Origin of the sequence: Pullulanibacillus pueri, from assembly GCF_014639255.1 — a bacterium.
Lineage (GTDB): Bacteria > Bacillota > Bacilli > Bacillales > Sporolactobacillaceae > Pullulanibacillus > Pullulanibacillus pueri.
In genome coordinates this window covers 346,030-403,700 of the sequence record NZ_BMFV01000001.1, presented here as the reverse complement: position 1 = coordinate 403,700, position 57,671 = coordinate 346,030, and the positions used below count along the sequence as shown (strand labels likewise).

At 41.9% G+C, this 57,671-nt stretch carries 59 protein-coding genes and 1 riboswitch (2 of these 60 only partly in view); of the genes, 8 read left to right on the top strand and 51 right to left on the bottom strand.

The annotated features are described in order from the left end of the window. The 16 genes from sucD to smc form a co-directional block, all read right to left on the bottom strand. Window positions 1–646 carry the 5' portion of a succinate--CoA ligase subunit alpha gene (gene sucD, locus IEV91_RS01825; protein ID WP_188495430.1) on the bottom strand. It extends 257 nt beyond the left edge of the window, so only the first 646 of its 903 coding nucleotides appear in the window; the start codon lies at window positions 644–646; the stop codon falls past the left edge of the window. 18 nt (window positions 647–664) lie between these two features. After that, window positions 665–1,825: an ADP-forming succinate--CoA ligase subunit beta gene (gene sucC / locus IEV91_RS01820; RefSeq protein ID WP_188495428.1), complete on the bottom strand. Its 1,161-nt coding sequence runs from the start codon at window positions 1,823–1,825 to the stop codon at window positions 665–667. Window positions 1,826–2,250: 425 nt separating this feature from the next. Further along, a complete protein-coding gene (locus IEV91_RS01815) occupies window positions 2,251–2,550 on the bottom strand; it encodes an EscU/YscU/HrcU family type III secretion system export apparatus switch protein (protein WP_188495426.1) in 300 nt (99 codons plus the stop codon). Continuing rightward, window positions 2,547–3,794 (bottom strand): TP0910 N-terminal domain-containing protein, encoded by a 1,248-nt coding sequence (locus IEV91_RS01810; protein WP_188495425.1) that lies wholly within the window; start codon window positions 3,792–3,794, stop codon window positions 2,547–2,549. The genes IEV91_RS01815 and IEV91_RS01810 overlap by 4 nt, the downstream gene beginning before the upstream one ends. Window positions 3,795–3,896: 102 nt before the next feature. Next, window positions 3,897–4,664 (bottom strand): ribonuclease HII, encoded by a 768-nt coding sequence (gene rnhB, locus IEV91_RS01805; protein ID WP_188495423.1) that lies wholly within the window; start codon window positions 4,662–4,664, stop codon window positions 3,897–3,899. A gap of 103 nt (window positions 4,665–4,767) precedes the next feature. After that, window positions 4,768–5,637, bottom strand: coding sequence for a ribosome biogenesis GTPase YlqF (gene ylqF, locus IEV91_RS01800; RefSeq protein WP_188495422.1), 870 nt, complete (start codon window positions 5,635–5,637; stop codon window positions 4,768–4,770). 35 nt (window positions 5,638–5,672) lie between these two features. Beyond that, complete coding sequence (lepB, locus tag IEV91_RS01795) at window positions 5,673–6,200, bottom strand: signal peptidase I (RefSeq protein WP_188495421.1); 528 nt, start codon at window positions 6,198–6,200, stop codon at window positions 5,673–5,675. Between the two features lie 280 nt (window positions 6,201–6,480). Further along, a complete protein-coding gene (gene rplS, locus IEV91_RS01790; protein ID WP_188495420.1) occupies window positions 6,481–6,828 on the bottom strand; it encodes a 50S ribosomal protein L19 in 348 nt (115 codons plus the stop codon). A gap of 188 nt (window positions 6,829–7,016) precedes the next feature. Next, complete coding sequence (gene trmD / locus IEV91_RS01785; protein ID WP_188495419.1) at window positions 7,017–7,781, bottom strand: tRNA (guanosine(37)-N1)-methyltransferase TrmD; 765 nt, start codon at window positions 7,779–7,781, stop codon at window positions 7,017–7,019. Beyond that, complete coding sequence (rimM, locus tag IEV91_RS01780; protein ID WP_188495418.1) at window positions 7,771–8,298, bottom strand: ribosome maturation factor RimM; 528 nt, start codon at window positions 8,296–8,298, stop codon at window positions 7,771–7,773. The genes trmD and rimM overlap by 11 nt, the downstream gene beginning before the upstream one ends. 342 nt (window positions 8,299–8,640) lie before the next feature. Further along, window positions 8,641–8,871: a KH domain-containing protein gene (locus IEV91_RS01775; RefSeq protein ID WP_188495417.1), complete on the bottom strand. Its 231-nt coding sequence runs from the start codon at window positions 8,869–8,871 to the stop codon at window positions 8,641–8,643. A gap of 12 nt (window positions 8,872–8,883) precedes the next feature. Next, complete coding sequence (gene rpsP / locus IEV91_RS01770) at window positions 8,884–9,156, bottom strand: 30S ribosomal protein S16 (RefSeq protein WP_188495416.1); 273 nt, start codon at window positions 9,154–9,156, stop codon at window positions 8,884–8,886. A gap of 101 nt (window positions 9,157–9,257) precedes the next feature. Continuing rightward, window positions 9,258–10,604: a signal recognition particle protein gene (gene ffh / locus IEV91_RS01765; RefSeq protein WP_188495415.1), complete on the bottom strand. Its 1,347-nt coding sequence runs from the start codon at window positions 10,602–10,604 to the stop codon at window positions 9,258–9,260. Window positions 10,605–10,615: 11 nt separating this feature from the next. Next, complete coding sequence (locus tag IEV91_RS01760; RefSeq protein WP_188495412.1) at window positions 10,616–10,948, bottom strand: putative DNA-binding protein; 333 nt, start codon at window positions 10,946–10,948, stop codon at window positions 10,616–10,618. Window positions 10,949–11,042: 94 nt separating this feature from the next. Continuing rightward, window positions 11,043–12,047: a signal recognition particle-docking protein FtsY gene (gene ftsY, locus IEV91_RS01755; protein ID WP_188495410.1), complete on the bottom strand. Its 1,005-nt coding sequence runs from the start codon at window positions 12,045–12,047 to the stop codon at window positions 11,043–11,045. 12 nt (window positions 12,048–12,059) lie between these two features. Continuing rightward, a complete protein-coding gene (gene smc, locus IEV91_RS01750) occupies window positions 12,060–15,623 on the bottom strand; it encodes a chromosome segregation protein SMC (protein ID WP_188495408.1) in 3,564 nt (1,187 codons plus the stop codon). Between the two features lie 151 nt (window positions 15,624–15,774). Here smc and IEV91_RS01745 point away from each other — a divergent pair, with 151 nt between their 5' ends. Further along, a complete protein-coding gene (locus IEV91_RS01745) occupies window positions 15,775–16,002 on the top strand; it encodes a DUF1128 domain-containing protein (RefSeq protein ID WP_188495406.1) in 228 nt (75 codons plus the stop codon). A gap of 125 nt (window positions 16,003–16,127) precedes the next feature. Here the strand turns inward: IEV91_RS01745 and rnc are convergent, their stop codons facing one another. The 11 genes from rnc to IEV91_RS01690 form a co-directional block, all read right to left on the bottom strand. Continuing rightward, window positions 16,128–16,859 (bottom strand): ribonuclease III, encoded by a 732-nt coding sequence (gene rnc, locus IEV91_RS01740; protein WP_188495404.1) that lies wholly within the window; start codon window positions 16,857–16,859, stop codon window positions 16,128–16,130. Window positions 16,860–17,245: 386 nt separating this feature from the next. Next, entirely contained in the window at window positions 17,246–17,482 is a 237-nt protein-coding gene (gene acpP / locus IEV91_RS01735) for an acyl carrier protein (RefSeq protein WP_188495402.1), read from the bottom strand. Between the two features lie 135 nt (window positions 17,483–17,617). Then, complete coding sequence (gene fabG / locus IEV91_RS01730; protein WP_239540819.1) at window positions 17,618–18,358, bottom strand: 3-oxoacyl-[acyl-carrier-protein] reductase; 741 nt, start codon at window positions 18,356–18,358, stop codon at window positions 17,618–17,620. After that, window positions 18,355–19,305 carry an ACP S-malonyltransferase gene (gene fabD / locus IEV91_RS01725; RefSeq protein ID WP_188495400.1) on the bottom strand — a complete coding sequence of 317 codons (951 nt, stop codon included), beginning with the start codon at window positions 19,303–19,305 and terminating at the stop codon, window positions 18,355–18,357. The genes fabG and fabD overlap by 4 nt, the downstream gene beginning before the upstream one ends. A gap of 25 nt (window positions 19,306–19,330) precedes the next feature. Further along, window positions 19,331–20,335 (bottom strand): phosphate acyltransferase PlsX, encoded by a 1,005-nt coding sequence (gene plsX / locus IEV91_RS01720; RefSeq protein WP_188495398.1) that lies wholly within the window; start codon window positions 20,333–20,335, stop codon window positions 19,331–19,333. Between the two features lie 79 nt (window positions 20,336–20,414). Continuing rightward, window positions 20,415–20,969: a transcription factor FapR gene (gene fapR, locus IEV91_RS01715; protein WP_188495396.1), complete on the bottom strand. Its 555-nt coding sequence runs from the start codon at window positions 20,967–20,969 to the stop codon at window positions 20,415–20,417. 120 nt (window positions 20,970–21,089) lie between these two features. After that, complete coding sequence (gene recG / locus IEV91_RS01710; protein WP_188495393.1) at window positions 21,090–23,129, bottom strand: ATP-dependent DNA helicase RecG; 2,040 nt, start codon at window positions 23,127–23,129, stop codon at window positions 21,090–21,092. A gap of 3 nt (window positions 23,130–23,132) precedes the next feature. Further along, window positions 23,133–24,026, bottom strand: a complete 894-nt coding sequence (sdaAA, locus tag IEV91_RS01705) for an L-serine ammonia-lyase, iron-sulfur-dependent, subunit alpha (RefSeq protein WP_188495391.1) — start codon at window positions 24,024–24,026, stop codon at window positions 23,133–23,135. A gap of 27 nt (window positions 24,027–24,053) precedes the next feature. Further along, complete coding sequence (sdaAB, locus tag IEV91_RS01700; protein WP_188495389.1) at window positions 24,054–24,713, bottom strand: L-serine ammonia-lyase, iron-sulfur-dependent subunit beta; 660 nt, start codon at window positions 24,711–24,713, stop codon at window positions 24,054–24,056. A gap of 18 nt (window positions 24,714–24,731) precedes the next feature. Beyond that, window positions 24,732–26,414 carry a DAK2 domain-containing protein gene (fakA, locus tag IEV91_RS01695; protein ID WP_188495387.1) on the bottom strand — a complete coding sequence of 561 codons (1,683 nt, stop codon included), beginning with the start codon at window positions 26,412–26,414 and terminating at the stop codon, window positions 24,732–24,734. Between the two features lie 17 nt (window positions 26,415–26,431). After that, window positions 26,432–26,797 (bottom strand): Asp23/Gls24 family envelope stress response protein, encoded by a 366-nt coding sequence (locus IEV91_RS01690; RefSeq protein WP_188495385.1) that lies wholly within the window; start codon window positions 26,795–26,797, stop codon window positions 26,432–26,434. Window positions 26,798–27,231: 434 nt separating this feature from the next. Here IEV91_RS01690 and rpmB point away from each other — a divergent pair, with 434 nt between their 5' ends. Then, the gene (gene rpmB, locus IEV91_RS01685; RefSeq protein ID WP_188495383.1) at window positions 27,232–27,420 is read left to right on the top strand and encodes a 50S ribosomal protein L28; all 189 of its coding nucleotides are present in this window, start codon (window positions 27,232–27,234) and stop codon (window positions 27,418–27,420) included. 88 nt (window positions 27,421–27,508) lie between these two features. On the opposite strand, the gene spoVM is transcribed toward rpmB, so the two are convergent. The 15 genes from spoVM to IEV91_RS01610 all read right to left on the bottom strand — a co-directional run bounded on the left by spoVM (window position 27,509) and on the right by IEV91_RS01610 (window position 42,383). After that, on the bottom strand, window positions 27,509–27,589 hold the full coding sequence (gene spoVM / locus IEV91_RS01680; protein WP_188495498.1) for a stage V sporulation protein SpoVM: 81 nt from the start codon (window positions 27,587–27,589) through the stop codon (window positions 27,509–27,511). A gap of 144 nt (window positions 27,590–27,733) precedes the next feature. Beyond that, on the bottom strand, window positions 27,734–28,369 hold the full coding sequence (locus IEV91_RS01675; protein ID WP_188495380.1) for a thiamine diphosphokinase: 636 nt from the start codon (window positions 28,367–28,369) through the stop codon (window positions 27,734–27,736). 2 nt (window positions 28,370–28,371) lie between these two features. Further along, on the bottom strand, window positions 28,372–28,926 hold the full coding sequence (gene thiT / locus IEV91_RS01670) for an energy-coupled thiamine transporter ThiT (protein WP_188495378.1): 555 nt from the start codon (window positions 28,924–28,926) through the stop codon (window positions 28,372–28,374). 102 nt (window positions 28,927–29,028) lie between these two features. After that, window positions 29,029–29,173: riboswitch (TPP riboswitch) on the bottom strand. A 22-nt stretch (window positions 29,174–29,195) separates the two neighbouring features. Next, complete coding sequence (gene rpe, locus IEV91_RS01665; RefSeq protein WP_188495376.1) at window positions 29,196–29,846, bottom strand: ribulose-phosphate 3-epimerase; 651 nt, start codon at window positions 29,844–29,846, stop codon at window positions 29,196–29,198. Then, on the bottom strand, window positions 29,846–30,736 hold the full coding sequence (gene rsgA / locus IEV91_RS01660; protein WP_188495374.1) for a ribosome small subunit-dependent GTPase A: 891 nt from the start codon (window positions 30,734–30,736) through the stop codon (window positions 29,846–29,848). The genes rpe and rsgA overlap by 1 nt, the downstream gene beginning before the upstream one ends. A gap of 15 nt (window positions 30,737–30,751) precedes the next feature. Next, entirely contained in the window at window positions 30,752–32,860 is a 2,109-nt protein-coding gene (pknB, locus tag IEV91_RS01655; RefSeq protein ID WP_188495372.1) for a Stk1 family PASTA domain-containing Ser/Thr kinase, read from the bottom strand. Then, the gene (locus IEV91_RS01650) at window positions 32,857–33,609 is read right to left on the bottom strand and encodes a Stp1/IreP family PP2C-type Ser/Thr phosphatase (protein WP_188495370.1); all 753 of its coding nucleotides are present in this window, start codon (window positions 33,607–33,609) and stop codon (window positions 32,857–32,859) included. Before IEV91_RS01650 ends, pknB begins: the two co-directional genes overlap by 4 nt. A gap of 721 nt (window positions 33,610–34,330) precedes the next feature. After that, a complete protein-coding gene (gene rsmB, locus IEV91_RS01645) occupies window positions 34,331–35,680 on the bottom strand; it encodes a 16S rRNA (cytosine(967)-C(5))-methyltransferase RsmB (protein WP_188495495.1) in 1,350 nt (449 codons plus the stop codon). A gap of 5 nt (window positions 35,681–35,685) precedes the next feature. Further along, window positions 35,686–36,618 (bottom strand): methionyl-tRNA formyltransferase, encoded by a 933-nt coding sequence (gene fmt, locus IEV91_RS01640; protein ID WP_188495368.1) that lies wholly within the window; start codon window positions 36,616–36,618, stop codon window positions 35,686–35,688. 20 nt (window positions 36,619–36,638) lie between these two features. After that, window positions 36,639–39,059 (bottom strand): primosomal protein N', encoded by a 2,421-nt coding sequence (gene priA / locus IEV91_RS01635; protein ID WP_188495366.1) that lies wholly within the window; start codon window positions 39,057–39,059, stop codon window positions 36,639–36,641. Beyond that, window positions 39,056–40,282, bottom strand: a complete 1,227-nt coding sequence (gene coaBC, locus IEV91_RS01630) for a bifunctional phosphopantothenoylcysteine decarboxylase/phosphopantothenate--cysteine ligase CoaBC (RefSeq protein WP_229745348.1) — start codon at window positions 40,280–40,282, stop codon at window positions 39,056–39,058. The genes priA and coaBC overlap by 4 nt, the downstream gene beginning before the upstream one ends. Window positions 40,283–40,373: 91 nt before the next feature. After that, the gene (gene rpoZ, locus IEV91_RS01625) at window positions 40,374–40,568 is read right to left on the bottom strand and encodes a DNA-directed RNA polymerase subunit omega (protein ID WP_188495491.1); all 195 of its coding nucleotides are present in this window, start codon (window positions 40,566–40,568) and stop codon (window positions 40,374–40,376) included. 5 nt (window positions 40,569–40,573) lie between these two features. Continuing rightward, complete coding sequence (gene gmk / locus IEV91_RS01620; RefSeq protein WP_188495364.1) at window positions 40,574–41,191, bottom strand: guanylate kinase; 618 nt, start codon at window positions 41,189–41,191, stop codon at window positions 40,574–40,576. Between the two features lie 18 nt (window positions 41,192–41,209). After that, entirely contained in the window at window positions 41,210–41,470 is a 261-nt protein-coding gene (remA, locus tag IEV91_RS01615; RefSeq protein ID WP_188495362.1) for an extracellular matrix/biofilm regulator RemA, read from the bottom strand. A gap of 31 nt (window positions 41,471–41,501) precedes the next feature. Further along, on the bottom strand, window positions 41,502–42,383 hold the full coding sequence (locus tag IEV91_RS01610; protein WP_188495360.1) for a YicC/YloC family endoribonuclease: 882 nt from the start codon (window positions 42,381–42,383) through the stop codon (window positions 41,502–41,504). A gap of 341 nt (window positions 42,384–42,724) precedes the next feature. Between IEV91_RS01610 and IEV91_RS01605 the strand changes: the two genes are divergently transcribed. Together IEV91_RS01605 and IEV91_RS01600 are read left to right on the top strand one after the other, a co-directional pair. Next, complete coding sequence (locus tag IEV91_RS01605) at window positions 42,725–44,440, top strand: Rqc2 family fibronectin-binding protein (RefSeq protein ID WP_188495359.1); 1,716 nt, start codon at window positions 42,725–42,727, stop codon at window positions 44,438–44,440. 291 nt (window positions 44,441–44,731) lie between these two features. Then, on the top strand, window positions 44,732–45,295 hold the full coding sequence (locus IEV91_RS01600; RefSeq protein ID WP_188495358.1) for a DUF420 domain-containing protein: 564 nt from the start codon (window positions 44,732–44,734) through the stop codon (window positions 45,293–45,295). 60 nt (window positions 45,296–45,355) lie between these two features. Here IEV91_RS01600 and IEV91_RS01595 read toward each other — a convergent pair whose 3' ends face one another. Together IEV91_RS01595 and IEV91_RS01590 are read right to left on the bottom strand one after the other, a co-directional pair. Then, window positions 45,356–45,655, bottom strand: coding sequence for a TIGR04104 family putative zinc finger protein (locus tag IEV91_RS01595; RefSeq protein WP_188495357.1), 300 nt, complete (start codon window positions 45,653–45,655; stop codon window positions 45,356–45,358). A 12-nt stretch (window positions 45,656–45,667) separates the two neighbouring features. After that, complete coding sequence (locus IEV91_RS01590) at window positions 45,668–46,486, bottom strand: multinuclear nonheme iron-dependent oxidase (RefSeq protein WP_188495356.1); 819 nt, start codon at window positions 46,484–46,486, stop codon at window positions 45,668–45,670. Window positions 46,487–46,842: 356 nt separating this feature from the next. Between IEV91_RS01590 and IEV91_RS21585 the strand changes: the two genes are divergently transcribed. The 4 genes from IEV91_RS21585 to IEV91_RS01575 all read left to right on the top strand — a co-directional run bounded on the left by IEV91_RS21585 (window position 46,843) and on the right by IEV91_RS01575 (window position 49,378). Further along, window positions 46,843–47,121, top strand: coding sequence for a hypothetical protein (locus IEV91_RS21585; protein WP_229745346.1), 279 nt, complete (start codon window positions 46,843–46,845; stop codon window positions 47,119–47,121). After that, window positions 47,115–47,351 carry a Type 1 glutamine amidotransferase-like domain-containing protein gene (locus IEV91_RS21580; RefSeq protein ID WP_229745344.1) on the top strand — a complete coding sequence of 79 codons (237 nt, stop codon included), beginning with the start codon at window positions 47,115–47,117 and terminating at the stop codon, window positions 47,349–47,351. The genes IEV91_RS21585 and IEV91_RS21580 overlap by 7 nt, the downstream gene beginning before the upstream one ends. Window positions 47,352–48,036: 685 nt before the next feature. Next, window positions 48,037–48,999: an aldolase catalytic domain-containing protein gene (locus tag IEV91_RS01580; RefSeq protein WP_373284383.1), complete on the top strand. Its 963-nt coding sequence runs from the start codon at window positions 48,037–48,039 to the stop codon at window positions 48,997–48,999. A 94-nt stretch (window positions 49,000–49,093) separates the two neighbouring features. Then, the gene (locus IEV91_RS01575) at window positions 49,094–49,378 is read left to right on the top strand and encodes a chorismate mutase (protein WP_188495354.1); all 285 of its coding nucleotides are present in this window, start codon (window positions 49,094–49,096) and stop codon (window positions 49,376–49,378) included. A gap of 67 nt (window positions 49,379–49,445) precedes the next feature. On the opposite strand, the gene pyrE is transcribed toward IEV91_RS01575, so the two are convergent. The 7 genes in view from pyrE to pyrC are tightly spaced (each overlapping or abutting the next) and all read right to left on the bottom strand, a layout consistent with a single transcriptional unit that may run on beyond the window. Continuing rightward, on the bottom strand, window positions 49,446–50,096 hold the full coding sequence (gene pyrE / locus IEV91_RS01570; RefSeq protein ID WP_188495352.1) for an orotate phosphoribosyltransferase: 651 nt from the start codon (window positions 50,094–50,096) through the stop codon (window positions 49,446–49,448). Continuing rightward, complete coding sequence (gene pyrF, locus IEV91_RS01565) at window positions 50,083–50,805, bottom strand: orotidine-5'-phosphate decarboxylase (protein WP_188495350.1); 723 nt, start codon at window positions 50,803–50,805, stop codon at window positions 50,083–50,085. Before pyrF ends, pyrE begins: the two co-directional genes overlap by 14 nt. Beyond that, window positions 50,790–51,731 carry a dihydroorotate dehydrogenase gene (locus IEV91_RS01560; protein ID WP_188495489.1) on the bottom strand — a complete coding sequence of 314 codons (942 nt, stop codon included), beginning with the start codon at window positions 51,729–51,731 and terminating at the stop codon, window positions 50,790–50,792. Before IEV91_RS01560 ends, pyrF begins: the two co-directional genes overlap by 16 nt. After that, entirely contained in the window at window positions 51,731–52,513 is a 783-nt protein-coding gene (locus IEV91_RS01555) for a dihydroorotate dehydrogenase electron transfer subunit (protein WP_188495348.1), read from the bottom strand. The genes IEV91_RS01560 and IEV91_RS01555 overlap by 1 nt, the downstream gene beginning before the upstream one ends. Then, entirely contained in the window at window positions 52,510–55,719 is a 3,210-nt protein-coding gene (gene carB / locus IEV91_RS01550; protein WP_188495346.1) for a carbamoyl-phosphate synthase large subunit, read from the bottom strand. The genes IEV91_RS01555 and carB overlap by 4 nt, the downstream gene beginning before the upstream one ends. Continuing rightward, entirely contained in the window at window positions 55,712–56,803 is a 1,092-nt protein-coding gene (locus IEV91_RS01545) for a carbamoyl phosphate synthase small subunit (RefSeq protein WP_188495338.1), read from the bottom strand. The genes carB and IEV91_RS01545 overlap by 8 nt, the downstream gene beginning before the upstream one ends. Continuing rightward, window positions 56,800–57,671, bottom strand: partial view of a dihydroorotase gene (gene pyrC / locus IEV91_RS01540; RefSeq protein WP_188495329.1) — the 3' portion only. Its footprint extends 412 nt past the window's final position; the window shows 872 of its 1,284 coding nt (coding positions 413–1,284); the start codon falls outside the window, past its right edge — the gene reads right to left on this strand; its stop codon occupies window positions 56,800–56,802. The genes IEV91_RS01545 and pyrC overlap by 4 nt, the downstream gene beginning before the upstream one ends.

The window sequence follows — 57,671 nt, the reverse complement described above, 5'->3', positions numbered from 1 at the left end:
CTTCAGCATTACCGCCAATTTCACCAATCATAATGACTGCATAGGTATCATCATCTTCATTGAATTCCTTAAGAACATCAATAAAGTTAGTGCCGTTCACTGGATCGCCACCAATACCAACAGCCGTAGACTGGCCAATATTAGCCTCTGAGAGCTGATGAACAGCTTCATAGGTCAAAGTACCTGAGCGGGAAACAATCCCGACATGACCCTTTTTATGGATGTATCCAGGCATGATACCGATCTTCGCTTCGTCTGGAGTAATAACACCAGGGCAGTTTGGACCGATAAGACGTGTCTTTTTACCTTCCATATAACGTTTTACTTTCACCATATCTATAACCGGAATACCTTCTGTGATACAAATCACAAGGTCTAATTCAGCATCAACGGCCTCGACGATGGCATCCGCAGCAAAAGCAGGAGGAACATAAATAATTGAAACATTAGCACCTGTTTTTTGTACTGCTTCAGAAACCGTATTAAAAACAGGCACACCTTCAACTTCAGTACCGCCTTTGCCAGGGTTTGTACCACCGACAACTTGGGTGCCATACTCAAGCATTTGCTTTGTATGGAATAAACCTTGAGAGCCGGTAATCCCTTGAACAATGACTTTCGTATCTTTATTTACATAAACGCTCATTTTGGACTTACCACCTTTCTATTTGACGAGTGATACAATTTTTTGGGCTCCATCAGCCATGGACTCAGCAGCTGTAATATTCAAGCCAGATTCATTTAAAAGTTTTTTACCTAGTTCAACGTTAGTTCCTTCAAGTCGTACAACTAAAGGAATTTCAAGGCCAACTTCTTTCGTTGCCTGAATAACACCTGTTGCAATATCATCACATTTCATAATACCACCGAAGATGTTAACGAAAATGCCTTTAACGTTTGGATCAGATAAGATGATTTTAAATGCAGCCGTTACTTTTTCTGCTGTTGCACCGCCACCAACATCTAGGAAGTTCGCCGGTTCACCGCCGTAGAACTTAATAATATCCATGGTCGCCATAGCAAGACCTGCACCATTGACCATCATTCCGATATTGCCATCAAGGGCAGTGTAGTTCAAGTCATATTTAGAAGCTTCGATTTCTTTTTCATCTTCTTCTTCAAGGTCACGAAGTTCTAAAATTTCTGGATGACGATAAAGCGCATTATCATCAAAATTGAGTTTTGCGTCTAAAGCAATAACCTGACCATCGCCAGTAGTGACGAGAGGATTAATCTCAGCAATAGAGCAATCTTTTTCAATAAAGACATTATAAAGACCAATCATGAATTTAGCGGCTTTATTCACTAATTCCTTAGGAATATTAATGTTGAAAGCTAAACGCTTGGCTTGGAACGGTAAAAGACCAATTGCAGGATCAATTGTTTCTCTGAAAATCTTTTCAGGTGTCTTGGCTGCAACTTCTTCGATTTCAGTACCGCCTTCTTCTGAACCCATCATGACAATACGTGATGTTTCGCGGTCTAGAACAAGCCCAATATAATATTCGCTCTTAATGTCACTGCCCTCTTCGATTAATAAACGTTTAACCTCTTTACCCTCAGGACCAGTTTGATGCGTCACGAGCGTTTTTCCTAATAGCTCTTCTGCATATGTACGGACTTCATCAACGGATTTTGCTAGTTTTACCCCACCAGCTTTACCACGTCCACCCGCATGAATTTGGGCCTTTACAACCTTAACATTAGAATCGAGAGACTCCGCAGCTTTGACTGCTTCTTCGACTGTAAAAGCAACTTTTCCATTGGGAACGGGAACACCGTATTGTCTCAAGAGATCTTTTCCTTGATACTCATGAATATTCACGATTGCTACCTCCTATCATCTTAGGTCAACCACTGCTATGATATTGTGTGTGTCCAAAAAGAAACCTGATAAAAAACCCTAGACTACTCACTCGGGATTAGCCTAAGCTTAGACTCAAGCCTCCCCATGTCGTAGCGCTCTCAAAACTTCGCAAGTGTTTATACCTCTAAAAGGGACATTTCTTGTTTATACTGAGATCATCCAGTTATTATCGTGTCTTTTCGAACGACCCTTATTATTGTATAAAACTCTGTCTAGATTTGTCCACTATTACATAATACCTAATAATGTTAAATTTCCCCGACATACTAAAATTATTACATATGAAACCCCTTCCTTTTTTACGTCTATTTTTTACAAAAATTAACACACACGACCGATATTAAGAGGGGATCTTGTCGAGGATGAAGAGGTCCATAGACCGCTTAATCCTCTCCTTGATTAGGATTTGGAGTGAACTCTCTATTTAACGCATACACAAAATTAAAGATTTCTGCAACAGCTTCGTAGAGTTCAGGAGGGATGGATTCGCCAATCTCTAACGTACTTAAAAGCGCAACAAGGGTATCATCTTTTTGAATAGGAATGTTATGTTGCTCGGCCTTTTCAATGATTTTTTCAGCAAGATTGTTCATCCCTTTAGCCGATAGCTTCGGCGCTATGTCCCGTTCGGATTGATAGCTTAAAGCGACAGCCTTTTTTATTTTCTTTTGAACGTCGCTCATATTTTCACATCCCAGGAGATTTCTGACGATTTAAAATATTGTTTTGCCTGTTTTACTTCCCCATTGATTTGGGTGAGAGAGACAAGGGTATAATCAAGAGCAGACAATCGCTCTTGGAGCTGCGGTTTGTATTTTTCAATTAATGGTTCTAACTCAATGGTATCATTAAATAACGTTACAGTAAGCATTTTCCTTTGAGTTAAAATCCGAACCACCGTCTCTCCTATAACTTTGAAGTCAAAATAAAAAAGAATTTTATAGTACTCTGTTTCATTATCACCCTGTTCATTTTTCTTCCCTTCCCACAGCATTTGAACATCTTTAAATTCATGATTGAATAGAACTGGAAGCGTAAATAGCCATTGTATTAGTGAGCGATCGGCAGGTAAGGATTGGAGTTGTTGGCCAGTAATAGCTGCCAGTAGCTTTTCGGCGTGATCGCTCATCTCATGATTTTCCTTATCATTTACTACCGCTAACAGCCCCGTTTTTAAGGTCATACCCAGTTCATCGGGCTTGACGCGCGGATTTGCCAATTTTGCTTCTTGAAAATAGCCGATGCGGTTCAATACGTCAAACAACCACTTCGATGAAGGCTGGTCATCTAAATCCGGCCAAGTTTCAAAAAGCGATTGCAGTTGAATAGGTAATTTTGATCGGCTTCCGGCTTGCTCTAAAAGGGCAACGAGTTGACTAAGCAGCCCTGCATTCCCCTGACTTTTTTTGGCACTTATTAAATACTGATAAAGGGGCGCCTGCAAAGGAAGCTCGCGACGCAACATGAACTCAAGAACATCTAAATCAGCTTCTTGAATAGACATGAGTGCTCCGGTTGCTTCTTGAACCATTTTAAAAACGGATTTGAGAAGAGGCCCACGTAAAGGTAAGTCTTTTTCTAAAAAAAAGTTTAAGAGTTTAACAGTTTGACTATTTTGGGGCAATGAAAATCTTTGAATAAGTGTGTTCAAAATCTGACTGGACCCCTGGCTGTCGCTATTCGCAAAGGGTTGAATCACTTTTAACACAGTCTGGGGCTTTTGATCCAAATACTGAAAGAGATAAGATTTTCCCGTCTCCACAGGCACTTGGACTGAAGCTCTAACCACACGTCCCCCTATCTCTACTAAAGCACCTTCTGAATCATCCGTCATTCCCAATACTTTTCCTTTGAACATTTGGCCATCCGACAATCGAAATTGATTGGCTTGTGCCCTATCCGTTGGACCTACAGGTGGGATTAACATGGTGAACACCTCATTTCATTGCAGAGACATTTTTATAAATCGAGGAGATTCTCCCTCCTCCATTTTCCGGATCTATTCCCTTCATTTTTGTCTCCTACTTATTCAATCTTCGCGTCGCAATGGTGAAAAACTCATCCGATGCTCTGAACAAGGTCCTAGTGTTTTTATAGCCTGTAAATGCTCTGCCGTTCCATAACCATGATGGTCCTCAAAACCATAGCCTGGATAACGGACAGCCAAATCATCCATGAGCGCATCGCGAGTTTCTTTAGCAACAATAGAAGCGCTGGCAATAGACACACTCCTGGCGTCACCCTTGGTAATGGCGTGTTGCGGTATATGCACTGGCACAGTCATTGCATCGACAAGAAGATAATGAGGAACAGGAGTAAGAGCTTCAACCGCCCTTTTCATGGCAAGTATTGTGGCTTGGTAAATATTCACTTCATCAATTTCCTGCGCGGAAGCCATTCCGACTCCGATGCCAAGTGCTTTCGCCTTAATTTCAGTTAACAGTTCCCGTCTCAATTTTTTTGTGAGCTGTTTAGAATCATTCACGCCAATAATCGGCTGCTTTGGATCAATAATAACCGCTGCAGCAACCACTGGTCCAGCTAGGGGGCCTCGACCCGCCTCATCCATGCCGGCAACCAAAGAATAGCCCTTTGTATAAAGTTGCTCTTCAAAGGCCAACATGCGCTCATATTGGGTCTCAAGCGCCTTTTCCTTAGCGCGCTTACGCTCCCATGTGTCTAATAATGACTTGACGCCTTTTCTTTGATCCTCTTCTAGGTGTTGACGTTCTGCTTCACTTAAAGTTTTTTTATCTTTTAAAAGTGCGGCGATTTCTTTAATTGAGTGGTGCTGCATAATGAACATCCTTTATATTTATTAAAATATAAAAAGAGAAAATGGGACACTTCACGCATACCCTCTTCCTCCTTCACTTTATTTATCGACGTTTTGTTTTCGATTATTGAGCTTCTGGCACAGGATTGGGGGCTTCGAGGGTGACGCGTCCTAATTTTTGACTACGAAACTCCCTTACAATGATCTCGGCCGTTTTATCATAATCAATGTAACCCCCGCTCATCAAACACCCACGTTTTTTACCTATAGCATCATAAAGCTCGACAATATCAAGGGTATCAAGATTTTCCGATAAACCATAACGGTTGATCAATGCTTCAGGATAGTGCTGCACCATAAATCTTAATATGTAAGTGGCAATTTCTTCATAGTCAATCACTTCATCTTTTATCGCCCCAGTCGCTGCCAACCGTAGACCCACCGTTTGGTCCTCAAATTTCGGCCATAAGATTCCAGGTGTGTCTAACAACTGCAAAGTACTCCCAATCTTAATCCATTGCTGTGTTTTGGTAATACCTGGCCGATCACCGATTTTAGCAATCCTTTTATTGGCAAGGCGATTAATGAGTGTTGATTTCCCTACATTAGGAATGCCTAATATCAATGCTCGATCAGCTCTTGGGTTAACTCCTTTATTCTCTAAACGTTGACGCCTTTCAGCTGTTAATTGACTGACGCTCATCGCTATCTTATCCGTACCAGAACCTGTCTGAGAGTTCACAGCAATGGTACTAAATCCCTGCTTTTGAAAATAGGCTTGCCACCGCTCTGTTTGCTTAGGATCTGCCAAATCACTTTTATTAAGAATAACGAGACGAGGCTTCTGTCCTGCAATTTCATCCACTAAAGGGTTTCTTGAAGACTCAGGAATTCTAGCATCCACAAGTTCGATGACAACATCAATTTGCTTTATTTTTTCAATCATTTCCCGCTTGGCCTTAGCCATATGCCCGGGATACCACTGTATGGTCATAATCATCACCTATTCATACTTTTTATTTTATTCATTCATGGAAGATGTTTAACTTCAGTCACTGGCCAAAAAACAAACATGGCCTTCCCAATGACTTGATTTAAAGGAATGGGACCTATTTCTCGACTGTCCTGACTTTCTCTGCGATTATCTCCCAAAACAAAGACCGTTCCTTCTGGCACTTTTTCCTTAAAGTCATAAGTAAATAAGCCTTGATCTGGATGTTTTATCTTTTTTAAAAAGGGTTCCTTAACTTTTTTTCCATCGATATATAATTGATCGTCTTTATATTCAACAGTTTCACCGGGTAATCCGATCACTCTTTTGATGTAGTCTTGTTTACGATCGGCATGAAAAACAATGATATCAAAACGACGTGGCTCACTTATTTTGTAGGACAATTTATTAATTACAACGTGATTGTGATCGTGTAACGTTGGAAGCATTGATGTGCCATACACAACGATGTGATTAAAAAGAAATTGGCGGATGATGATGGCTAAGATAATAGCAATCACCACGGATCTTATAATTCCCCAGGATTTCTTTTTCTTGCGCTTCATTAAAAGTTTCATCCCCTTTAACACTCTTATTTGCCAAGTTATTTGGGTCTCTCAAACTATAGAACCTTATTTTACTATAGACAAATTAAGGAGACTATATAGTGTTCACCCTATTTTTAGATATAGGAAAAGGAGCCTCATCAGAGCTCCTTTTAACGTCATTTACTCGTATGTATTTTATGGTAAGAAGCTGGCGCCTAGAAAGACGCCCTCTGTCTGCTTACCAAGACCTATTTAACAAACCCTTGAATAGGTCTTATGTGTTGTACGTCGCTTTGTGTTATCTTGCTCTACTCTTAATACGAGCCGCTTTACCACGAAGGTTACGTAGGTAATAAAGTTTTGCACGACGAACTTTACCACGACGAACAACTTCTAGCTTCTCAATTTTAGGTGAGTGTAATGGGAATGCTCTTTCAACACCAACACCATAAGAGATTTTACGTACAGTAAAAGTTTCACTGATTCCACCGCCGTGACGCTTAATCACAACGCCTTCGAACAACTGGATACGCTCACGTTGTCCTTCGACAACCTTAACGTGAACACGTACAGTATCACCTGGGCGGAAATCTGGAAGATCACTTCTTAACTGTTCTTTTGTGATTTCATCAATAATAGATTGCATAATGCCCCTCCTTCCAACAAATGCTCTTGTCATGTCCGAACGTCATAACAGCGGAACACCGTACTCACTGGCATTTTGCCACAAAATTCATGATACCATATAGATAAACCTAGTGCAAGTTTGTTTTAGTGACAGAAATAGCTTTTTACAAACATTCTCTAACCCCATCAACTGGTTTGAAAAGTAAACTATTGATCCTTTGATATTCTGCTATGCTTTTTTTCTTGTCTCCATTCTTCGATCCATTGCCGCTCTTTTTCATCAAGCGGATAATGCTCTAATAAATCCGGCCGTCTAAAAAAGGTCCGTCGGAGTGATTCTTTATGCCGCCAAGCCTCTATGTTCTTATGATGACCTGAAAGGAGGACCTCGGGGACCTCTAACCCACGAAAATTCGCGGGCCTTGTGTATTGTGGATGTTCTAACAAACCATTAGAAAAAGAGTCAGCGATAGGCGATGCCTCATTCCCTAAGACACCTGGAAGTAGACGGACAACGCTATCAATAATCACCATTGCCGGCAGTTCACCACCGGTCAACACATAATCACCAATGGAGAGTTCATCCGTCACCAACTGCTCACGAATCCGTTCATCATAGCCTTCATAATGTCCACAAATAAAGATAAGATGTTCTTCCTTTGATAGTTCTACCGCTTTTTGATGGTCTAATCGATCGCCTTGTGGCGTCATCAGAATGACACGCGGCGTCCCTTCAACTTTCGCTTTGACATGTTCAACCGCATCAAATATTGGCTGGGCCTTTAAGACCATTCCAGCACCACCACCATAAGGATAATCATCGACACGATGATGCTTTTTATCCTCTGAGAACTCACGATAATCGGTGACATTGAAAGTGGCCAAACCATTTTCTGCGGCCTTCTTAAGAATGGATGATTGAAAAACACCGGTAAACATTTCTGGAAATAGGGAAAGAACATCAATCTTCATCAGTAATCAACCCTTCTAGTAGATGAACAGTAATCCTCTTCTCTTCAACATTGACGTTCTTAACCACGTCTTCTATGTATGGTAATAATAGATCCTTTTTGCCTTTACGGTCAACAACCCAAACATCATTCGCTCCAGGGGATAGGATTTCTTTAACCTTTCCCAAATACACGTTATCCTCTGAATACACTTCACAACCTACAATTTCATGATAGTAGAATTCATTCTCAGAGAGCTCCGTAAGCTCATCTTCCGTAACATATAAGGTTTGTCCTTTTAATGGCAGAACCTCATTCATGCCATCTAACCCATTGAATTTAAGCAGGTCGAATTGCTTATGCTTACGATGACTTTCAACGACAAGCTGCTTTTTATCCGAATTTCTATCCTCGCCAACATATAGCATGCTACCCTCAGCATACCGTTCTTCTGGAAAGTCCGTTCGACTAATCACACGGACTTCCCCACGGATACCATGTGTATTAACAATCTTCCCGACATTAAACCACTCTGCCAAAACTCATTCACCCTTTATTTATAAAATAGTTGAATATATTAAGCTACCCTTACTTTCCCACAAGTTAGTTGTTATTATTTTTAAACGTTAAGGCTTTATTCTAAAGGATTATTACTTTCCTCAAATTTTCCTGAAGTGTTCCAAATCTCTCATCTTCCGCTCCAGTCCATTTGATTGCTGTCGCTACTTTTTGTTAGAAGCAGCTGTCTTTAATGCAAGCTCAGCGTTTTTTGTTCGTTTCATACTTGATATGCGCCTACCCTAGTCGCAATCTTTATCAATTGCAAAAACAATGTGAATTGAGCCAATGAAAAAAGGGAAAGGCACAGGTCCTTTCCCCTTTTATTCACGTATCGTTAAAGTAACGTTCTCATGATGAGCCACCCCTGTTGCGTGGATCACGGAACGAATTGCACTCGCCATACGGCCATGTTTTCCAATGACCTTCCCCATATCCTCTTTATGAACGGAAAGATAGTAGGTTGTTCTTGCGTTGCTCTGTTCGCTTGAGATATGCACGTCTTCAGGGTGATCGACGATTGGACAAACAATGGCCTTGATAAGCTCATCCATTAGAAAGTCCCCTTACTTTGCAGATTTTGAGTTATGGAATTTCTCCAATAAACCTTCGTTAGAGAAAAGGTTACGTACTGTATCAGAAGGTTTTGCACCTTTAGCCATCCAGTCAAGCGCTTTTGCTTCGTCAATCTTCACTTCAGCAGGTTGAGTAACTGGATTGTAAGTTCCGATTTGCTCAATGATACGTCCATCACGAGGTGAACGAGAATCTGCTACAACTACACGATAGAATGGGCGTCTTTTTGAACCCATACGTTTTAAACGAATTTTTACTGCCATTTGTAAACACTCCTATTTTCTCTTATTCATAAGTTATAGTCTTATGCGACTGTTTTCACTGAAAACAGTCTAACTCTATAATGTAAATGGGCTATGCCCTATTACATGAAAGGTAAATTGAACGGGCTTTTCTTCTTCTTGCCTTTGCCTCCACCCATCATCTGCTTCATCATTTTTTTCATTTCTTTAAACTGCTTCAGCAGACGGTTAACATCTTGGATCGAGGTGCCGCTTCCGTTCGCGATACGACGTCTGCGACTGGCGTTAATAAGTTCAGGATCTTCTTTTTCTTGAGGCGTCATCGAGCGGATGATCGCTTCAACCTGACCGATTTGTTTATCATCGATTTGGATGTTTTTCATACCCTTGAGCTTATTTGCTCCTGGCATCATGGAAAGCAGTTCATCCAATGGCCCCATTTTTCTTACTTGACCAATTTGTTCAAGAAAATCATCGAACGTAAAACTTGCCGTTCGCATTTTCTTTTCCATATCCTTGGCTTTTTCCTCATCGATATCTTGTTGTGCTTTTTCAATAAGGGTGAGCACATCGCCCATACCTAAGATTCTGGAAGCCATTCGATCAGGGTAAAAGGGTTCTAACGCGTCCAATTTCTCTCCCGTTGCTGCAAACTTAATTGGCTTTCCTGTTACAGCTTTTACGGAAAGTGCAGCCCCACCGCGTGTATCCCCATCAAGTTTAGTTAGAACAACACCCGTTAAATCGAGGCGTTCACTGAAATTTTCTGCAACATTCACGGCGTCTTGACCTGTCATAGCATCAACCACAAGGAAAATCTCATCAGGCTTGATGGCTGCCTCGATATTTTGAAGCTCTTCCATCATGTTTTCGTCAATATGCAAGCGTCCGGCTGTATCAATGAAGACAACATCATTATGATCCGCCTTTGCTTGCTCTAAGCCCTGCTTAGCAATATCAACAGGATTAGCCTGCTCGCCTAAGGAAAAAACAGGCATGCTTAGCTGTTTACCCAAGGTTTGTAATTGCTTAATTGCAGCGGGTCTGTACACGTCAGCCGCCACGAGCAAAGGATTTTTATTGTATTGCTTGCGCAAGTAGTTGGCAAGCTTTCCTGTCGTTGTGGTCTTACCTGCCCCTTGCAAACCAACCAGCATAATGACCGTTGGTGGTTTACTCGCTAAGGTAATCTTGCTTTGCTCTCCACCCATCAGTTCTGTCAGTTCGTCTTGAACGACCTTAATGACTTGCTGGCCAGGGGTTAGGCTTTTGAGCACTTCTTGACCAATCGCACGTTCTTTTACCCGATTAATAAAGTCCTTAACAACCTTAAAGTTAACATCTGCCTCAAGGAGTGCCAGTCTTATTTCCCGGGTCATTTCTTTTACATCAGCTTCAGATACCTTACCCTTACCCCTTATTTTCTTAAACGTCGCTTGAAGTCGGTCGGCTAAATTTTCAAATGCCATCTTACCGCCTCCTAATCTAGATTCTCAATGAGTTCAATCAATCCTAGTGCTTTTTCTTTTGAAAAATCTTGATCTTCCAATAAGTGCCGAAGCTGTTCTAATAACTCAGAACGCTTATTATACTTTTCATAGAGATGAAGATGCTTTTCAAAATCATCGAGAAGGGTTTCAGTCCGCTTTAGATTATCATATATAGCTTGTCTTGACACCCCATAATTTTCAGCGATTTCACCAAGAGAGAAGTCATCGGTATAATATAAATCCATATACTTCTTCTGTTTATCCGTCAATAACGGATGGTAAAAGTCATAAAGGGCATTGAGATATATCTTTTTCTCCAGCATAGGCTCCACCTTGTAAAGTTATTCTACTTTACACAACTAATATCATAACCGCTTCTCTAGACTCTGTCAAGTTTATTTTCTTAACAGTACAGAATCAGACTTCCTCGGCCTCAGAATCGCCTGCATCCTCTAACATGTCTCCAAACAACCCATAAACAAAAGCATCGGCATCGAACGGTTGGATATCGTCTATGCCTTCCCCTAATGTCACGAGCTTCACAGGGAGGTCCAATTCATTACGAATAGCGAAAACAATACCGCCTTTAGCTGTTCCGTCCAGTTTAGTGAGGACAATGCCAGTCACATCGGTAGCCTCACCAAAAGTTTTAGCTTGACTAAGGGCATTTTGTCCGGTGGTTGCATCTAAGGCCAATAACACTTCATGGGGGGCATCCGGCAGTTCCCGACTGATTACTCGCTTAACCTTCTCTAATTCTTTCATCAAATTCACTTTGTTCTGCAAACGGCCAGCGGTATCACAAATAAGGATATCAACACCACGAGATTTCGCTGCTGCAACGGCATCAAAGACCACTGCCGCTGGGTCTGAGCCTTCTTGATGTTTTATCACATCAACACCGGCACGTTCCCCCCATATTTCCAGCTGCTCAATAGCACCGGCCCTAAAAGTATCTCCGGCGGCTAACAACACCTTTTTACCTTCGTTCTTAAAGCGATTGGCGAGCTTGCCTATGGTTGTTGTCTTCCCAACACCATTGACACCGACAAATAAATAAACAGTCAAGCCATTTTCATTCATTTTAAGGCTTGTCTCTTCTTCAGATTTCGTCAACATATCAGCAAGAACTTCAGCAATAACCTCGCGTAAAGCCTCTGTATCCTTAATATTGCGTGTACGAGCCTCATCTTTAAGTCTCTCAACGATATCCATCACCGTGGTCACACCTACATCGGCGCCAATCAAAATATCCTCAAGTTCTTCAAAAAACTCTTCATCTACTTTGCGGTAACGTTTCACAAGATTATTGACCTTGGACGCGACAGAATTTCTCGTTTTGGTTAAACCCGATTTAAACTTACTCGTCACGGAATCACTTTGACCTGTTAATTTTTGTTTGATTTTCTTTAAAAAACTCATCATAATCCCCCTTTATCCGACTAGTTCCTTTGTTTCTTCAAGTCTTACCGACACCAGTTTGGATATTCCTGATTCTTGCATCGTCACCCCATACAGGACATCAGCATTCTCCATTGTCCCTTTTCTATGCGTCACCACAATAAACTGTGTCTCATGGCTAAAATCTTTAAGGAATTGGGCATAACGATCAACGTTGGCATCATCCAGAGCCGCTTCCACCTCATCCAATACACAGAAAGGAACAGGGCGAACCTTTAAAATAGCAAAAAGTAAAGCAATTGCCGTCAATGCCCGTTCGCCACCAGATAAAAGCGAAAGGTGCTGCAGTTTCTTCCCAGGTGGTTGAGCTAAAATATCGACACCACTATATAAAAGATCTTCAGGGTCGGTCAAGACAAGGTTCGCTTTCCCCCCACCAAAGAGCGCTTTAAAGACATCACTAAAATGATCTCGAACTTGTTCAAAGGTTTCCTTAAAACGGACGCGAACTTCATCGTCCATTTCATCGATCACACCAAGAAGGGTCTCCTTCGCTTGTAAAAGGTCCTCCCGTTGATCTGTTAAAAATTTAAAACGTGTTGACACCCGTTCATATTCCTCTATTGCTCCCAAATTCACGGCACCGAGTTCTTCAATTGCCCGTTTGAGCAACTTAACTTGCTTCCGTGCTTCTTCAGCCTCCAGTTCGAGAGGGTATTTCTCCTTTGCGGTTTCATAACCTAACTCATACTCTTCACGAAGATTATTGATGAGATTATCCAGAGCTACATCGAGGCGTTCAAGGGCAATCTCTTCTCGTCGAAGCTGCTCCTCAGTTCCTCTGTGTAGACGCTTTAACTCCTTCACTTCTCTTTCGCCGTCTTGCAGTTCATCGTGAATGTTGAGACGTCTGCCCCGTCGTTCACCGATCCAATGTGTGATCGCCTGTTTATCCTGTCGCGCCGTTTCGATATTGCGCAAAATCTCCTTATGGTCAAGTTTCTGACCTGATAGACTTTGATCGAGAACGCGAATGGTCGTCTCTGCTTCTTTTAAATCAGAGGTGATCGCAGCTAATTCCCTTGATAAGCGCTGGACCTTCTCTTCTAAGCCATTATAACTTTCTTGTTCACGGGCAACCGCCACTTTCAATTCAGTAATTTCATTTTGAAGGAGGCTTTTGGTTTCATCCTGATTTTTTTTCTGATGGGTGATGGTTTCTATCTCTTCGTTCATTTCGCTTTGTTTTGCAGATACTTCCTCAAGTTGCTTCTGTAACCCCTGAAGCCGTTCAGAGATCTCACCGTTTTCATCCGCAAAGCCCTTTTGGTCCCGTTGAATGAGAACTAATCTTTCATTCACATTTCTTAACTCAAATTGAATCTCTTTAATTTCCGACCGTTTTTCACGCTGGGCATTTTCGAATTGAGTCATTTCCTTGTGTGTGACTTCTGCTTTCTTCCGCAACTCTTGAAATGTGGTGCGATTGGAGGTCACCGCGGCCTCATGCTCAGCTTTTTTCGTCTTCATCTCTTTTAACTGCTTATCAAGCTGTTCAATTTCACGCTGGCGACCTAAAAGGTTCGTTGTCGTTTGTTTCCGACTCCCCCCTGACATCGCTCCCCCTGGGCTGATGACATCTCCATCCAATGTCACAATACGATAACGGTAGTTGACTTTTTTAGCAAGCGCCGTCGCTCCCCGTAAATCCTTAGCAACAAGTATGGTTCCCAGTAAATGCCCAACGATGGCGTGATAGCGATTATCATAAGTGACTAATGCCGCTCCCGTCCCAACAAAAGCTTCATGACCGCGTAAGCCAGCAAGGTCCCCTTCAGATACATGTCTTGGCTTGATAACTGACAGCGGCAAAAACGTCGCTCTCCCCGCCTTTTTGGCTTTCAAATAACGGATAGCCTCCTGTGCATGGGTTTCTGATTCCACAACGACATGTTGCATGGCTGCCCCTAAAGCCGTTTCAACAGCGACCTCGTAGGTTTTATTGACCCGAATAAGCTCTGCTACCGCACCATGAATGCCTTTAAGCTGTTTCTCACGTGCCTTAAGAACCGTCTTCACACCACCATAAAAACCAGCAAAATCATCTTCCATTTCTTTCAGCATTTCAAGTCGGGATTCTGCACGCTGAATATACTGCTCCATCTGTTGAAGGGTACCACGGAGTTTATCTAACTTCTCTTGATAACTCTCCGTTCCTTTGAGCAGTTCCTGATAACTTTTTGTTTTTTCTTCTAAAGCGTGATCGATCGTAGCAGCATGCGCTTCAGCCTCAGCTTTTTTAGACTCTAATTCATCCTTTTTCGTTTGAATGCTTTGATAATCCTGAACAACCCGATCATTCTTTCTCTCAAGTAAATCCTGTTGTTCACCTAAATACCGCATTTCATTTCGGAAGGCGGCTTGCTGATTTAGCAGCTCAAAGTAATCGGACTTTAATTGTTCCAGATGTTGTTCAATGTCTTCCTCAAAGTGATTGAGTCGATGTGTTTTTGTCTGTAAGTCTTTCTTTAGCTCATCCAGCTTGGCTTTATGCTGATCTCGAGCCGTCTTTTCTTTTGAAAGCAGTTGCTCTTCTGCCTCTTTTTTTTCTTTTAGGGTGGCTATCCTTTCTTGCAATTGCTCTGCGTTTTCTTCAGCATGCTTTTGCCTTTCAGCAAGGACCTTCTTCTCCCCTTCATATTTTTCGAGCAACTCACTTGAAAGCAATAAAGCTTCCTGAAGTTCCTCTACCGATTGATCCAAGGCCTGTAAATGGCTCCTTAGCTTTTCCTGATGCGCTTCATGTTTGCTAATATCACCTGCTTGCGCGAGTGATTTTTCCTGAAGCTCTTGAACGTTTTTAGTGTGTTGTTCCCACTTTTCATGTGTTACACCGATATCATGAGCTAACAAGGCGACTTCCACAGATTCTAATTCTGCTTTTTTCTCAAGGTAATCCTTGGCAATAGAGGCTTGTTCTTCAAGGGGTTCTACCTGTCCTTCTAGCTCGTATAAAATATCCTCAACACGGTTCAGATGTTCTTGAGATTCATCTAATTTCTTTTCAGCGCTAATTTTCCGTGTTTTATATTTTAAGACGCCGGCAGCCTCTTCGAAAATTTTTCTTTTTTCCTCTGCCTTACTGTTGAGGATATCATCAATTTTCCCTTGACTAATAATCGAATAGGCTTCCCGTCCAAGACCAGAATCCATGAAAAGATCGACAATATCTTTCAACCGACATTTTTGACCATTGAGTAGAAATTCACTTTCTCCTGAACGAAAGACGCGTCGTGTCACGCTTATCTCAGTATAGTCAACATTCATATATCGATCATTATTATCAAGGACAAGGGTTACTTCAGCCATATTAAGCGGTCTCTTAGCATCACTACCAGCAAATATAATGTCTTCCATTTTTGCTCCGCGCAAGGATTTTGCTGATTGTTCACCAAGAACCCATTTAATCGCATCAGTAATATTGCTTTTTCCGCTTCCGTTTGGTCCAACTACTGCGGTCACTCCAGGAACAAAATCGATCTGGGTTTTTTGAGCAAATGATTTAAAACCTAAAATCTCTAACTGTTTGAGGTACATAATACAGCCTCCCGTTATTCTAACTCTTCTATTTTATAATATTAACCTAGAGATTAAAAGGAGTTTTACAATTGTCTTGAGGGTTGGAGGTAAATAAGGGTAGAATAGAGAGTAATAATCAAAAAGGCTGTCTTGAAAGGAGGCAATCACTATGGACTTAACGATAAAAAACGAAGCCAACATTCACTTTATGATTGATGAAATCAAAAACAAACTCCAGCTTGTCAATCGTGATGTTTTAAAAGCAAGTGCATTTTCAACAGAACGTTACGAGGAACTCCACGATATCTATAAGATGGTGAAGAGAATGCCATCATTTAGCATCCGTGATATGGAAGCCATCTTAGAAGAATTACGGGCGCTGAGAACAGAGGAATAAAGAACATCTTGAGATTTAAACAGTTCGATATCAAATCTAGTGATTTCTCTCGTATGAACGAACGGAACTTATACTAGCTCATAAAGCGTAAAAAAACGTAAAACCCGACCGCTATCGATCAGGTATTACGTTTTTTTTAAACCCATTAAACCTTCTTGAGCTGCTCTTTGCTCTGATTCTTTTTTTGTTCGGCCTCTACCACTGCCTATACTCTCGCCATTCAATGTTACTGTGGAAACAAATTCTCTATGATGCGCAGGGCCTTGCTCAGAAACAACAACATAACTTAATACGCCCATGCCCCATCGTTGAACCACCTCTTGTAGCTGGCTTTTAAAATCCATCACATGGGAAAAAGCACCTTCAGCAATTTTCGGGTAGACAAGCTTCCTCAGAAAACCTTCTACAACCGATAAACCTTGATCTAAATAGAGAGCCCCAATAAAAGATTCAAAGACATCCTCCAAGAGCGCTGGACGATTGCGACCTCCAGTAGCTTCTTCACCCCGACCGAGGAAAATCATTTCAGCAAACCCCATTTGATGAGCAAACGACACAAGTGATGCTTCACAAACAATGGCTGCTCTCAATTTGGTCAGGTCACCTTCTTTCATCGAAGGATACGTCTTAAATAAATAACTTGATATGAGTAGTTCTAATACGGCGTCACCAAGGAATTCTAATCTTTCATTATCTTCTCTCACTGACTTTCGGTGCTCATTCACATAAGAGGAATGAGTGAAGGCCTGCTTTAATAGTTCCTCATTGTTAAAGGACAACTCTTGAGCCTCTAAAAACCGATGTAACTTTTGCATAATATCTTTTTCATAGATCTGTGATCGCTTTGTTTTTGTCATACTCCTTGCCCTCCCCTCATTGATAATAATTCTTCACCGGTTCGCTAAAAACAGCCTGATGTTCATACGTTCTCACGCACTTAGGTTGTCGCCATACCTTAATGGTGAAAGCTGAAATTACTTATAGGTCATCTTCCACAAAATCATAAGTTCTGACGTTGTATACAAATCTAAAGCCCCGACTTAATATTAAGTTCGGGACTTCAACATTTGATCGAGTGTTCAAAAAGGACGAAAGAGCTAAGAAATGAAATGCGACGTGCATGAGGATCAATAGAATCCTACCGGTTCAGTAGAAAATCAATTCTCACACATGGATAGTATCCACTCAGCGATAAAATTTAAAAGCTCTGGTCTTCATACCTTTCTGAACTTCCTCTTTGAGCTTATTTATGGTTTTCTATGTATTCCACAACATCGCCCACTGTGAGAATTTTCTCGGCATCTTCATCGGAAATTTCGAGATCAAATTCATCTTCTAGCTCCATTACAAGCTCAACTACGTCGAGCGAGTCAGCTTCCAAGTCTTCTTTAAAAGAAGCCTCTGGCTTCACATCAGCTTCATCAACGTCTAAGCGATCAGCAACTATCTTTTTGACGCGATCCAAAATATCTTCAGCCAATGATGTCACCTCCCCTCAGGTCTTCACTCTTTAGTTTATTCAAAATGAACGGTTTCGTAAAGACATGTTTTATTTTAACTGTCTACATCCTCTAGGTCAATCACTTTCCACAGGCGACTTACTGAGAAATTATCCCTATCCCATAACCATGCCGCCGTCAATCCGTAAAATTTGGCCGGTCATATAGCTACTGGCGTCACTTGCTAAAAAGAGTACAACATCAGCAACATCTTCTGGATCCCCAAATCTTGACAGAGGAATTTGCGATAACATGGTCTCTTTAACATCTTCAGGGAGTTCATCAGTCATATCAGTTGCGATAAAACCAGGCGCAACAGCATTTACGGTAATGTTTCGTGCCGCTAGTTCTCTCGCGCTTGATTTAGTCAACCCGATGACACCCGCTTTTGCTGCAACATAGTTGGCTTGCCCTGCGTTGCCAATAATCCCCACCACTGAAGCAACATTGATAATTTTACCCTGTTTTTGCTTCATCATCGGTCTAGAAACCGCTTTAGTGGTATTAAAGACACCTTTTAAGTTCGTATTAAGTACACTATCCCAATCGTCTTCTTTCATACGCATTAGTAGTGTGTCTCTTGTGATACCTGCATTATTCACTAAAATATCAATCGATCCAAAAGTCTCTGTAACCTGCTTGACCATCTCTTGGACAGCCTGGCTATCAGCGACATCACACTGGATAGCTATCGCCTCTGATCCAGCAGCCTTAATGGCCTCTACCACTTCTAACGCTCGAGACTCGCTCCCTGCATAGTTAACCGCTACCTTTACACCTTGATGGCCTAATGCAAGGGCAATGGCCCGTCCGATGCCACGAGATGCACCTGTGACTAATGCGACCTTATCCTTCATGATTGACCCACCTCATTTAACTCATTAACGGTTTGAATGAGTGTTTCCAAATCGCCAACAGCAAATATATTCGCTTTCCGATCTACCTTTTTGACGAGACCTGAAAGAACTTTACCAGGACCTACTTCGATAAAGGTATCCACACCCAATGCTAATAATTTTTCTACCGTTTCCACCCATCTAACAGGGGAATATAACTGTTCGATGAGTAAACGTTTGATCTCCTGATGATCAGACACCATATCAGCTGTTACATTGGCAATAACCGGAATGTCAGCTTCTTTTACAGAAATATTATCAATTACTGACTTAAACTTTTCAGCCGCCGGCTTCATTAAAGCTGAATGGAAAGGACCACTAACATTCAAAGGAATGACGCGCTTAGCCCCTGCTTCTTTTGCCTGTTCTGAGGCTTGTTCAACACCTAATTTCGTTCCAGAAATCACAATTTGGCTTGAACTGTTCAAATTGGCTAATTGAACAGATTCACCTGCTTCTGTGACAGCTTGACAGACGGCTTCAAGCTTTTCAGCCTTTAACCCAAGGATGGCTGCCATTGCGCCCTGCCCTGCCGGAACCGCTTCTTCCATTAGCAAGCCCCTATTCCGAACGGCATATACAGCCTCTTCAAAAGTCATAGCTCCAGCGGCAACAAGTGCACTATATTCCCCTAAGCTATGCCCTGCTACATAATCTGGTGTAATGCCCTTGTCTTTTAATAGGGTGAGCAGTGCAGTACTTACCGTTAAAAGTGCAGGTTGGGTATTCTCAGTTTTTGTGAGCCGTTCTTCAGGACCATTTAAAATAATGTCCGTAAGGGCTACACCTAAAGTTTTATCCGCTTGTTCGAAAATTGCTCGTGCTGCCTCATTTTGTTCTATAAGATCTTTTCCCATTCCCACAACTTGTGATCCTTGTCCAGGAAAGATAAATGCGAGTTTACCCATGAGAAAGCCTCCTTTAATTCTGATTTTATTTTGTCTCTTTGTCGTTCATTTCCAGAACCGTCTTCTGTATGGTTTGCACAATATCTTGTTTAACAAAAATCTTTGCTTGATCAATTGCGGATACAATGGCCGTAGAATTGGAAGAGCCATGGGCTTTAATAATCGGAGCCGCAAGTCCAAACAAACATGCCCCACCATAAGAAGAATAATCCATTAATTTCCTTATCCCTTTTAACTTTGGATAAACCAATAATCCCAATAGCTTAGCGTATAAGGAGCGGGTCATTTCCTTTTTAATCAAAGACATGAGTGACATCCCTACGCCTTCAATATTCTTAAGGACAAGATTTCCTGAAAAACCATCAGCAACCACCACGTCAGCAACCCCTTCAAGAAGGTCTCTCGATTCAACATTTCCAATAAAATGAATGGGGGCATTGCCCATCAAATCATAGGCTTGTTTACTCAAATCGTTGCCCTTTCCTTCTTCTTCCCCGACGTTGAGCAAGGCGACTTTAGGCTGTTTCAGACCAAGAACTTTCTCAACATAAATAGAACCCATGATCGCATATTGTAATAATTGCTCTGGTTTGGCATCCATATTCGAGCCTGCATCTAGCAACAAAAAGCCTTTTCCCTGATGAATGGTAGGAAGTGTTGGCGCAAGCGCCGGACGATCAATCCCTTTTATTCTTCCAACCCCAAATAATCCTGCAGTCATAAGCGCTCCAGTATTTCCCGCTGAGATTATTGCCTGAGCGCGACCTTCCTTCACTTCATTTATGGCCAATACCATCGAGGCCCGTTTCTTTTTCCGAACCGCTTTTGTCGGCTGATCAGTTGATTCTATTTTTTCATCGGTATGTAAAATTTCTAACCGAGGATGATTTTCAGTTAGAGGTTTGATACGCTTTTCATCTCCAACGAGAAGAATACTAAGATCTTCGTCCATCTTTACCGCCTGAAGGGCACCTTTAACAATTTCATCAGGTGCATGATCGCCACCCATAGCATCCATTGCGAGTTTCACTTGTTGTATTTCCCCCTTTTATTGATGAAGCTTATAGCTTCCTGTCATACATCTCACCATTACTTGTCATCATATTTTATTAAAGGCGGGAACGATACATTGTAAAAATCCCGTGAAAAACCCTTTCACGTTTCACAAAACTATCCACTTGAACAATCATAAAATCCCCCTCTGCTCGGGTTACCTTTGCTTTTGCTAACACTCTTTCACCTTTACGCACCTGCCGTTTAAAAGTAATTTCTGATTTGGCTGTTAAAGCCATATCATCATTAATCACTGCAACAGCTAGTGAGTTTGCTTGAGCAAAAAGATGGTGGCCTCGCGCAATCCCCGTTCTGGAGAAAACATGTTCAGGACCAATATCTAATATCGAAATTGCATCTTGATCAAGATTCAATTCAACGACTTCTCCAATGACTTCTTCGGGATCCAATGCTTTGACTTTATTAAACTGTTTTTTCGCCACCAATTTGATCCGTTCTCTTAATTCAGGAATAGATAATTCCATCCTATCAAGTCGGATTGTCTGAATACTCACGTTAAACTTTTCGGCCAATTCTTCATCCGTGACAAATGGCGTCTCTTCTATTGTTTCCAACAATTGGCTCTGGCGTTCTTTTTTTGTCCGTTTCATTTTGACACCGCCATTTTATTCATTATACACACCGTTATGACTAGGTACTAAAAGAAGTATATAAATAAGCAGGATAAATTTCAAGGGTTCTCTATCAAAAAGACCCTTTCCCTCTCACGTTTAATCCAAGCGCTCGCCTGTGAACACCCCTTGATTTTCTAGGTCTTTTCTAATTATTGCATAGTCTTCATCATGCCAAAAGGCTTTTGTCTCCAGAAGACGTTCAGCATCTCGCCTCGCAACATCTAAAGCCTTAAAATCATGGACAATATCGGCAATTTTGAAGTCTGGCAGCCCACTTTGTTTGTGTCCAAAAAAGTCCCCAGGCCCACGAAGCTTCAAATCATATTCAGAGAGTTCGAAGCCATCGGTTGTTTCTGTCATGATCCGCATTCTTTCCTTACTCACTTCGGAATGCGCGTCGGAAATCAAGATACAGTAGGATTGAAAGTTCCCACGCCCTACACGTCCCCGTAACTGATGGAGCTGCGCCAAACCAAATCGGTCAGCATCATAGATGACCATGACCGTTGCGTTTGGTACATTGACACCTACTTCAACGACGGTTGTTGAAACTAAAATTTGCGATTTATTATTTTTAAATGCTTCCATCACTTCATCTTTCTCCTCGGAAGAAAGCCGACCGTGCATAAGTCCGATACTTATACCTTTAAAGGCCTGAGTCAATTGCGCATGAACATCAATCGCATTTTGCACATCAAGCTGCTCTGATTCTTCAATCAGCGGACATATCACATACGCTTGCCGCCCTTGTTTCACTTGCCTTGAAATAAATTGTAAGACATCATGAAGCTGATCGTGCTTTACCCAACTGGTCTGAATCCTTTTACGACCGGCAGGCAGCTGGTCTATTGTTGAAATATCCATGTCGCCAAACGCAGAAATGGCAAGTGTCCTCGGGATCGGCGTTGCCGTCATATGTAAGACATCAGGCTCTTCTCCTTTTGAACGTAAGGCCCGGCGTTGCTCTACACCAAATCGATGTTGTTCGTCAGCAATTACAAGTCCTAATTTATTAAACTTTACTTCCTCTTGAATCAAGGCATGGGTTCCGACAATAATCTGAATCTCTCCTGCTTCTAACGCAGATAATAAAGCTTTTCTTCGCTTGCCTTTGATCCCACTGGTCAATAAAGCAACCGAAACATTAAAAGGGCTTAATAACGCATGCAAGCTTTCAGCATGTTGCTCTGCCAAAATTTCTGTAGGAACCATGAGAGCCCCTTGAAAACCACACGTTGCCACCCCATATAGCGCTATAGCTGCGACCACAGTTTTCCCTGACCCAACATCTCCTTGTAATAATCGATTCATTCGATAAGCGCTGCGCAGGTCTTTTAAAACTTCGTTCACCACTTGGGATTGTGCCTCCGTTAAAGAAAACGGGAGCTGACCAACAAACTGATCAATCACCTCTTGCTGAATAGGTAACGCAAGTCCTGACCCACTCTCACGATTCAAATACTTAAAGAGCTGCATCTTAATTTGAAAATAGAATAATTCTTGAAAGACCATTCTTCTTCGTGAATGCTTCAGTTTGTCGGGGCGGTCGGGAAAATGAAGCGTGTGCAACGCCGTCATATAATCAGGAAGTTTATAGGCTTGGCGTATTTTGGTAGGTAGAGGATCTGGGATATCCAGGGTTTCAAGTTGTTTAAAGGCTTCGGAAACATAATTTCTTATGGCTCTCACTGTTAAATTACCCTTCGTTTGATAGACAGGCTCAATAGCACGCCCTCGCCTCCGATCACCAATTTGGATTTCTAACACGGTCAGCTGAGCTCTATGTGCATCCCATTTCCCCGTCACCAAAACGGTTTCACCAATCTTTATTTTGGACTTCAAGAAAGCTCTATTAAAGGCAATGGCAGAGATTAAAAACTCATCCACAAACATCCTAAAGGAAAGTCGAGATTTTTTCTTACCAAAAAAACGGAGAGAAGGCTCACTATGAACCTTCCCTTTCACCGTAATTTTTTCATCATGTTGTGCTTTGGCAAGATCTTTAATGTGATAACTTTCATAACGATAAGGAAAATGAAGGAGCAGATCCTCTACCGTATAAATATTTAATGATTGTAGGTCCTTTTCTGTCTCAGGACCGATACCTTTTATCACGTTTACCGGGGCACCCAACATCGTTCACGACCTCGTTTTCTTCGAAGAGCTAAAAAATATTTTTTCCTGCAAAAGCTGCGCTGTCGGCGTCGCTGCTAGTCCACCTTCAGCAGTTTCTTTATAGGCTTTTGGCATTCTAAGGCCAACCTCATGCATGGCTGCAATCACTTCATCACAAGGAATACGACTTTTCACGCCGGCAAGGGCCATATCTGCAGAAACAATGGCTAGAGAAGCCCCCATAGCATTGCGCTTGATACAAGGGACCTCCACAAGTCCGGCAACAGGGTCACAAATTAATCCTAAAGTGTTTTTCAGGGCCATCGCTAAAGCTTCGCCAGATTGAGCAGGCGTCCCTCCTGCCATTTCTACAAGTGCGGCAGCTGCCATCCCCGTCGCTGAACCTACTTCTGCTTGACATCCCCCTGCAGCACCAGAGATAGAAGCGTTGTTAGCAATAACAAAACCAAAGGCTCCTGCCGTAAAAAGGAAACGGACCATTTCATCACGAGTGGGCTGCAGCTTGTCCCTAATTCCAAATAGGACGCCCGGAACAACGCCAGCCGATCCTGCAGTAGGCGTTGCACAGATTGTTCCCATCGCTGCATTGACTTCATTTGTTGCCACTGCCATACTGACAGCTTGTAACAAAGTATCACCAGCTAGCGCCTTTCCCGACTTTAAGTACTCCTGTATTAGAATACCATCTCCACCCGTTAATCCCGAATGAGAGGTTACAGATTCAGTCGTTCCACGCAAAACGGCGGCTTCCATCACTTCAAGGTTATTACTCATTTGTGCAAAAATATCTTCTCGGGAACGTCCTGTATCTTCAATCTCTTTTAAAATCATTATCTCAGAAATTGGCAATTCTTTCATTTCTGCTAAATCTATAAGTTCACGCACCGTTTTGAACATGTTGCACGCACTCCTCTCGCTGATCTTCTAGTCCAACGTCGCAACGTTATACATATAAGGTTGTCCGGTTATTTCATCCGCCACTTCTTTACTGATGGATTGATCTGTTTCAATGACCATTAAAGCTGTTTCCCCTCTGACCTTTCTCGACACCTCCATATAAGAGATGTTAATTTCATGTTTAGCCAGAATGCCTGCAACTGTGGCTACCGCTCCATAACGATCATGATGGAGTATAAATAAAGCAGGGCCATTCCCAGACAGCTTTAACTCATAATCATTCAATTCAACTACCTCAACCTTACCGCCACCAATAGAAACACCCGTCAGTTTCATTTCCTCTTCTCCTAATTTTAACACAAGACGAACAGTATTAGGGTGTTCTGCTTCCTCTTCTTCTTCAAAAAAATTGACCTTCAACCCAATGTCCTCTGCATAGCTTAATGCATCGACAATTCGCTCATCATCAGTATCATAATCGAGGAGTCCTCCAATTAAAGCGACATCCGTTCCATGGCCTTTATAGGTTTTGGCAAAAGAACCAAACAAATGAATATTCACCTGCTCTGGTTGCTTTCCAAACAATTGCCGTGCGACCCGGCCAATGCGTGCTGCTCCAGCGGTATGAGAACTCGAGGGTCCAATCATTACCGGTCCTATAATATCAAAAACACTACGAAACTTCATAACTTATCCCTCATTCCACTACTCAACTGCAATTAAATAATCATAGAGAGGCTGTCCTCCAGAATGAATTTCGATTTCAACATCCTCAAAAAGCGCTTGTATAGCCTCAGAAAGTTGAAAGGCTTCCGATTCATTAACGTTCTCTCCATAGATCAATGTGACAATTTCATCGTCGTCATTAATCATATGTTTTAGCAGTTCAATGGCCGTGTCCATACGTTCTGGCTTCGAGGCTAAAATGTCACCATTAAGCAAACCGATAAAATCATTTTTCTTTATAGGCACACCATTCACAGAAGTATCTCGAACAGCATAAGTAATCTGACCTGATTTTACTTGTTGGACAGCCTCGGTCATATGCTTGGCATTTTGATCTAAATCTGCTTCTGCATTAAAGGCGAGTAAAGCAGCCATTCCTTGAGGAATCGATTTTGTCTTAATGACTTCAACTGGAAGGTCTACAACTTCTGCAGCTTGACTGGCCGCCATCACGATGTTGCTATTATTTGGGAGGATAAAAACCTTTTCCGCATGCGTGTCTTCAATTGCTTTGACAAGGTCTTCAGTGCTAGGATTCATCGTTTGGCCGCCCTCTAAAACAACAGTGGCACCAATACTTTCAAAAAGCGCCTTTACACCTTTTCCTATCGCAACAGTAACGATACCATAAGGAATCTTTTCCCGCTTAGCATTTTGATCACTTTTTACCTTTTTTTTAGTTTGAGTTTGCGAAAGCAATCCTGCATGCTGCTCTCTCATATTTTCCACTTTGATTTTTATGAGTTCACCAAAGTCTTGCGCTAGGGACAACATCATTCCTGGCTTTTCAGTATGAACATGAACCTTTAATAACTCATCATCAGCAACGACTAAGAGAGAATCCCCATCTTGAGACAACCGTTCCCGGAAAGCGGATTCATTAAAAGAAATAGCACTTTTTTGATCAAACCGAACCATAAATTCTGTGCAATAGCCATATTTTATATCCTCAGTCTTCATAAAGGCATGGGCATTATGATCGTGAAGTTCATCCACTTTTTCATCCAAATTCACAGATGCTTTAATTTCCACTGACGTCTCGTCCGCTTCAGATATAGCCATCACAAAACCCTCGTAAATAGCGACGAGTCCACGCCCACCAGAATCAACAACACCGACTTCTTTAAGCAAAGGAAGTAATTGCGGCGTCAGATCAAGTGATCGTTTAGCTGCTTTCAACGTTTCCTGCAGGACCTTCTCAAGGCTTTCATGATGTTGGGCTTGTTTTATAGCAACATTTGCAGCGTCTTTCGCCACCGTTAGAATTGTCCCTTCTACAGGTTTCATTACTGCTTTATATGCTGTATCAACACCCGCCTGTAATGCCTCTGCCCATTTTCCCGCGGTCAATTCTATTTCATTTTCGAGCACCTTAGAAAAACCTCGGAAAAGCTGAGAGAGAATAACACCAGAATTGCCTCTTGCTCCCATCAAAAGCCCCTTGGCAAATAAGATTGCTGTCTCACCAACGGTGCCAGGATCGCCATCTAAAACATGGCGAATGCCCGACTTTATGGTTAACGACATATTCGTACCGGTATCTCCATCAGGGACCGGAAAAACGTTCAGTGCATTAATAGTACTTGAATGAGCCGTTAATTGGTCTGCTCCTTTCTGAAGCAGTAACTTAAATTGTTGTGTATTTAAGGATCGTTTGACCACAAATATTTCCTCCTAGATTAATCACTAGTTGTCATTCTTACGCCTTGAACAAAGATATTTACAGCATGAACATCAATGCCTAACATTTGATTCAAAGTATATTTTACTTTTGTTTGTACATTGTGGGCCACTTCAGAAATTTTCGTACCATAACTGACAATGATGTACATGTCGATAATGAGTTCGTCATTCTCTTGGCGGACAATAACGCCGCGACTGAAATTCTCTCGACGTAAAAGTTCGGTTAACCCATCCTTTATCTGCCTTTGTGAGGCCATACCGATGATCCCATAACAATCAACTGCTGCCCCTCCTGCGATCGTTGCGACGACATCAATCGTAACGTCAATAGGTCCAAAATCCGTTCTAAGTTCAATTGCCACAGGAAAACACTCCTTAAATAAATGATCTCTTTATGTACGTGTTCAGAAAGGCGGACAAACAAGGTCCAAAAAATGAGACGGCAATGTTTATCCCTACCTCATGAACATCCTTTCTCTCTATTCTACTATAAACCTAAGATTTTTTCACTCCCCTGCAAAACCCGCTAGGATCCCCACTTTTTTCAAGGGATTCGAAGCCGAGCATAGGGAGTCTTTTAATTGCAGAACATTTATCAAGCCTCTTATCGTCTACATCTTGAAAACCATCGCAAATAATGATAAGATAAAATGCGTATTTGTATTTATATTGGTTTGTATAGGGCCTCTTGAGATATCTTTAATGATAAAACATAGAAACGCCCTCGCCATTCTTGTCTTCTTCGCTATCGGTACGAGATTCGCGAGGTTGACAGCTTTAAAAGGAGGTTAAGATTATGGGTAAAAAATGTTATGTTACTGGTAAAACAACAAAGTTCGGTCAAAATCGCTCTTTCGCAGAGAATAAATCAAAGCGTAAATTTAAAGCGAACCTACAAAAAGTCCGCATTTTAGTTGATGGCAAACCAAAGCGTGTTTATGTCTCCACTAAAGCGTTGAAATCAGGTAAAGTTGAACGCGTATAATAGTAAGACAAAGCCGGCTGTCATTTAGCGACAGCCTTTTGGTTTACATATTAAAACACAAAAAAGCACCCACTTGGTGCTTTTTTGTTTATCCCTTTTTAAAAGATCCTAAGATCGCTCTAACACAGCCACCTAAAAACTTCGGTAATTTGATCGTATAAAACTTCATAATCCTCCTCCTTGCGTATGGCCCGTTTCTCCCTCTATAAATCTGAATAAAAGAACAAAGACTTGTTACTAGTATATTCACAAAATCTAAATTAGTACCTTATTCTTCTATCTTTTTTTCAAAGTGACAGTGCAGTAGATGGTATTAATCATGACTACGGATACAGATCGCGATCCCTTCCTCGATAGAAATTGTGGCATGCTCTTGGACAAATTCATTGCTAATACATAATGATTCGCCCCATGATAAACTAGCATTACTTAAAGGATATTTAAAACCCTCCATTGTTATTCCAGTTATTTTTCGAGAAAATGCCACCAATGATAAATAAGGGTAACGGGTGTCTTTAGTCATATTATAGGCACCTGCATTTAAAAGAGTGACGATATTTTGACGATCCATAAGAAGAAGTTTATTTGACCCATATTTAACAAGCATTTGGATATTCATGAGCTCATGATCAAGACGCCCACCCGTAGCACCAATGATAAAACAACGGTCAGGGGCTTGAGCAAGTACCCAATCCAAAGCAATTTCAAGATCAGTTTTATCTTTCTCAGGCTGAAAAGTATGTAATTCAATGTTTTTCTCAGTGATAACCTGGCGCTCCATCTCATCTATAGAATCAAAATCTCCGAAAGCCTTCAACGGGATGATTCCATTTTCCAACAAATGCAAAGTACCACGGTCAACACCAATCCATTGAACCTGCGCAAACATCGGATCATTCAAATCTGGCAAGTAAGAGGTTGGACCTCCTGCGAAGATAACGTATTCCATAATTACTTCCTTTCAAGCAGCTGAGGGGCTGATTTTACAAATAAAGATAATACAAAAGCAATAAGGATAAATGACGGTAAAATGTAGCCTAGGCTATAGAGGAAGGAATAGACGGCAACAGGCGTTCCTTTTGGTGCGTCTGAACCGAACCATATCACCCCTGACAGAAAATGGCTGACAAGTCTTAAAAAACTCCCCAGTGCTGTCGCAGAAATAATGATCCATACCTTTTTCATATTGGATTGTGCTTTTGTAATTTTGAAAAGGCCAGCAAACCCAACGACTAAAAAGGCGACCGGATAGTCCAAGAGAAATTGAACAGGATGGACAACCCACGGATCTATAAGGCAATCAATAATTCCATAAACAGCACCTGAAATAGCCCCCCATAGCAAGCCTCTTCGTAGTGCAAATAAAACAATCGGCAGCATTTCAAAAGAAACAGATCCCCCATAAAGCCAAGGACCACTAAATTTCATAAAACTTAAAATAACAGATAATGCAATCATGATAGCGGCTTCCGTTAAAAGTAAAACCTTATTCGTTTGTGTATTCAAACGCTTCTCCTCCTCAATTAGTGTAACAGGATTTGTGCATTCTCTCTGTAAAAGGACATAAAAAAACCGCATACCTCATATAGGCACACGGGTTCCCTCACGTTCATTGGTTTGCCACGTTCCCTTCGCAGGTATTATCCAGAATCAGGTTCGATGGGTCGGAAGTCACACTTCCCTCTCAGCCTATTAACAAGCGCTTAAAAAGCCTTTTAAAGCCACTTCTGCTTAGACTCCCCATGTGGTCCATCACTATTCATTTGCCGATTTTATTATATACCTTTAAGCTGATTAATAGCAAATGCACGATCCTTTTCGTTAAAAACAGCTGAACCTGCCACAAAAAGAGTTGCACCCGCTTCCTCACAGGCTTCAATAGTTTCCATATTTATGCCGCCATCGACTTCAATATCAATCTCTTTTCCAAAGGCATTTAATAATTCCCTTGCTTCTTTGATTTTATGAATCATTTGTGGAATAAAAGATTGACCACCAAATCCTGGATTAACGGTCATAATCAGTAAAAAGTCAATATCATCTATCACGTGTTTAATAACCTCAATTGGGGTTGCTGGATTCAATGCAACACCTGCTTTAACCTTTTTCTCTTTAATCAATTGAAGTGTCCGATGGAGATGGGGACTGGCCTCAGCATGAACCGAAATACAATCTGCACCCGCCTCACAAAATGCCTCGATAAACCGGTCGGGTCTTTCCACCATTAAATGGACGTCAAGCTCACTGGAGGTGTAGCTTCTCAGTGCCGAAACAACATTTGTCCCCATGGTAATATTAGGGACAAACTGTCCATCCATAACATCAATATGCAGAATATCAGCGCCAGCTTGCTCGACTGATTCCACCTCTGAAGCTAACGCTGCAAAATTCGCTGCCAGAAGGGAAGGGGCTATTCGTCTAACCATTAATACCGCTTCTTTCTATTAGAGATTTCAGTAAAAAATTGTTCATAATGTTCATAACGATAGGAGGCAATATGACCGGAAGCCACTGCTTCTTTGACAGCACAACCCGGTTCAGAAATATGGGTACACCCTCTGAATTTACACATTTCAGAAGCCCTTTGGATCTCTGGAAAGCAGTCCCCTAATGTTTGAGTCTCAATAGTGGTAAAATCAAGTGAGCTAAATCCTGGAGTATCGGCCACATAACCACCCGCAAACTTTAGCAATTCCACATGTCGTGTTGTATGTTTCCCTCTATTAAGAGCTTCAGAAATTTTAGCTGTATCAATATCTAAATGTGGATCGATTTTATTAAGCAATGAAGATTTACCCACACCAGATTGTCCCGCAAGAACAGTGGTTTCGTTCTCTAAACAATGCTTTAAATCCGCAAGGTCATCAGCACTATCATCTTTACTTAACAAAAAGACAGAATAGCCAATGGCTCCATACCTTTCACTGAAAAAGTGAATCCCCTCAAGCGCCTCCTTATTTCCCTTTACAAGATCCATTTTGGTAATACAGAGAACGGGCTTTATATGATGCGCTTCTATATGAACAAGGAAGCGATCAACAAGTCCAGAATCAAACTCAGGTTCCTTAGCAGAAAATACCAAAAGCGCTTGAGTCACATTGGAGATCGGCGGTCTGACTAATTCATTCTCACGTTCATGAATCTCAAGTACCATCCCATCTGTGGGGCTCGTGGATTCATACTCCACAATATCTCCGACTAGAGGCGTTAATTTCCTTTTACGGAAATTCCCTCTCCCTCGACATTGATAGATTTCACCATGGTCCTCTATATAATAAAATCCACTGAGTGACTTTATAATTTTGCCAATTGCCATCTCATCCGTCCCATCCTAATCTTTTATATCATCGTATTTTATCGTTTTATCTTCAATAAGCTGTCCATCTTTAAACACTTGATAACTCGCCTTACCTTCAGGGTCGACCGTTAGTGGAAGGTTATAGACTTTGGTTTCGGTAATGCTTTCATTGACGAACTGTTCGTGGTCATGTTTTGCATCGGTATAGTAAATAACAACATTAACGGGTTGAGTCTCGTCGTCACCTTTATCAGGCGGATTGCCTTTACCATTATTGCTATTGTGGTTTTGATTCCCGTTGTCCTTATCATTTCCTGGTTTATCGTCATCACCACTGTCAGCAGCCTGCTTTACTGTTACTGTTATCGGCTCGACTGTCGTTCTTGGTTCGAGTTCCTTACCTTTTGATAAGTAAACAGTGATTTCAGTGCCTTCCTCTGCTGTACTTCCAAAACTAGGGTCCGTTTTTAGCACATGCCCCTCTTCAATATCATCAGAGTAGTCTCCCTCAGCATAAGCCACTTTAAATCCGAGATTTTCTAAGGAAGTTTTCGCATCTTCTTTGCTATCCCCTTTTATATTTGGAATAGTGATTTTCTCTGGTCCAGTACTATAGGTAATCTGTAATACGGTATCAGAGGGAACATTTTCACTACCAGCATCAGGGGTTTGCGCAATGACTTGTCCAACAGGATCATCAGCCGAAGCCACTCCCTTATATATAACATCTTTAAATTTATCTTCCAAACCAAGTTGCTTAACGGTTTCGATATCATAACCAACATAATCTTGAATCGTTTCTTTTTCAGGTCCTTTACTTACCGAAAGCGTCACTGTTGATTTTTTCTTGATTTTTTCGCCCGCTTCAGGATTCTGGCTGACGACAACACCTGAAGGCGCATCTTCATCAGTCACATTCTTTCGTTTAACCTTGAATTCCTTCGCTTCTAACTTATCCGCTGCCTGTTCATAGGTTAATCCCTTAACTTTTGGAACAGCAACCGTGTCTACACGAAGCCATTTCGGCACTAAAAATAAGGCGGCTACAATGATGGCAAGTAACAGAATAGCAATAGTGATAAAAAGGACTGCCCGTTTTTTCTTCTTGCCCTTTTTCTCTTTTGTACCCTTATCCTTCTTTTTTTCTTTCTTTTTCGAAGTAGGTGTCTCTTCTTCCTCTTCTTCATCACCATTTTCTTCAGGTGCAGACACTGACGCCTTGCTATCGTGTGGAGAGCTTTGATTATTCGTTAAAGGTACCATCACCTTTGTTTCCCCTGGATCATCTTCATTCGCGAGAGAAAACTTCGGTTCATTGATCCTTTCTGGGTTTAAGGCTGTTGTAAGATCATCATAAAGGTCACCCATGCTGTCAAAGCGATCGTCAGGATTCTTCGCTAAAGATCGTAGAATAATATTTTCTAAACTTTGCGGGAGGTTAGGATTAAGTTCTCTTGGATGAATAAAATCATCATTTAAATGTTTTAGGGCAACCGAAACCGGTGTATCACCTGGAAAGGGCAATTGCCCTGTTAGCATTTCATACATGACAATACCAAATCCATAAATATCGGATTTAACGGTGGCCTTTCCCCCACGCGCTTGTTCAGGCGACAAATAATGAGCCGAGCCTAAAATAGAATTCGTGTAAGTAATGGTAGCGGATGTCAACCCTAAAGCAATCCCAAAATCGGTCACCTTCACCTGGTCTTGATCATCAATTAAAATATTCTGTGGTTTAATGTCCCTGTGCACAATCCCATGTTCATGAGCATGTTCAATGGCTGCAGCAATTTGCTTTAAAATATAGACAGCATTTTCTGGGGGCACAGGTGCAAAGTGTTTAATATATGTCTTTAATGTTGTGCCGTCAACGTATTCCATAACAATATAATAGAGGTCATCTTCCTCACCTATATCATATATATTCACGATATTAGCATGTGATAAACTTGAGACCGATTCAGCTTCTCTACGGAAACGGCGAATGAAGGCTTCATCATTCGAAAATTGTTGACGTAAAATTTTCACAGCACAAAAGCGGTCTAAGATAAGATCCTTCGCTTTATATACAACCGCCATACCACCATCACCGACTCGAGAAATGATTTTATAACGGTCATTTAATCGTTTTCCGATCATTTGGACTCACCATCGTCTCCGCCATGTTCAACAATGGTTAATGTAATATTATCATCGCCGCCCGCCTCATTAGCGAGACGAACAAGTTCCTCTGCTTTTTCTTCCATTGAAAGGGTGTTCCGCAGAATGTGAGATAAATCATTTTCATTAACCAAATTGCTCAAACCATCGGAACATAAAAGGAGTCGATCCCCTTTAGACCAAGAAAGTTGTTGAATCTCACACTCAACTTGAGGCATTGTTCCTATCGCCTTTGTAATGACATTTTTCTTAGGGTGATCATCGGCATCTTCTTTAGAAAGCTGACCTGCCTTTACTAATTCATTCACTAATGAATCATCCTCAGTTACTTGAATAATCTCCCCTTGTTCCGGAAGAAAATAACAACGACTATCCCCTATGTTAGCGACGATCACTTGTGTATCATCACAAAAAGCGGCAACAAGTGTAGTCCCCATACCTTTACATGCTTCTTCGCTTTGAGCCTTTTCATATATTTTCTTATTGGCCAATGCCACGGTATTTTCTAACCAAGTGATGACCTGATGAGATTCCTGTAATTCTGGATGGCTATCCCATTCTGTAGCGACGACTTTTAAAGCCAATGCACTTGCAACATCACCGGCATTGTGCCCCCCCATGCCATCAACAACTAGCGCAAGTGTTCGACCCTCTCGAGTAAAGATTCCGCCGTTATCCTCATTGTGGTCTCTTAACTTGCCACAATCCGTTTTAAAAATAGTTTTCATATTAACACCCCTTTATTGCACATATCCTCTGGCTTTTTTTAAAAAGTTGTTAGTATTCTCAAGGTCATGATTTTTAGGAGTTGAAGGAAATTGCAACGTAACAGATTGGTGGTTTTCCGCTCCAGGTCGCTCGCTTTCCATGGGCACAGCCTCAGCTCACTTCGACGCACCATCGGAGTCCCCGAAAAGTGTTCTTTGCTTTTTGAGGTGGTATTGATGTGCTAGCTTCGGTGTTGTCACACGGACGTGACGTTTTTAACTTGAAGTTCCTTGGTTGTTATATTTGTGTTCCCAGGATTTATGAATAAAAGTCCCCTGTTCCTGGGTCTACGAGTATTGCTTCGAAGTCAGCTTCCATGGAACAACTCGAAGTGTATTCGTGAATTCACGCAAGCGCAGCGCTCTTTTGTTAAATGATAAGCGGTTCTTTTTGTTATTCACCAGACTTGCGGAGGAAATCCACGGAGACCCAAAAAAATCGTAAACACCACGATTTTTCTCCGATAATTATTCTCCTAGCAGCCTTCCTTAGTCCTGCGGGAACAAAGGCAGCGGTGAGACCCCTATCTCACCCCAAAAAACAAAAAGCGTTTTTCGGGAACCCCCGTATTTTCCGGAGTGCGAGGAGGCTCACCAGCCGCCCACGGAAAGCGTAGTGGATTTCCGTAGCGGTAGTTACGTCGTAACCTATATCAATAGCAACAAACAATGCGAATGAAGCCTATCCTTTAATAAAACAACTGATAAAAAAACCATCTGTATTGAAATCTTGTGGTAGAATTTGAACCATTCCTTTTCCATTCCAAGTCGAGGTTTCAGAAACGGCTTGAGGAAGGCGTTCCTGCAAGCGATCATCCACTTTAAAATCCGGGAATGCATCTAAAAAAGCTTGCGCAGTCATAACATTCTCTTCTTTATCAATCGTACATGTGCTATACACAAGCTTGCCACCCTTCTTCAATAACGGAGCAACAGCAGAAAGGATATTGTGTTGAATTCGGGCGATATTCTCAATATCTGCCTGTGTTTTTTGATATTTAATCTCAGGCTTGCGGCGAATGACTCCGAAACCCGTACACGGGGCATCCACAAGAATGCGATCAAAGCTTTCATTTTTATAGACTTCAGCTACTTTTCTCGCATCCAATACTTCAGTGTGAATATTAGTAATATCTAAACGTGCTGCACTATCATCGATTAATTTTGTTTTATGTTTATGTATATCCAGACCGATAATCGTCCCCTGGTTGTCCATTAATTCCGCTATATGTGTTGTTTTCCCCCCAGGTCCAGCACAAGCATCAAGGACCTTGTGTTCAGGGCGCGGATCTAGAGCATGAGCAATAAGCATAGAACTTTCATCCTGGATGGTGACACGTCCCTCTCGATAGGCCTGATGATCGATGATCTTACCTTTGTTAAGAATAAGCGCTTCTTCTGATAGCTCACCTTTTTCTACAACAAGACCATCCTCCGTCAATTCTTGAATCATTGCATCTCTCGTGGTCTTTAAGCGGTTTATTCTAAGAGATACCGATGGCGCGGTGTTGTTCACTTCGCAAATTTTCTCTGTTACAGTTTGTCCATAGAACTGGCTCCAACGTTTTATTAACCACTTCGGATGACTGGTCGAAAGCGCCATTCTTGCTTCTGGATCTTGAATCGCTTGAATATCAGGTAATCCTTGACGCAAAGCCTGACGCAGGACACCATTGACGAATCCTGCAATCCCCTTATGCCCACGGATTTTAGCAATAGTGACAGCTTCACTGACGATCGCGTGTTCTGGAATTTTATCTAGATAGGCCATTTGGAAGAAGGACAATCTCAGTAACTGGCGAACCCAGGGCTCCACTTTTTTCCCCTTATTCACAAAAGCCTCAATAAAAAAGTCCAACGTTAATCTTCTTTGTATCGTACCGTAAACAAGCTGGGTAAGTAAACCGATATCTTGCCCATTAAGGTTGGCTTTTTCAATAGCATGATTCAAGGCGATTTGACTATAAGCGCCTTGTTTTTCGATCTTCTCTAATACTTCTACGGCAATAAATCTTACACTTTTCGTTTTAATTCTGGTCAAACCAATCGGTCCCCTTTATGTAACGTCCCACCTCGAACAAAATCTCCAGCCTTCATCTTTTTCTTTCCTGCTGGCTGACATTCTATTATTTTTATCGCAACGTCATTTCCTGTTGCCACAACAAAACCATCCTTTTCAAGGTTTAAAATTGTGCCAGGCTCTTCTGTTTGTGCGGCGGTCACTTTTTTCGCTTCCCATAACTTCATCACTTGGTCATTATACACAGTATAAGCACCTGGGAACGGGTTCAGACCTCTAATTTTGTTATAAATCATCTCACCGCTTTGATTCCAATCAATATGTTCATCTTCACGGCGAATTGTAGGAGAAAAAGTCACCTTGTCACTCTCTTGAGGCATTGGAGTGAGTCGGCCAGCTATTAAATCTGGAATTGTCTTAGATAATAAGTGGGCACCTGCATAACTTAACTTATCATGCATTGTGCCAACATTATCCGTCTCTTCTATTGGCACTTTAACTTGGGTAAGAATATCACCAGCATCCATTGCTTTAACCATATACATGATGGTGACACCCGTCTCTTTTTTTCCATCGATAATTGCTTTGTGAATAGGGGCACCGCCTCTATACTCAGGTAATAAAGAAGCATGGACATTAATGCAACCAAACTTTGGGGCATCTAAAATCGTAACAGGTAAAATCTGTCCATAAGCGCAGGTGACAATAAGGTCTGGTTCGTAAGCAAGGACTTTTTCAACCGCCTTGGGATCCCGAATTTTCTCGGGTTGAATGACTGGAATATGATGTTGTTGTGCCAATCGCTTAACAGGAGGCGGTGTTAAGACTTTTTTCCGACCTTTAGGGCGATCCGGTTGGGTAACAACTGCAATAACGTTATATTCATCGTCTATTAATTGTTGTAAAACAGGGACAGAAAAATCAGGTGTTCCCATAAACATGACTTTCATGTCATCATTCCTTTCCACGACTACATCATCAGATAAGGATCTATGTCCATTGAAATTGAAAGGCCCTCTTTAGAAAAAGCGCCTTGATAATGATCAAGAATGTTTTTCAATGTTTGTTTCAGTTTGGGTTCATTTTTATATTTTATCATGCATTGACAGCGATATCTATCTTTGATCCTAGCAATCGGAGGTGCGACCGGACCTAAGATAATAGCTTGCGAAGTGAGTTCTTGCGCTAATAAACGAGTAATCTGCTCAGCAACACCCGAAGCCCTCGCAAAGGATTCATGAGACACCGTAATTAAGGAAAGATAATAAAACGGTGGATAATCATGACGTTTTCGCGATTGCATCTCTTTAAGATAAAAATGTTGATAATCATGTTCCGCTGCCAACGTCATCGCATAATGCTCAGGGGTGTAACTTTGAATAATCACTTCCCCATCAAGCTGATGTCGCCCTGCCCGTCCACCGACTTGGGTAAGCAACTGAAACGTTTTCTCTGTGGAACGAAAATCAGGTAAGTGAAGCATGGCATCAGCCGCCAGCACTCCTACCAATGTGACCTTTTCAAAATCAAGACCTTTGGCAATCATTTGCGTTCCAAGTAAAATATCGGCTTCACCGCGCCCAAAGGCCTTTAAAAAACGTTCATGGGCTCCTTTTTTTCGTGTCGTATCAACGTCCATACGAATGACACGGGCCTCTGGCAATAAGGTCGTAAGCGCTTCTTCCACCTTTTGTGTTCCTGAGCCAAAAAAACGGATATGTTCACTTCCACAGCTCGGGCATTGGTGAGGCACTTGCTCCTCAAACCCACAATAATGGCACTTCACTTTATTATTCTTTCGGTGAAAAGTCAACGAAATATCACAGTGCGGACAGCTAAGGACATGGCCACAGTCGCGACACATGATAAAGGTCGAATAGCCTCTCCGATTGAGGAATAGCACGCTTTGTTCTCCTTTACGGAGGCGTTCTTGTAGACTTTGAAACAGATCCCGAGAAAACATCGATCGATTGCCTGCGCGTAGTTCTTCCCGCATATCAATAATAGAAACGGGCGGCATCGGCTTCTGATTGACTCGCTTAAGGAGTGGGGCTAAGCGATACACCCCTTTTTGAGCCCTAGCATACGATTCTAGTGAAGGCGTGGCACTTCCCAAAATCACAGGACAATGATGAAATTCCCCACGGAAAATCGCCACATCTCTCGCGTGGTATCGCGGGCTTTCTTCCTGTTTATAACTCGTTTCATGTTCTTCATCAATAATGATAATCCCGACATTTGTAAAAGGGGCAAACACAGCCGAACGGGCACCCACAACCACACGGACTTCACCGCGGTGTATCTTTCGCCATTCATCATACTTTTCACCGCGACTTAAACCACTATGTAAGACAGCAACTTCATCACCAAAACGACCACGAAAACGTTCCACCATTTGTGGGGTTAACGAAATCTCAGGAACTAAGACAATCGCTTCCTGACCCTTTTCCAACACCCTTTGTATCGCTTGTAAATAAATTTCAGTTTTTCCGCTTCCAGTCACCCCATGGCAAAGATGGACACGGTGCCGCCGCTCATCAAGATCCTCCAAAACAGGGTGAATAGCAGCCTGTTGCTCATCTGTTAGTTCAAGGGGGATCGTAGGCTTAGCTGATCCCTGAAAGGGGTCTCTATAAACCTCTTTTTCGGTTTCAATAAGGAAGCCTTTTTGCACAAGCGTTTTTATCGTTGCTCGGGAAACATTGGTCGCACGTATGACTTCATTCACGGCAATAGCCGTTGGACTTTCCTGTTCCAAGAAAAAGGTGAGAACATCACGCTGTTTTTTGGCGCGCCCTTTAAAGGTTTCTAGTGATTGTTTTAATTCATCGTACGTAAGTGCCGGCTGCACCACTTTCATTTTTTTAACGGCTTGTCCTTGATTCACCTGTTGATGTTCTTTTAAAGCACCAGCCTGCAACGCTTCTTTTATGCGCTTTAGCCATGACCCATGAGTCTTCTGAAGACTCTCCCACTCTATTTGCTCGCCATTCTTAAAAAGGAACAAGAGATCCATGAACTCATTCTCGAATAATCCTGCATCAGCGACACTAATGACTTTTTTATAGCTGGCTTTCATAGCTGCCGGGAGCATGGCCAGAAAGGCAGAGATTTCATAACACAAAGTTTCTTTGGCCAACCATTTCCCAAGCTGGAGTAGTTCATCTGTTAAGACAGGTGTTTGATCAATCACAGAATGAATCGGCCGCACCTTCTCTAATGCAGTATCAGATTTTATGGCCACCACAAAGCCAACAAGTTTTCTTGGACCAAACGGAACGATTACTCGGGCACCGCGCTCAACCAAAGGCTGCAGTGATTCAGGGATACTATAATCAAAAGGCTTATCGGTTTGGTTTAGTGCCAGATCTACAATGACTTCTGCGATCATTCAGCATCCCTGCTTTTAAGCAACTTACCAATTTCATAGCAAAGTTCAATGGCAACGTTTTGCTTGGACATTAATTCTAATGCTCGTTTTTTACCGTTTTTATAAAAAAGGGTCACACGATTAGTATCTACTGCAAAACCGGAGTCTGTCGCTCCAACATTATTCGCAACAATCATATCAAGATGCTTCTTATCAAGCTTCTCCATAGCATAACGTTCCAGATTATCGGTTTCCGCCGCAAAACCTACAAGGATTTGTTTCTTTTTCTGTTGGCCCAATGTTTTTAAAATATCGGGATTACGAACAAAAGTCACAGTCAGCGCCTCTTGAGATTTCTTAATCTTGTGCTCTGTCGATTGTTCTGGGCGATAATCAGCCACGGCCGCTGCTTTTACGACAACATCTGCCGCTTCATATCGTTGCATTACTTCACGATACATATCTTCAGCCGATTCTATGTCGATCCTTTCAACCCCTGTTGGAGTCTCTAATGTAGTTGGTCCTGAAACAAGGGTAACCTCTGCACCAAAACGAGCGGCTGCTTCCGCAATCGCGTAGCCCATTTTCCCTGACGAACGGTTAGTGAAATAGCGAACAGGATCAAGTTTTTCCTGTGTTGGTCCTGCAGTGACGATCCAATGCTTCCCCTTCAAATCAAGAGATTTCTCTTTTGAACTTTCATTAAAGGAAGCTTCTAAAGCTTCTGCAATCTCTTCCGGTTCAACCATCCGCCCTTTTCCTACCCAGCCGCACGCCAGATTTCCCGCTGCCGGGTCAAGAATGTGATAATTTAAAGCTTTGAGCTTTTCAATATTCTCCTGCACCTGTGGATGATGATACATATTCACATTCATAGCTGGTGCGACCCAAAGAGGTGCTTTTGTCGCCAGCATCACAGTTGTCGCCAGATCATCGGCTAGCCCCATTGCCATCTTCGCAATAATATTCGCTGTTGCCGGTGCAACAACCACCCGATCGGCCCGATCAGCCAAATCGATATGGGTGATTTGATGAGGTACTTTTTCTGTATAAAGATCATCATGAACAGGATTTCTAGACAACGCCTGAAACGTGACGGGCGAGACAAAGGCTTTAGCGCCTTCCGTCATAATTACTTCTACATTTGCCCCCTTTTTTACTAGAGCACTTGTCAACGTGCAAGCCTTATAGGCGGCAATTCCACCCGAAACAATGAGTACAATCGTTTTGTTCTCTATTGTCACCTTCAACACTCCCACTCTTTATTACACTCGGTCATATATATAAATGAGGCTGTCGAGACTTTCCCGACAGCCTGATACTCATTGTCATTTATTACGCGCGTTCGTACTTTATAAGACCTTCATTAATTTCTTCTAAAGCCATGCCAACAACCTTTTCTGAAAAAACATTTTTAATTAATGGTTTCTCCGACACCGCGAGCTCACGAGCTCTTTTCGCAGAAAGGGTTACCAAGGTATACTTCGAGTCAATTTGTTCCAATAATGTATCGATTGAAGGATAGAGCATCATATTCAATCAACCTCCGTTAGTCTTTTATATTTTTCAATGATTCGTGATTGTTTACAGTGTTCTGCTGTGACAACGGCTTCTATGCGATCGCAGGCACGCTCAACCTGATCATTTTCAATCACATAATCATAGTGCTTCATCAAATCAATTTCAGTTCGCGCTGTACTTAAACGATTTTCTATTAAATCATTCGTCTCAGTTCCACGACCCGTGATTCTTTTTTTAAGCTCTCCTAAACTAGGCGGGACTAAAAAAATAAAAATACCTTCTGGAAAATTCTGTTTCACCTGTAATGCACCTTGAACCTCAATTTCAAGGAGCACATCTTTCCCATCTTCAAGAGTTTGACGCACGTATTGCAAGGGCGTCCCATAAAAGTTTCCTACATACTCTGCCCATTCAAGGAGTTCATTGTGAGCAATCATCTCTTTAAACTTTTCTTTCGTTCTAAAGAAATATTCAACCCCGTCACGCTCCCCTTCCCGCGGTTTTCTCGTGGTCACGGAAATGGAGTATTGAAGGCTTGTTCCTCTCTCTCTAAGCGCTCGACAGACCGTACCCTTTCCTACACCTGAAGGGCCAGATAAAACAAATAATAATCCTTTTTCCTTAAAAGTCATAACTTACCCTCCAACTCCTTAACCTTCATCGGTCACTTCGTCTTGAGAAATTAGCCTTTGCGAGACTGTCTCGGGTTGGACGGACGAAAGAATCACGTGGTCACTGTCCATAACAATCACAGCGCGAGTGCGGCGTCCATAGGTTGCATCAATAAGTTTATTTTGCTCCCTCGCAATTTTTATTAAACGTTTAATCGGTTGGGATTCTGGACTGACAATGGAAACAATCCGGCTCGCTGAAGCGATGTTACCAAACCCGATATTTATTAAGGTTATCATCTTGTGTAAGGGCCCCTCTCATATTCTTCAATCACTCAATATTTTGTATTTGTTCCCTTATCTTCTCAATGTGGCTTTTTATCTCTACGACTTCACGTGCAATATGTATATCGTTAGCCTTAGAACCTATTGTATTGGTTTCTCGATTCATCTCCTGAATAAGAAAATCCATTTTCCTCCCCACAGGGCCGCTTTCTTCAAGAAAAGCTCGAAATTGCTCAGAATGACTCGATAATCGTGTCAGTTCCTCGTCAATATTGACTTTTTCAGCGAATCCAGCGACTTCATTGAGTAAGCGTTCTTCATCGACTAAGGCACGTCCATTGAGAAAATCAAGGATTCTATTTTCAAGACGGTTTCGATAGGTTTCAACAACCTTTGGCGCGTATTCGTGAATCTTTTTCACACATTTGTCCACTTCAGAAAGTCTTTCTTTTAAATCATAATATAAGTGTTGCCCCTCTTTTAACCGCATTGCTTTATGATGATCTAAAGCGGCGTTAAGAGTGGAGAGAATAAGCGCATCAATGGACGATGTTTGCTTCGGTTTCTCTATTACCGTAAAAACATCATTGAATTGATTAATATCTTGAAGGTGATGCTGAATCTCTAATCCATAACGATCCGATATCGTCTTCAACTTCTCTATATATTGATCTAATAAGTCCCAATTAACGTGAAGTGTCGTTTCATTTAAAGACTCTCCTGATATCGTTAACAACACCGTAATTGAACCCCGATGTAAGACATTCTTAATACACCTTTTCATGTCATCCTCAAGGTGTAATAGAGACCGAGGTGTATTAAAGGTCATCTCTAAATAGCGATGATTAACGGATTTCATTTCGACCGTCACTGTGTGAGTGCCATTACTAAGTGTTGCCCGTCCGTAACCAGTCATACTTGTTAACATTTTATCACATCCAAAGTTTCATAACAATTTTAAAAGTGCTAGCCACAAAGGTGGAGTAAAACAAAAAAAGTCGTTTAACACTTCTAAAACCAAGAGATACTTTCTTTTATAAGCCATTTTCAATCGGAAGCATACGCCATGTATTTGACGCGCCTCCTCTTGTTCTTTCCAACCATTGTCTCAAGGGAGTTACTCCTAGTTTACCATCAATTCTTCATATTAAAAACAACAAGCCAACGCTAAATTTTAAACACCTTACAATACGAATGCCACATGCTATACTTATTAATGTGTGTTCAACTTGATTTTGAACATCTTTTATACGAAAGTGAGGGATCACGATGTCATTTGATGGTATTGTCACGCGAGCGGTTTGTTTGGAACTTGATCATACGTTTTCTGGAGGTCGAGTGAGTAAAATTTATCAGCCCCACCAAACCGATCTTATTTTAGTTATTCGATCACATGGCGCCAATCGCCGTTTACTTATATCTGCTGGAGCGCAATTTACACGCCTACATATCACGAAGCGAAGTGCAGATAATCCCAGCGAGCCCCCTATGTTTTGTATGCTCCTGAGAAAGCACTTAGAAGGTAATGTTATTGAATCTATCGAACAAGATGGCTTTGAACGCATTGTCCACATCAATTTACGCGGTAAAAATGACATTGGGGATGTGGCTCACAGGCGATTGATTATTGAACTGATGGGTAAACATAGTAACATCATCCTCGTGGATCAAGAAACCGGGAAGATAATTGATGCTATTAAACGGCTCTCTCCTGCGGTCAACCGCCATCGCACTGTTTTGCCCGGTCAACCCTATGTTTTACCCCCTGATCAGCACAAACTCGATCCGCTGGAAACAACGGAAGAAGACTTGTTGAGACGACTGGATTTTAACGCAGGAAAATTGGATCGTCAACTGGTGCAAACGATTAATGGTTTCTCTCCGCTTTTAGCAACGGAAATCATTTCTCGAGCGGGTTTGCCAAACCAAGATGCTGTGCTTAAAGCCTTCTCTGAGGTTCAAACAGCGATACAAAACGAAGCCTTCCATCCCCAGATTATTCATCGACAAGGTGCTAAAGATCAGTTTCATGTTTTGGCCCTGTCACATCTTGATGGCGAGCCTGAATACTTTGATTCTCCGAGTGACATGCTAGAAACCTTTTTTGCTTTGAAATCTGAGTCAGATATTGTTAGGCAACGGGCGGCGAACTTAAGCCATTGGGTCCATAACGAGAAAAAGAAAAACGAACGAAAGCTTGGAAAATTAAAAGACACTCTGAAGGAAGCAGAAGGGGCTTCCCGTTACCAACTTTATGGGGAACTGGTGACAGCGCATATGCATATGATCAAAAAAGGTGATCGAAAAATTGAAGCGGTGAACTATTACGATGAAAATCAAGAGACGGTGACGATCGAACTTGATCCTCATAAAAGCCCTTCAGAAAATGCACAATTGCTCTTTAAAAAATATAACAAGCTGAAAACCGCACAAAGAATCGTTGAAGAACAGATTGCCGCTACCCTTCAAGAAATTGAATACTTAGACGCTCTAAGTCAACAAATCGAGTCGGCCGGCTTCCATGATATCGAAGAAATTCGTGAGGAGCTTGAGGAAGGCGGATATTTGCGTGCAAGAGGTCAAAAACATGGGAAAAAGAAGAAGAAGCAAAAACCTAGTCTTGAACACTACACATCTTCAGAGGGTGTTACCATTCTAGTTGGAAAAAATAATAAACAAAACGAGTATTTAACCACCCGTCATGCTGCTTCTGAAGATACGTGGTTACATACTAAAGATATCCCGGGGTCACACGTCGTCATCAAAGGCAATGACTTTAGTGAGAAGACACTGGTAGAAGCAGCCACCTTGGCAGCCTACTTTAGCAAATCTTCCATGTCCAGTCGTGTCCCCGTCGATTACACATTGATCAAGCATGTCCATAAGCCAAATGGTGCGAAACCAGGATATGTGATTTACGATCATCAAAAAACCGTCTTTGTTACACCAGATGAACGACTGGTTTTGCAATTAAAGGATAAGTAATCAACCTACCAGAAAGAATCGAACGACGATCCACAGGTATGAAAATGTAATCTGGATTGATCGTTCGATTTTTTTGTTCTCAACGAATCAGAAAGTATAAGTTCTGATTATCAGGGTGGTGTGGATTCCCGCCCCTTCACAAAATCTGACAATTTTACAACAAAGTCTATTTTATACGACGATGTTCAAAGCTTTGCCATTTTAAAAAATCATGGATCAAGCTATAATAGTGGCAAAGATTAAATTTAAAGTGTGTTCAAAACGCACACTCTTTTTAAGGAGTTAATCAAAATGAATAAGGATTCCGAGGATAAGCAATACCAACCGACGAGCAATAAAAACTTCGCCGTCTTGATCTGGACGTTTTCGATTGTTGCCGTCGTGATTATTCTATTACTGTTTTTCTCACCTATAGGCTACCAGGGCTCTGTTGACTTTGACATTAATATTTTCCCAAGGCTTAATGCCATCTTTAACAGCTTTACTTTTATCTTTTTATGGGCGGCCTTCTTCGCCATTAGAAAGAAGAATATCAAAGTACATAAAGGATTTGTCCTTGCTGCTTTTTCAGCGACACTGTTATTTCTCATCTCCTATTTAACATTTCATTATATTTCACCGGAGACAGCGAGTTATGGCGGACAAGGGGTCCTTAGACCGATTTACTTCACAATCTTAATTACGCACAGCTTTTTAGCTGCAATCATCGTGCCTCTTGCCTTGTTTTCTCTCGTCTGGGGCTGGACAATGCAAGTGAAAAAGCATAAGAAAATCGTGCGCTGGACCTTACCGATTTGGTTATATGTCAGTCTCACAGGAGTTATTGTTTATTTAATGATGGCGCCTTATTATTAATCTGTTAAAATGCCGATAATGTGTCGGCATTTTTTTATCCTCATAACCAGAACTTTATTTTTACGTCGGACCTTCTTCCTTATCTGTAAATTCATATTGGAACGGCACTATCAGTAACCATAGAATAATAAGTCCTGCATCAAACGCTAGGGTCAATAAATGCGGCAGCTTCATGAAGGTTAGGATAACCGCAATCAGGATAAAGGCACAGGCAAAGCCTTCTAAGCGATGAAAGGTTCTGAATGTCATATAGTTGGGCTCCCCGCAATAGGGGCATTTTTTTCTTTTTTTGAATGTAAGATTGCACTTAAACGTTTGTTTCCATGTCCATGTCTTCCCACAATAATGACATTTGGGCATGGGACTCACCTCCTATATGTCTCTCACCATACGATAGAGTTTAGGCACTTGTCTTGCTAAGACCTGTTGATCGGTTCGCCATTCAAACAATGGCCCCTCTCCACCATATTCAAAGGAAACGACCCAAGGACATTTCCACTTCCCCTTCCGAATGTTTGACAATGCCCATCCTACTAATCTCCAATCTTCCTCAGTCATAGGCATACTGTCTCTTAATTTCCCCGTACCATCCGCTTGAATCCCCGTGATATGGAGCTCACGTAAATGCTTAGTAGGCAAGCGTTCAAGGTAATCATAGACACTTTCCCCTGTGTATTGCGCTGTCATTTGAGCATGGGCAAGATCAAGCAAGAGTCCGCAACCACTTTCTTTTACAATGGTCGACAGCACTTCAGGCTCAATGGCTGTTTTCAACATTTTCCCTTCTGGACCCCTCCACACCACATTTTCAAGAATGATTTGAGTAGGGGAAAATTCTTTTAAAGGGGCTTCAAGTTCCATTAAAATCGCCTCAATATAGTCTTGCTTAAATTCTTGTGTGCCTTTCTCTTGATCATCTGGAAAGTCCTGTTTATAGCCAACAAGGTGCAGATTGACATAAGGCGTATGGGTTTCTTCCATTTGCCTATGAATGTTATCCCACTCCACCTCACGAAGTCGCCCCTGTCCAATATTAAGAGGAAAATGGATATAGATTGGAGCTTGCCCCCTTGCGCTTTCAATCAATTCAGGATCAAAATCATAATCTGGGCACTTAAAGAGATCCATGTTAATCTTGCCTTTTTCATAAAGGGCCTTTGTTTTGTTAGAATAATTGACAGCAAACTTCAAATCATTCCCCTCCTAATTGTTGTCCTACCTTTTAACGCTTAGGATAATATGTATGAATAAATTTTTCAATGATCTTCCGTTGTCCAACGCCCAACTAATTGAGCCCCATTTTTAACTTGAATAGGATATAAACCCTATAAATCATTGTGAAAAAAATCATTAAAGAGTTCAAATTTATTAGGTTCTATCTCATAGGTCTTTTTGCGGTAAAACATGTGCAGCACTCCTTAATGAAATTCATTATAGGATAATTTTAACATGTTTTTCATAAGATCTCTTCAGATTTAAGGAAAAATTCTTTATTTTATTGCTTTTTTATAATGTTTAGTATGATATTTCCAAGGAGATGACGCTACATGAAACAGTTATTCCTTTCTGGAGGCGGAAGTGATGAACAGTTATTAGATCGGCATTTCGCTCGAGAAATCAGTCTGGAAAAACCTTTACTGTACATACCTCTTGCCATGAAAAATGACAATCCCTATGATAAGTGCTATGAATGGATAACCCAGCTTTTAAATCGTTTAGGTATTCATCACATCATCATGTGGACTGAACTGACAGGAAAGTCTTTAGAGGATTTCAGTCTTTCTCTGCAGTTTATATTGGCGGTGGTAATACCATTAGCTTGCTGAAGGATTTAAAAGAGAGTCGAATTGATGAGGTTCTAAAAGCTTATTATAGAAATGGGGGCATAATTAATGGAGGAAGTGCCGGCGCCATTATTTTAGGAAAAGATATTATGACCTCAGCACATATGGATCCTAATTCTATTGGACTGGAAGAGAGTCATCCACTAAACCTACTTAAAGACCATACGATTTGGTGTCACTTCAAGAGCACCCGGTCTTTAGTTAGGCTTTGAAAATTTTTTTACTGAGACATCGTCTGCAATCAAATGGATTGAAGCGGAAGACGCGAGACTCCATCGGGAACAGCACGCGGCCGAAGATCTATTTTGGAACACAAATCGTCCATTCCAAAATTAGCTGAGGCCGTGCCCGAGGAAATCGAGCACTCTGGAGCGGAGATCCACAACGTTCTGATGACCACAATTTTATATGCATATATTTTAAAAAGTATCAGAATAACCATCTCAGTAAAAGAAAGTCTATCTTTTTTACGGAGAAATAAAACAACGCTTAGATAAGACTTTTGGCTTATCCCACATGCCTTTTTAGGCGACTAAAACGCCTATAAAAATAAAAATTAGGCGCTATTATAAAAAAATATTATTGTTATTTCGTCGAAGATGTGGTACCTTTATAGATAAATTTAAGGGGTTTGATAATCATGAATATTCCAACAAACAACCAAAAATTTTATTTTTATTATAGTTAAGCCTTGCTATCCGATTATTTATTTTAACAATCGAGTATAGGAAGGCATTTTCTCATACAACCAAGTAGGAAAAAAAATCCTACTTGGTTTTTATTTTACTTCGCAAGACGAATAAGGGTAGCAAGCTGGTTGAAAATAGTGAAAAAACTTCGACTTCCGCCACTAGATTGGCGTCAAGCAAGTTTTCTAATATTAAGGAGATGAATAAGGTGTCAAAACAAGAACAGAAAGTAAAAGTATTAGATTGTACCATTCGTGATGGAGGTCTCGTCAACAATTGGGATTTCAGTGAGGATTTTGTCCGTCAAGTCTACAGTTCTCTTAGTGCTGCTGGGGTGGATTATATGGAAATCGGCTATAAGAACTCACCCAAGCTGGTAAAAAGTGAAGGTGTAGGCCCTTGGCGTTTTTGTGATGACGCCTTTATCAAGGAAGTCATCCCTGAGAAAACAAAGACAAAATTATCGGCCATTGTCGATGTTGGCCGGGTAGATGAAAATGATATTTTACCTGCTAATGAAAGTCCACTCGATTTAATTCGTGTCGCGTGCTACTTGAAAGATGTCGATAAAGCCCTTGAACTCGTTAAATTTTTCCATCAGCTCGGCTATGAAACCACCATTAATATTATGGCGGTCTCTAACAGTATGGAGTACGACTTGATTGCTGCGCTAGAAAAAATTAATCAGAGCCCCGTTGATGTTGCTTACATCGTTGATTCTTTCGGTAGTCTTTACAATCAGGATTTTGAGTATCTTATTAACAAGTTCAAAACCCATGCGCCTGATAAAGCCTTTGGCGTTCATGCCCATAACAACTTGCAAATGGCCTTTTCCAATACGTTGTTAAGCGCTCAAAGTGGTGTCACCTTTTTAGACTCCTCTATCTACGGCATGGGCAGAGCGGCAGGCAATTGTCCTACTGAACTCATCCTTGGCTATTTAAAAGATCCACAATACAATGTGCGCCCTGTCTATGATGTATTAGAAAAACTGTTTATTCCATTGCGGGACAAAATTGAATGGGGCTACATTATTCCTTACACCATTACTGGGCAACTCAACGAACATCCCCGCTCCGGGATGGCCTTAAGAAAGAGTGAGCAAAAAAATGCTTTTACAGCCTTTTACGATAAAATGACAACCGTTGAAACCATGGATTCAAACGATTAATTGACACAGAAAGAAAAGGAATACCGTAGAATATTAAAAGCTAAAAATCGGTATTCCTTAAACTAACCTATTCACTATTAAGGAGTGTGGGGACTTGAAAGTTTCAGATATGGGGGTTTTGAGAGAACGGATTGATCAATTAGATCATGAAATTATCGCACTGATTGCTGAAAGGTTTAAAGTCACTGAGGACATTGGTCTATATAAAGCAAAGAATGACTTAAATCCACAAGACCGCTCACGAGAGGCTGAAAAATTTGCTAAGTTATCAGAATTGGCTAATAGTTATGGATTAAAGCCAGACTATGCCGTTCAGATTTATAGATGTATGATGGATCTTGTCATCTCACGCCATATAGAAATAAAAGATAAAATCTAAGTCATTAGCCCCGATGTCTAAAACCGTCGGGGCTATCATTCTATATTTTAATGGAGAAATAAAGGCCTTACCTTTTTACGACGGGCAACCATTGTTCATTAGTCGGCTCTTGATACCAAAGCTTTAGCTGGCCTTTTTGGACTTCATTAATCATCCCACGTTCTTCAGCAATCTCAATTAAGGTCGGAAAATCTGTTAAGGTATGGAATGTCGTATTGATTTCTTTAAAATTTTCACTAGCCACAGGTAAAGCATAAGTAAAAATGGCAACGGTCCCAAGAACCTCAGCGCCCTCTTCTCTCAAAGCTTCCACCGCCGTTAGCACACTTCCGCCTGTCGAGATTAAATCTTCAACAATGACGACTTTCTGTCCTGGTTGAACTATTCCTTCAATTTGCTTTTTCTTTCCATGTGACTTCGCTGAGCCACGAACATAGGCCATAGGAAGGTCGAGAATATCACTCACCCAAGCCGCATGGGGAATGCCTGCTGTTGCAGTCCCTGCAACAACTTCCACTTCTGGATAATGTGTCTTTATAAGTTCAGAGAGTCCGCTAGCCACAGCGTGACGTACCTCAGGATAACTCAGCGTTAAGCGATTATCACAATAGATGGGGGACTTCATCCCTGATGACCAAGTAAAAGGGTGTTCAGGACTAAGAACCACTGCCTGTATGTCAAGTAATTGTTTTGCTATGGTTTGACTAAGCTTGGACATATTCTTCACTCCATTCTTTTGTCACCCGTTCGTAGGCTGCAACCGGGTCGGCCGCTTGGGTGATACTGCGTCCAACAACAATATAATCACTCCCAAGTCGACGGGCTTCACCTGGCGTCGCAATTCGTTTTTGATCGTTCGCTTGATCTGCTGCTAAGCGAATGCCCGGGGTGACGGTTATAAAATCTGTAGATGTCGCTTGCTTGATTAAAGAGGCTTCATGTGCTGAACAGACAACACCATCCAACCCGCTTTTGTAGGCGAGCTCTCCATAGGCTTTTACAACCCCTTTTAATGGGTGTTGAATTAAAAGCTCTTGTTCTAACATCACTTGATCAGTGCTTGTTAACTGAGTGACCGCTATACACGTCGGCCGTTTGCGACCAAATGGCGTCCCTTCATCTAAACCCGTTATTGCTGCCCGCATCATCTCTGCCCCCCCTGCCGCATGGCAATTGATGATATCGACGTCTAACTTAGCGATACCACGCATGGCTTTCTGTACAGTGGTCGGAATATCATGAAGCTTAATATCTAAGAAAACACTTAAACCCCATTCTTTTAATCGACGAATATAGTCAGGTCCCTGCGTGTAAAAGAGCTCCATGCCTACCTTCACAAAAGGTTTGAATTTTAGAAGCGGGTTCAAAAGCACCTCAAGCTCTTCTTGGGTAGATACATCTAAAGCAACGATCACACGGTCACGCATGTTTTCCAGCTCCTTCCTACAAGGTCTTCAATGGTTGAAAGCTTCAACGCTTCTAAACGCTGAGGTAAGTCCGCAATGATTTTAGGACAGATAAAGGGGTCAACGAAATTCGCAGTACCAATGGCTACAGCACTCGCCCCTGCCATTAAAAACTCAAGGCAATCATCAACAGATTGAATCCCTCCCATGCCAATGATCGGAATCGAAACGGCTTGACTCACTTGATAAATCATTCGAATCGCAACTGGCTTGATCGCCGGCCCACTTAAGCCTCCCATCTTATTTGCAAGAATGGGTTTCATCGTTTTTATATCCATCCGCATGCCAAGAAGTGTATTAATCATCGATAGTCCATCCGCCCCTGCTTGTTCAACGGCTTTAGCCATTGTCACGATATCTGCAATGTTCGGCGATAATTTGACGTAAACAGGTTTCTCTGACACAGCCTTCACCTTTTCAGTCAAACTTGCAGCAACGTCTGGAACCGTCCCAAAGGCAATACCCCCTTCTTTAACATTAGGGCAAGAAATATTAAGCTCGAGGGCACCTACGCGAGCATCCTGAGAAAGTTTCTCCGCAACATAGAGATAATCCTCTATTGTTGAGCCAGCAATATTAGCTAGTATCGGCGTTTCGTAACGCTCCAGCCAGCGCAGTTCGTGGGCCATGATATGATCAACACCAGGGTTTTGCAAGCCAATGGCATTGAGCATTCCGGCACGCGTTTCAGCCACTCGAGGGGTTGGATTTCCAAAGCGCGGTTCACGGGTTGCTGCTTTGATCGCGATGGCACCGAGCTGATTCAAGTCATAAAAATCAGCGTACTCTTGACCAAAGGCAAAGCAACCTGAAGCCGGCATAATAGGATTTTTCATCGGTAAACCAGGTAAATCTACCTTAAGGGATACCTCTGTTGTCTCATTCATCATCCGAGCACCACCTCTCCTGCTTTAAACACCGGACCATCCTTACAAATCTTCTTATAACTTGAACCTTCGGGGTCCGTTTGCGTATGACAAACACAAGCCATACACGCCCCAATCCCACAAGCCATCCGTTCTTCTAACGAAAGATAGAGAGGCTGATCAGGACAACTCACTTCAAGTGCCTTCAACATGGGTGTGGGTCCGCAAGCATAGATCACATCAGCAGCTAAATTTTCTTTACGAATAACATCTGTCACAAACCCTTGTGATCCAATTGAACCATCCACACTCGCCAGATAAGTTGGTCCTAGTGCCCTAAACTCTTCCTCATAAAAAGCGACTGCTGAAGAGGCAAAGCCAAGCACATGCGTCACTTGAATCCCGCGTTGCTTCAATGCTTTTGAAAGGTAGTAAAGGGGAGGCACACCCACACCGCCACCGACTAATAGCGCGCGACCACCTGAGGACGCGGCTGCCAAGGGAAAACCATGCCCAAGTGGCCCCAGGACATCAACACGGTCCCCAACACACTTGAGCGAAAGCCTTGTTGTTCCCTCCCCTTCAACACGATAAATCAAAGTACATTCTTTCGCTTTTTTATTAACATTCGCAAGACTAATCGGCCTGCGAATCAATGTTTCATAGCCATTATCTACACGCAAATGTACAAATTGTCCTGGTTCTTCAATGCTTTGAACAAGCTCACCTTGTAAGGTGAGCTCATAAATATTTTCAGCGATGCAACGGTGCTTGATAATGGTCATTTTTTCTACTTGTTTCATGCCATCACCACTTCTGGCTTACGCATCGCCGGCATACTCGCTGTTTTAAAGGCTAAAGATTCAAGCACAGTGAGTAGTGCTTCAGCTGTATCAAGTGATGTTAAACAAACCACACCATTTTCGACAGATTCCCGACGGATTCTAAAACCATCTCTCGCAGGGCGCTTCTCTTTGGTCAATGTATTGACGATAAATTGGGCTTCACCTTTTCGAATCACTTCAAGTAATGTTGGCTTTTGACCGGCGATTTTACCTACGACGGTGACTGGAATCCCCTGCTCCCTAATAAAAGCCGCTGTCCCTTCGGTGGCGAGGATATTAAAGCCGATATCGGCAAACCGCTGAATCAGCGGTAAGGTTTCGCGCTTATCCTTGTCGGCAATGGTGAAAACGACAGAACCATCGGTCGGAATAGTCATTCCACTCGCAAGTAAGGCCTTGTATAAGGCTTTTTCTAATGTTGTATCTCGTCCCATCACTTCTCCTGTGGATTTCATTTCAGGACCAAGTGTAATATCGACACTGCGCAATTTTGCAAAAGAGAAAACAGGAGCTTTAACGAACACTTCTTGAGGTTCTGGATGATACCCAGTCTCATAACCAAGATCACACAGACGACTCCCAAGGATGACTTTGGTCGCAAGATTGGCCATTGGAACGCCGGTAATTTTGCTTAAAAAAGGTACTGTCCGACTTGAACGGGGATTGACTTCAAGTACATAGACTTTATTTTCGTGAAGGACAAATTGAATATTTAAAAGGCCGACAATCCCTAACCCTCGTGCAATGTCAATTGTCGTTGTTGTGATTTTTTCTTTAATTTCTGCCGATAAATGTTGTGGTGGATACACGGCTATAGAGTCACCAGAATGAACGCCTGCTCTTTCAATATGTTCCATAATGCCCGGAATAAAGACGGTTTCACCATCACTGATCGCATCCACTTCCACTTCTGTGCCTAATAAATAGCGATCGACAAGCACAGGATGCTGAGGATTGATCTTCACTGCATTTCTCATATAATGGGATAATTCTTCTTCGTTATAGACAATTTCCATGGCTCTTCCCCCCAAGACGTAGGAAGGACGGACAAGGACAGGATAGCCAATGCGCTTTGCAATTCTTAAGGCTTCATCTATTGAAAAAGCCGTTTTCCCTTCAGGTTGAGCTATGTTTAGACGCGCCATTAACCGCTCGAATTTGTCTCGATCCTCTGCTTCATCCATAGCTTCCAATGACGTCCCAAGGATCTTCACCCCACGGGCCTCAAGTTCACTGGCGAGATTTAGAGCGGTTTGTCCACCAAACTGCACGATGACCCCGACAGGTTTTTCAAGTTCGATCACATGCATGACATCTTCAATAGTTAAAGGCTCGACATACAATTTATCTGACACACTAAAGTCAGTCGAAACCGTTTCTGGGTTGTTATTTATAATGATGGATTCATAACCGGCTTCTTTGATGGCCCACACTGTATGAACAGTGGCGTAATCGAATTCCACTCCTTGACCAATCCGAATCGGGCCTGAACCGAGGACAAGGACACTTTCTTTTTCAGAACAGACAGATTCATTTTCTTCTTCATACGTACTATAGTAATAAGGTGTCTCTGATTCGAACTCAGCTGCACAGGTGTCCACCATTTTATACACCGGCATGAGCTGATGATTTTTACGGAAAGAGTAAATCTCTTGTTCAGTTGCTTCCCATAATTTTGCAATAAAGGGATCAGAAAAGCCGAGTTGCTTTGCTCTCTTGAGAACCTCAAGTTCCCAGGCGTTTACTTTCAATTCGGCTTCCATTCTCACGATATTCATGAGTTTTTGTAAGAAATAACGATCTATTTTTGTGACATTCCACACCGAGTCCAAGGATTCTCCGCGTCGCAAAACTTCAGCTATATAGAAAAGCCGCCGATCATCCATGCGTTGAATGCCTTCCCATAAGGTTTCCTCATCCATTTGGGTCATCGACTCATCGAAGAGATGTTGATACCCCGCTTCTAGAGAGCGCACTGCTTTTAATAATGATTCTTCAAAGATCCGACCAAGGGCTAAAACCTCTCCAGTCGCTTTCATTTGTGTCCCAAGTTTCCGATTGGCTGAATCAAATTTATCAAATGGCCAACGAGGAATTTTCGTGACTACATAATCCACTGTTGGTTCAAAACTGGCATACGTTGTCCCTGTGACCGCATTTTTAATTTCATCCAGTGTATAACCGACGGCAATTTTAGCAGCCACCTTAGCAATAGGGTAGCCCGTTGCTTTAGAAGCTAGCGCTGAGGAGCGACTCACTCTAGGATTGACCTCAATGATGTAATATTGAGAGCTGTTTGGATCCAAGGCGAGTTGAACATTACAACCGCCTTCGATTTTTAGGGCCCTCACAATTTTCAATGACACGCTACGGAGCATTTGTAAATCGCGGTCGCTTAACGTTTGTGTCGGCGCAGTGACAATGGAGTCACCTGTGTGGATGCCAACTGGGTCAATATTTTCCATCGGACAAACGGCAATGGCACCATTATTGGCATCGCGCATGACTTCAAACTCTATTTCTTTAAAACCAGCAATGCTTTTTTCAACGAGCACTTGATGTACAGGACTCAGTTTCAAACCGTTTGCAGTCACAGTTTCAAGCTGTTCCTCTGTTTCAACAATCCCTCCACCCGTTCCACCGAGTGTGTAAGCCGGACGAATGATGAGTGGCAAGCCGACTTTTCCTGCAAACGACTTGGCTTCTTCTAGGGAGTTAACGATTTGACTATCTGGGACTGGTTCATGAATGTCATACATGAGCGCTCGAAAGGCTTCTCGATCTTCTGCTTGCCTAATTGTTTCGAGTTTGGTCCCAAGAAGTTCAATATTTAATTCTTTTAGTAAACCACTTTTATCTAATTCCATCGCTAGATTCAAGCCAGTCTGTCCACCTAATGTTGCGAGTAAGCCATCCGGACGTTCCTTACGAATAATTTTTGAAACAAATTCAAGGGTGAGAGGTTCCATATAAACACGATCAGCAATATCAGGATCCGTCATAATTGTGGCTGGATTAGAATTTAACAATACCACTTCATAGCCTTCCTCTTTAAGGGCATTACAGGCTTGGGTCCCTGAATAATCAAATTCTGCCGCTTGACCGATGATAATCGGTCCTGAACCAATCACAAGTATTTTCTGGATGTCTGTGCGTTTAGGCATATTGAACCCCTACTTTCTTCGATTGTTTAACGTCTTGGAAAAATTGCTCGAATAGTTGACTGCTATCTTCAGGTCCTGGCGTTGCTTCAGGGTGGAACTGAACACTATAAGCAAGGTGCTGTTTATGTCGCAAGCCTTCAATGCTTTGATCATTGATCGCAATATGAGTCACTTCTAGATCTGTATTAGCCAATGATTCGGGATCGACTGCATAACCATGATTTTGTGAGGTCATATAAAACTGACCCGTCTGTAAATCTTTCACAGGGTGATTCGCACCTCGATGACCGAAACGCATTTTCACCGTATTGGCACCACATGCAAGCGCAAGGAGCTGATGACCTAGGCAAATGCCGAACAAAGGCACTTTACCTATTAAATGACGAACCGTTTCAATCGCTTCAGGGACAGCTTTGGGATCACCAGGCCCATTAGAAAGGACAATGCCATCAGGATGAAGCTGGAGGATCTCTTCACTGGTCGTATCAAAAGGAACCACAAGCACATCACACCCTAATCGGATGACCTCTCTTAAAATCCCTTTTTTCATGCCGAAATCGACAAGTACTATTCGTGGACCGCTTCCTGGACTTTCATAAGACATCGTCGTTGACACGCGACGGACTTGGTCTGTTAGCCATTCTTTGGTTTTAAGAGTCTGTACCGTTTCTTTAATTGAAGTCTCTAAGTTACACAAACGTCCTTTTAACGTACCATGTTCACGAATTAGCTTTGTTAATCTTCGAGTATCTATGCCTGCCAAACCAGGGATGCCTTTTTCAATTAACATCTCATGAAGTGTCGATTCGGATCGCCAATGGCTGGGAACTTCAGTCACTTCTTTGACAATAAGTCCTGCAACCGCGGGAATGATTGACTCAAAATCATCTCGATTAATCCCATAGTTTCCTATAAGAGGATAGGTCATCGTCACAATTTGATCACAATAAGAGGGGTCAGATAAGATTTCTTGATAGCCCGTCATCCCTGTGTTAAAGACAACCTCTCCCTCACGTACTCTCTCAGCTCCAAAAGCTTCTCCCACAAACACTGCGCCATTTTCTAAGATCAATTGTCTTTTCATACGCGTACACTTCCCTTTTCCCAAGCTATTTTTCCCTGTGCAATCGTTAATACTGGCCACCCCTGACATCGCCAACCATTGAATGGTGTATTTCTGCCTTTCGAAACAAATTGTCCAGCGTCAATGGAAGCAGCGGCTTCAAGGTCCACCACCGTCAGATCAGCTGACCTTCCAACTTCAATCTCCCCAAACGGCAGATCAAAAGCTCTAGCAGGCTTCACTGTCAAAAAGTCAATCAACTGTTCTAAAGTAAGGAGGCCGGTCTTTACACATTGTGTATATAGCAGTGAAAAGGCCGTTTCTAAACCGACGATGCCAAATGGAGCTTCCGCCATTGATTTTGCCTTTTCTTCAGCCGCATGTGGGGCATGATCAGTAGCAATAAAATCGATAGTGCCATCTAGAAGTCCTTCAAGCAAGGCCTCACGATCTTCTTTACTCCGGAGAGGGGGATTCATTTTATAATGTGTATCAAGCCCTGGTATATCAAGATCTGTCAGCAGCAGGTGGTGTGGGGTAACTTCTGCAGTTACTTTTATCCCCGCACGCTTGGCATCACGTATCGTTCTTACTGATTCTTTAGTACTGACATGGCAAACATGATAATGACAATCTGCTAATTCGGCTAATAAGACATCACGCGCAATTTGGACGGCTTCACAAACATTTGGAATGCCGTTAATCCCGTACTGTTTAGCAAATTCCCCATCATGTACGGCGCCATTATTTATTAATGTATTTTCTTCACAATGGGCAACAATTGAACTTCCTAGGCGGCTTGCCTGTTTCATGGCTTCGAGCATCATCGCTGCCGATTGCACACCAACGCCGTCGTCTGAAAAGGCAAAGGCGCCGCTTTCTTTTAGTG

Excerpts from the sequence above, each read along its gene's own strand:
- IEV91_RS01815 (WP_188495426.1), bottom strand. The coding sequence starts at position 2,550 with ATGAGCGACGTTCAAAAGAAAATAAAAAAGGCTGTCGCTTTAAGCTAT.
- IEV91_RS01810 (WP_188495425.1), bottom strand. The coding sequence starts at position 3,794 with ATGTTAATCCCACCTGTAGGTCCAACGGATAGGGCACAAGCCAATCAA.
- rnhB (WP_188495423.1), bottom strand. The coding sequence starts at position 4,664 with ATGCAGCACCACTCAATTAAAGAAATCGCCGCACTTTTAAAAGATAAA.
- ylqF (WP_188495422.1), bottom strand. The coding sequence starts at position 5,637 with ATGACCATACAGTGGTATCCCGGGCATATGGCTAAGGCCAAGCGGGAA.
- lepB (WP_188495421.1), bottom strand. The coding sequence starts at position 6,200 with ATGAAGCGCAAGAAAAAGAAATCCTGGGGAATTATAAGATCCGTGGTG.
- rplS (WP_188495420.1), bottom strand. The coding sequence starts at position 6,828 with ATGCAATCTATTATTGATGAAATCACAAAAGAACAGTTAAGAAGTGAT.
- trmD (WP_188495419.1), bottom strand. The coding sequence starts at position 7,781 with ATGAAGATTGATGTTCTTTCCCTATTTCCAGAAATGTTTACCGGTGTT.
- IEV91_RS01775 (WP_188495417.1), bottom strand. The coding sequence starts at position 8,871 with ATGGATGAGCTTATCAAGGCCATTGTTTGTCCAATCGTCGATCACCCT.
- rpsP (WP_188495416.1), bottom strand. The coding sequence starts at position 9,156 with ATGGCAGTAAAAATTCGTTTAAAACGTATGGGTTCAAAAAGACGCCCA.
- ffh (WP_188495415.1), bottom strand. The coding sequence starts at position 10,604 with ATGGCATTTGAAAATTTAGCCGACCGACTTCAAGCGACGTTTAAGAAA.
- IEV91_RS01760 (WP_188495412.1), bottom strand. The coding sequence starts at position 10,948 with ATGCTGGAGAAAAAGATATATCTCAATGCCCTTTATGACTTTTACCAT.
- ftsY (WP_188495410.1), bottom strand. The coding sequence starts at position 12,047 with ATGAGTTTTTTAAAGAAAATCAAACAAAAATTAACAGGTCAAAGTGAT.
- smc (WP_188495408.1), bottom strand. The coding sequence starts at position 15,623 with ATGTACCTCAAACAGTTAGAGATTTTAGGTTTTAAATCATTTGCTCAA.
- IEV91_RS01745 (WP_188495406.1), top strand. The coding sequence starts at position 15,775 with ATGGACTTAACGATAAAAAACGAAGCCAACATTCACTTTATGATTGAT.
- rnc (WP_188495404.1), bottom strand. The coding sequence starts at position 16,859 with ATGACAAAAACAAAGCGATCACAGATCTATGAAAAAGATATTATGCAA.
- fabG (WP_239540819.1), bottom strand. The coding sequence starts at position 18,358 with ATGAAGGATAAGGTCGCATTAGTCACAGGTGCATCTCGTGGCATCGGA.
- fabD (WP_188495400.1), bottom strand. The coding sequence starts at position 19,305 with ATGGGTAAACTCGCATTTATCTTTCCTGGACAAGGATCACAAGTTGTG.
- fapR (WP_188495396.1), bottom strand. The coding sequence starts at position 20,969 with ATGAAACGGACAAAAAAAGAACGCCAGAGCCAATTGTTGGAAACAATA.
- recG (WP_188495393.1), bottom strand. The coding sequence starts at position 23,129 with ATGTTGGGTGCCCCGGTAAACGTGATAAAAGGTATCGGTCCTGAGACA.
- sdaAA (WP_188495391.1), bottom strand. The coding sequence starts at position 24,026 with ATGTTCAAAACGGTGCGTGAACTTATAGATTTAGCAGAAATGAAAGAA.
- sdaAB (WP_188495389.1), bottom strand. The coding sequence starts at position 24,713 with ATGAAGTTTCGTAGTGTTTTTGATATTATAGGACCGGTAATGATTGGA.
- rpmB (WP_188495383.1), top strand. The coding sequence starts at position 27,232 with ATGGGTAAAAAATGTTATGTTACTGGTAAAACAACAAAGTTCGGTCAA.
- spoVM (WP_188495498.1), bottom strand. The coding sequence starts at position 27,589 with ATGAAGTTTTATACGATCAAATTACCGAAGTTTTTAGGTGGCTGTGTT.
- IEV91_RS01675 (WP_188495380.1), bottom strand. The coding sequence starts at position 28,369 with ATGGAATACGTTATCTTCGCAGGAGGTCCAACCTCTTACTTGCCAGAT.
- rpe (WP_188495376.1), bottom strand. The coding sequence starts at position 29,846 with ATGGTTAGACGAATAGCCCCTTCCCTTCTGGCAGCGAATTTTGCAGCG.
- rsgA (WP_188495374.1), bottom strand. The coding sequence starts at position 30,736 with ATGGCAATTGGCAAAATTATAAAGTCACTCAGTGGATTTTATTATATA.
- pknB (WP_188495372.1), bottom strand. The coding sequence starts at position 32,860 with ATGATCGGAAAACGATTAAATGACCGTTATAAAATCATTTCTCGAGTC.
- IEV91_RS01650 (WP_188495370.1), bottom strand. The coding sequence starts at position 33,609 with ATGAAAACTATTTTTAAAACGGATTGTGGCAAGTTAAGAGACCACAAT.
- fmt (WP_188495368.1), bottom strand. The coding sequence starts at position 36,618 with ATGAAAGTCATGTTTATGGGAACACCTGATTTTTCTGTCCCTGTTTTA.
- priA (WP_188495366.1), bottom strand. The coding sequence starts at position 39,059 with ATGATCGCAGAAGTCATTGTAGATCTGGCACTAAACCAAACCGATAAG.
- rpoZ (WP_188495491.1), bottom strand. The coding sequence starts at position 40,568 with ATGCTCTATCCTTCAATCGATACATTATTGGAACAAATTGACTCGAAG.
- gmk (WP_188495364.1), bottom strand. The coding sequence starts at position 41,191 with ATGACTTTTAAGGAAAAAGGATTATTATTTGTTTTATCTGGCCCTTCA.
- remA (WP_188495362.1), bottom strand. The coding sequence starts at position 41,470 with ATGATAACCTTAATAAATATCGGGTTTGGTAACATCGCTTCAGCGAGC.
- IEV91_RS01610 (WP_188495360.1), bottom strand. The coding sequence starts at position 42,383 with ATGTTAACAAGTATGACTGGTTACGGACGGGCAACACTTAGTAATGGC.
- IEV91_RS01605 (WP_188495359.1), top strand. The coding sequence starts at position 42,725 with ATGTCATTTGATGGTATTGTCACGCGAGCGGTTTGTTTGGAACTTGAT.
- IEV91_RS01600 (WP_188495358.1), top strand. The coding sequence starts at position 44,732 with ATGAATAAGGATTCCGAGGATAAGCAATACCAACCGACGAGCAATAAA.
- IEV91_RS01595 (WP_188495357.1), bottom strand. The coding sequence starts at position 45,655 with ATGCCCAAATGTCATTATTGTGGGAAGACATGGACATGGAAACAAACG.
- IEV91_RS21585 (WP_229745346.1), top strand. The coding sequence starts at position 46,843 with ATGAAACAGTTATTCCTTTCTGGAGGCGGAAGTGATGAACAGTTATTA.
- pyrE (WP_188495352.1), bottom strand. The coding sequence starts at position 50,096 with ATGTCCAAGCTTAGTCAAACCATAGCAAAACAATTACTTGACATACAG.
- pyrF (WP_188495350.1), bottom strand. The coding sequence starts at position 50,805 with ATGCGTGACCGTGTGATCGTTGCTTTAGATGTATCTACCCAAGAAGAG.
- IEV91_RS01560 (WP_188495489.1), bottom strand. The coding sequence starts at position 51,731 with ATGAATGAGACAACAGAGGTATCCCTTAAGGTAGATTTACCTGGTTTA.
- IEV91_RS01555 (WP_188495348.1), bottom strand. The coding sequence starts at position 52,513 with ATGAAACAAGTAGAAAAAATGACCATTATCAAGCACCGTTGCATCGCT.
- carB (WP_188495346.1), bottom strand. The coding sequence starts at position 55,719 with ATGCCTAAACGCACAGACATCCAGAAAATACTTGTGATTGGTTCAGGA.
- IEV91_RS01545 (WP_188495338.1), bottom strand. The coding sequence starts at position 56,803 with ATGAAAAGACAATTGATCTTAGAAAATGGCGCAGTGTTTGTGGGAGAA.